The 56,281-nt window shown below is 66.7% G+C and carries 53 protein-coding genes and 2 tRNA genes (2 of these 55 running past the window's edge); 43 read left to right on the top strand and 12 right to left on the bottom strand.

Translation table 11 applies throughout. From position 1 onward, the window contains the following. Window positions 1-1,950, bottom strand: partial view of a TIGR04190 family B12-binding domain/radical SAM domain protein gene (locus tag LB310_RS01715; protein WP_301154188.1) — the 5' portion only. 309 nt of this gene lie to the left of the window's left edge; only the first 1,950 of its 2,259 coding nucleotides appear in the window; its start codon is at window positions 1,948-1,950; its stop codon lies beyond the left edge, outside the window. Between the two features lie 365 nt (window positions 1,951-2,315). On the opposite strand from LB310_RS01715, the gene LB310_RS01710 reads away from it, so the two are divergent. The 8 genes from LB310_RS01710 to LB310_RS01675 all read left to right on the top strand — a co-directional run bounded on the left by LB310_RS01710 (window position 2,316) and on the right by LB310_RS01675 (window position 9,497). Further along, window positions 2,316-3,671 (top strand): amidohydrolase family protein, encoded by a 1,356-nt coding sequence (locus LB310_RS01710; RefSeq protein WP_278805521.1) that lies wholly within the window; start codon window positions 2,316-2,318, stop codon window positions 3,669-3,671. A 4-nt stretch (window positions 3,672-3,675) separates the two neighbouring features. Next, on the top strand, window positions 3,676-3,876 hold the full coding sequence (locus tag LB310_RS01705; RefSeq protein WP_015539463.1) for a hypothetical protein: 201 nt from the start codon (window positions 3,676-3,678) through the stop codon (window positions 3,874-3,876). Between the two features lie 271 nt (window positions 3,877-4,147). Beyond that, entirely contained in the window at window positions 4,148-4,942 is a 795-nt protein-coding gene (locus LB310_RS01700; protein WP_301154184.1) for a twin-arginine translocase TatA/TatE family subunit, read from the top strand. A 3-nt stretch (window positions 4,943-4,945) separates the two neighbouring features. Next, complete coding sequence (tatC, locus tag LB310_RS01695; protein ID WP_096227778.1) at window positions 4,946-5,785, top strand: twin-arginine translocase subunit TatC; 840 nt, start codon at window positions 4,946-4,948, stop codon at window positions 5,783-5,785. A gap of 59 nt (window positions 5,786-5,844) precedes the next feature. Then, on the top strand, window positions 5,845-6,252 hold the full coding sequence (locus LB310_RS01690) for a hydrogenase maturation nickel metallochaperone HypA (protein ID WP_278805519.1): 408 nt from the start codon (window positions 5,845-5,847) through the stop codon (window positions 6,250-6,252). Between the two features lie 36 nt (window positions 6,253-6,288). Then, window positions 6,289-6,942 carry a hydrogenase nickel incorporation protein HypB gene (hypB, locus tag LB310_RS01685; RefSeq protein WP_278805518.1) on the top strand — a complete coding sequence of 218 codons (654 nt, stop codon included), beginning with the start codon at window positions 6,289-6,291 and terminating at the stop codon, window positions 6,940-6,942. Window positions 6,943-7,022: 80 nt separating this feature from the next. Continuing rightward, complete coding sequence (gene nadE, locus LB310_RS01680) at window positions 7,023-7,841, top strand: NAD(+) synthase (protein WP_301154182.1); 819 nt, start codon at window positions 7,023-7,025, stop codon at window positions 7,839-7,841. Between the two features lie 147 nt (window positions 7,842-7,988). Next, window positions 7,989-9,497, top strand: coding sequence for an FAD-dependent oxidoreductase (locus LB310_RS01675; RefSeq protein WP_301154180.1), 1,509 nt, complete (start codon window positions 7,989-7,991; stop codon window positions 9,495-9,497). A 274-nt stretch (window positions 9,498-9,771) separates the two neighbouring features. Here the strand turns inward: LB310_RS01675 and LB310_RS01670 are convergent, their stop codons facing one another. Next, window positions 9,772-11,271, bottom strand: a complete 1,500-nt coding sequence (locus tag LB310_RS01670; protein WP_301154179.1) for an FAD-dependent oxidoreductase — start codon at window positions 11,269-11,271, stop codon at window positions 9,772-9,774. Between the two features lie 307 nt (window positions 11,272-11,578). Here LB310_RS01670 and LB310_RS01665 point away from each other — a divergent pair, with 307 nt between their 5' ends. The 5 genes from LB310_RS01665 to groL all read left to right on the top strand — a co-directional run bounded on the left by LB310_RS01665 (window position 11,579) and on the right by groL (window position 17,714). Beyond that, window positions 11,579-13,183 (top strand): helix-turn-helix transcriptional regulator, encoded by a 1,605-nt coding sequence (locus LB310_RS01665; protein ID WP_301154178.1) that lies wholly within the window; start codon window positions 11,579-11,581, stop codon window positions 13,181-13,183. A 63-nt stretch (window positions 13,184-13,246) separates the two neighbouring features. After that, complete coding sequence (locus LB310_RS01660; RefSeq protein ID WP_278806292.1) at window positions 13,247-14,482, top strand: sensor histidine kinase; 1,236 nt, start codon at window positions 13,247-13,249, stop codon at window positions 14,480-14,482. Then, window positions 14,479-15,234, top strand: a complete 756-nt coding sequence (locus LB310_RS01655) for a response regulator (protein WP_301154175.1) — start codon at window positions 14,479-14,481, stop codon at window positions 15,232-15,234. The genes LB310_RS01660 and LB310_RS01655 overlap by 4 nt, the downstream gene beginning before the upstream one ends. Before the next feature lie 510 nt (window positions 15,235-15,744). Continuing rightward, window positions 15,745-16,032 (top strand): co-chaperone GroES, encoded by a 288-nt coding sequence (gene groES / locus LB310_RS01650; protein WP_041239244.1) that lies wholly within the window; start codon window positions 15,745-15,747, stop codon window positions 16,030-16,032. A 41-nt stretch (window positions 16,033-16,073) separates the two neighbouring features. Further along, a complete protein-coding gene (groL, locus tag LB310_RS01645; protein ID WP_087189963.1) occupies window positions 16,074-17,714 on the top strand; it encodes a chaperonin GroEL in 1,641 nt (546 codons plus the stop codon). Window positions 17,715-17,942: 228 nt separating this feature from the next. Here the strand turns inward: groL and LB310_RS01640 are convergent, their stop codons facing one another. Next, the gene (locus LB310_RS01640) at window positions 17,943-18,362 is read right to left on the bottom strand and encodes a DUF2510 domain-containing protein (protein ID WP_197702182.1); all 420 of its coding nucleotides are present in this window, start codon (window positions 18,360-18,362) and stop codon (window positions 17,943-17,945) included. Window positions 18,363-18,645: 283 nt separating this feature from the next. Here LB310_RS01640 and LB310_RS01635 point away from each other — a divergent pair, with 283 nt between their 5' ends. Continuing rightward, on the top strand, window positions 18,646-19,527 hold the full coding sequence (locus LB310_RS01635) for a putative manganese transporter (RefSeq protein WP_278806295.1): 882 nt from the start codon (window positions 18,646-18,648) through the stop codon (window positions 19,525-19,527). 242 nt (window positions 19,528-19,769) lie between these two features. Next, the gene (locus LB310_RS01630) at window positions 19,770-20,375 is read left to right on the top strand and encodes an HD domain-containing protein (RefSeq protein WP_096227786.1); all 606 of its coding nucleotides are present in this window, start codon (window positions 19,770-19,772) and stop codon (window positions 20,373-20,375) included. Between the two features lie 139 nt (window positions 20,376-20,514). Here LB310_RS01630 and LB310_RS01625 read toward each other — a convergent pair whose 3' ends face one another. Both LB310_RS01625 and LB310_RS01620 read right to left on the bottom strand, forming a co-directional pair. Then, window positions 20,515-21,783: an MFS transporter gene (locus LB310_RS01625; RefSeq protein WP_301154170.1), complete on the bottom strand. Its 1,269-nt coding sequence runs from the start codon at window positions 21,781-21,783 to the stop codon at window positions 20,515-20,517. 1 nt (window position 21,784) lies between these two features. Further along, window positions 21,785-22,351 carry a universal stress protein gene (locus LB310_RS01620; protein WP_301154169.1) on the bottom strand — a complete coding sequence of 189 codons (567 nt, stop codon included), beginning with the start codon at window positions 22,349-22,351 and terminating at the stop codon, window positions 21,785-21,787. A 417-nt stretch (window positions 22,352-22,768) separates the two neighbouring features. Here LB310_RS01620 and LB310_RS01615 point away from each other — a divergent pair. From LB310_RS01615 to LB310_RS01550, 14 genes are all read left to right on the top strand, one after another. Next, window positions 22,769-22,844 (top strand) — tRNA-Lys (locus LB310_RS01615). Between the two features lie 64 nt (window positions 22,845-22,908). Further along, window positions 22,909-22,982, top strand: a tRNA-Gln gene (locus LB310_RS01610). 255 nt (window positions 22,983-23,237) lie between these two features. Beyond that, entirely contained in the window at window positions 23,238-23,456 is a 219-nt protein-coding gene (infA, locus tag LB310_RS01605; RefSeq protein WP_009306918.1) for a translation initiation factor IF-1, read from the top strand. Between the two features lie 137 nt (window positions 23,457-23,593). Then, window positions 23,594-23,707 (top strand): 50S ribosomal protein L36, encoded by a 114-nt coding sequence (gene rpmJ, locus LB310_RS01600; RefSeq protein ID WP_006363204.1) that lies wholly within the window; start codon window positions 23,594-23,596, stop codon window positions 23,705-23,707. An 18-nt stretch (window positions 23,708-23,725) separates the two neighbouring features. Continuing rightward, a complete protein-coding gene (gene rpsM / locus LB310_RS01595) occupies window positions 23,726-24,094 on the top strand; it encodes a 30S ribosomal protein S13 (RefSeq protein ID WP_041239254.1) in 369 nt (122 codons plus the stop codon). A gap of 10 nt (window positions 24,095-24,104) precedes the next feature. Then, window positions 24,105-24,503, top strand: a complete 399-nt coding sequence (gene rpsK, locus LB310_RS01590) for a 30S ribosomal protein S11 (RefSeq protein ID WP_041239256.1) — start codon at window positions 24,105-24,107, stop codon at window positions 24,501-24,503. Window positions 24,504-24,522: 19 nt separating this feature from the next. After that, window positions 24,523-25,149 carry a 30S ribosomal protein S4 gene (gene rpsD / locus LB310_RS01585; protein WP_041239257.1) on the top strand — a complete coding sequence of 209 codons (627 nt, stop codon included), beginning with the start codon at window positions 24,523-24,525 and terminating at the stop codon, window positions 25,147-25,149. A 29-nt stretch (window positions 25,150-25,178) separates the two neighbouring features. Then, entirely contained in the window at window positions 25,179-26,129 is a 951-nt protein-coding gene (locus tag LB310_RS01580) for a DNA-directed RNA polymerase subunit alpha (protein WP_041239258.1), read from the top strand. A 13-nt stretch (window positions 26,130-26,142) separates the two neighbouring features. Next, entirely contained in the window at window positions 26,143-26,739 is a 597-nt protein-coding gene (gene rplQ, locus LB310_RS01575; RefSeq protein WP_301154165.1) for a 50S ribosomal protein L17, read from the top strand. A 212-nt stretch (window positions 26,740-26,951) separates the two neighbouring features. Further along, on the top strand, window positions 26,952-27,230 hold the full coding sequence (locus LB310_RS01570) for a hypothetical protein (protein ID WP_096227790.1): 279 nt from the start codon (window positions 26,952-26,954) through the stop codon (window positions 27,228-27,230). Window positions 27,231-27,428: 198 nt separating this feature from the next. After that, window positions 27,429-27,680 (top strand): BAG1 BAG family molecular chaperone regulator 1, encoded by a 252-nt coding sequence (locus LB310_RS01565; protein ID WP_087189954.1) that lies wholly within the window; start codon window positions 27,429-27,431, stop codon window positions 27,678-27,680. Window positions 27,681-27,871: 191 nt separating this feature from the next. Next, a complete protein-coding gene (locus LB310_RS01560) occupies window positions 27,872-28,237 on the top strand; it encodes a hypothetical protein (RefSeq protein ID WP_096227791.1) in 366 nt (121 codons plus the stop codon). Between the two features lie 95 nt (window positions 28,238-28,332). Then, window positions 28,333-30,105: an MFS transporter gene (locus LB310_RS01555; RefSeq protein WP_301154162.1), complete on the top strand. Its 1,773-nt coding sequence runs from the start codon at window positions 28,333-28,335 to the stop codon at window positions 30,103-30,105. 76 nt (window positions 30,106-30,181) lie between these two features. Continuing rightward, the gene (locus LB310_RS01550) at window positions 30,182-31,033 is read left to right on the top strand and encodes an energy-coupling factor transporter transmembrane protein EcfT (RefSeq protein WP_301154160.1); all 852 of its coding nucleotides are present in this window, start codon (window positions 30,182-30,184) and stop codon (window positions 31,031-31,033) included. Between the two features lie 177 nt (window positions 31,034-31,210). Here the strand turns inward: LB310_RS01550 and LB310_RS01545 are convergent, their stop codons facing one another. Then, window positions 31,211-32,944 (bottom strand): FAD-dependent oxidoreductase, encoded by a 1,734-nt coding sequence (locus tag LB310_RS01545; protein WP_278806325.1) that lies wholly within the window; start codon window positions 32,942-32,944, stop codon window positions 31,211-31,213. 205 nt (window positions 32,945-33,149) lie between these two features. On the opposite strand from LB310_RS01545, the gene LB310_RS01540 reads away from it, so the two are divergent. The 5 genes from LB310_RS01540 (at window position 33,150) to LB310_RS01520 (ending at window position 38,622) form a co-directional block, all read left to right on the top strand. Beyond that, window positions 33,150-34,751, top strand: coding sequence for a response regulator transcription factor (locus LB310_RS01540; protein WP_301154159.1), 1,602 nt, complete (start codon window positions 33,150-33,152; stop codon window positions 34,749-34,751). A 62-nt stretch (window positions 34,752-34,813) separates the two neighbouring features. Further along, window positions 34,814-35,707, top strand: coding sequence for a MerR family transcriptional regulator (locus LB310_RS01535; protein WP_301154157.1), 894 nt, complete (start codon window positions 34,814-34,816; stop codon window positions 35,705-35,707). A gap of 75 nt (window positions 35,708-35,782) precedes the next feature. Further along, complete coding sequence (locus LB310_RS01530) at window positions 35,783-36,262, top strand: TrmO family methyltransferase (RefSeq protein WP_301154155.1); 480 nt, start codon at window positions 35,783-35,785, stop codon at window positions 36,260-36,262. A 387-nt stretch (window positions 36,263-36,649) separates the two neighbouring features. Then, complete coding sequence (eno, locus tag LB310_RS01525; RefSeq protein ID WP_096227798.1) at window positions 36,650-37,942, top strand: phosphopyruvate hydratase; 1,293 nt, start codon at window positions 36,650-36,652, stop codon at window positions 37,940-37,942. A 101-nt stretch (window positions 37,943-38,043) separates the two neighbouring features. After that, window positions 38,044-38,622, top strand: a complete 579-nt coding sequence (locus tag LB310_RS01520) for a GNAT family N-acetyltransferase (protein ID WP_301154153.1) — start codon at window positions 38,044-38,046, stop codon at window positions 38,620-38,622. 151 nt (window positions 38,623-38,773) lie between these two features. Here the strand turns inward: LB310_RS01520 and LB310_RS01515 are convergent, their stop codons facing one another. Then, window positions 38,774-39,343, bottom strand: coding sequence for a gamma carbonic anhydrase family protein (locus LB310_RS01515; RefSeq protein ID WP_301154152.1), 570 nt, complete (start codon window positions 39,341-39,343; stop codon window positions 38,774-38,776). A gap of 310 nt (window positions 39,344-39,653) precedes the next feature. On the opposite strand from LB310_RS01515, the gene glp reads away from it, so the two are divergent. Both glp and LB310_RS01505 read left to right on the top strand, forming a co-directional pair. Continuing rightward, window positions 39,654-40,910, top strand: a complete 1,257-nt coding sequence (gene glp / locus LB310_RS01510; RefSeq protein WP_301154151.1) for a gephyrin-like molybdotransferase Glp — start codon at window positions 39,654-39,656, stop codon at window positions 40,908-40,910. A gap of 184 nt (window positions 40,911-41,094) precedes the next feature. After that, complete coding sequence (locus LB310_RS01505) at window positions 41,095-41,577, top strand: molybdenum cofactor biosynthesis protein B (RefSeq protein ID WP_096227802.1); 483 nt, start codon at window positions 41,095-41,097, stop codon at window positions 41,575-41,577. Between the two features lie 178 nt (window positions 41,578-41,755). On the opposite strand, the gene LB310_RS01500 is transcribed toward LB310_RS01505, so the two are convergent. The 4 genes from LB310_RS01500 to LB310_RS01485 all read right to left on the bottom strand — a co-directional run bounded on the left by LB310_RS01500 (window position 41,756) and on the right by LB310_RS01485 (window position 46,489). Continuing rightward, complete coding sequence (locus tag LB310_RS01500; RefSeq protein WP_301154149.1) at window positions 41,756-42,610, bottom strand: DmsC/YnfH family molybdoenzyme membrane anchor subunit; 855 nt, start codon at window positions 42,608-42,610, stop codon at window positions 41,756-41,758. A gap of 2 nt (window positions 42,611-42,612) precedes the next feature. After that, on the bottom strand, window positions 42,613-43,254 hold the full coding sequence (locus LB310_RS01495; protein ID WP_278806335.1) for a 4Fe-4S dicluster domain-containing protein: 642 nt from the start codon (window positions 43,252-43,254) through the stop codon (window positions 42,613-42,615). Between the two features lie 166 nt (window positions 43,255-43,420). Then, a complete protein-coding gene (locus LB310_RS01490; protein WP_087189940.1) occupies window positions 43,421-44,056 on the bottom strand; it encodes a DMSO/selenate family reductase complex B subunit in 636 nt (211 codons plus the stop codon). Between the two features lie 15 nt (window positions 44,057-44,071). Further along, on the bottom strand, window positions 44,072-46,489 hold the full coding sequence (locus LB310_RS01485; RefSeq protein WP_301154146.1) for a DMSO/selenate family reductase complex A subunit: 2,418 nt from the start codon (window positions 46,487-46,489) through the stop codon (window positions 44,072-44,074). Between the two features lie 225 nt (window positions 46,490-46,714). Between LB310_RS01485 and LB310_RS01480 the strand changes: the two genes are divergently transcribed. From LB310_RS01480 to LB310_RS01465, 4 genes are all read left to right on the top strand, one after another. Continuing rightward, window positions 46,715-48,292, top strand: coding sequence for a helix-turn-helix transcriptional regulator (locus LB310_RS01480; protein ID WP_278806338.1), 1,578 nt, complete (start codon window positions 46,715-46,717; stop codon window positions 48,290-48,292). A gap of 131 nt (window positions 48,293-48,423) precedes the next feature. Next, complete coding sequence (locus tag LB310_RS01475; RefSeq protein ID WP_123673317.1) at window positions 48,424-49,293, top strand: hypothetical protein; 870 nt, start codon at window positions 48,424-48,426, stop codon at window positions 49,291-49,293. Between the two features lie 115 nt (window positions 49,294-49,408). Next, the gene (gene alr, locus LB310_RS01470) at window positions 49,409-50,797 is read left to right on the top strand and encodes an alanine racemase (protein WP_157006346.1); all 1,389 of its coding nucleotides are present in this window, start codon (window positions 49,409-49,411) and stop codon (window positions 50,795-50,797) included. A 34-nt stretch (window positions 50,798-50,831) separates the two neighbouring features. Further along, the gene (locus LB310_RS01465; RefSeq protein WP_301154143.1) at window positions 50,832-51,536 is read left to right on the top strand and encodes a uracil-DNA glycosylase family protein; all 705 of its coding nucleotides are present in this window, start codon (window positions 50,832-50,834) and stop codon (window positions 51,534-51,536) included. A gap of 238 nt (window positions 51,537-51,774) precedes the next feature. On the opposite strand, the gene LB310_RS01460 is transcribed toward LB310_RS01465, so the two are convergent. Beyond that, window positions 51,775-52,698, bottom strand: coding sequence for a CorA family divalent cation transporter (locus LB310_RS01460; protein WP_087189935.1), 924 nt, complete (start codon window positions 52,696-52,698; stop codon window positions 51,775-51,777). A 309-nt stretch (window positions 52,699-53,007) separates the two neighbouring features. On the opposite strand from LB310_RS01460, the gene LB310_RS01455 reads away from it, so the two are divergent. From LB310_RS01455 to LB310_RS01445, 3 genes are all read left to right on the top strand, one after another. After that, on the top strand, window positions 53,008-53,871 hold the full coding sequence (locus LB310_RS01455; protein WP_301154141.1) for a sulfide/dihydroorotate dehydrogenase-like FAD/NAD-binding protein: 864 nt from the start codon (window positions 53,008-53,010) through the stop codon (window positions 53,869-53,871). Between the two features lies 1 nt (window position 53,872). Next, window positions 53,873-55,360 (top strand): NADPH-dependent glutamate synthase, encoded by a 1,488-nt coding sequence (gene gltA, locus LB310_RS01450; protein WP_301154140.1) that lies wholly within the window; start codon window positions 53,873-53,875, stop codon window positions 55,358-55,360. 70 nt (window positions 55,361-55,430) lie between these two features. Continuing rightward, window positions 55,431-56,281, top strand: the 5' portion of a protein-coding gene (locus LB310_RS01445) for a folylpolyglutamate synthase/dihydrofolate synthase family protein (protein ID WP_227153799.1). The gene runs 469 nt beyond the window's last position; the window shows 851 of its 1,320 coding nt (coding positions 1-851); the start codon lies at window positions 55,431-55,433; the stop codon falls past the right edge of the window.

The raw sequence follows: 56,281 nt of genomic DNA, 5'->3' as shown, positions 1-56,281 counted from the left end.
CCCGGGCGCCACCACGCTGCCGAACGCGGCCACCTGCGCGCCGGCCTCGTCGGCGAGCGCGCGCCCGTCGCCCATGCCGTCCACGGCCAGCCCCTTGAACGTGCAGTTGGGCGTGCCGTCGGCGTTCCAGGCGGGCGAGAGCTCGCCGGTGGTCTGGTCGGGGTAGTCGAAATCGCTCTGCGCGGGCCGCCATGTGCCGGTCAGCTTCGCCAGCGCGTTCGCCGGCTCGTTCGTGAGCCACAGCTTCGCCAAGTGCTTCGCGTGCACGGGCTTCACGTCGAACGCCCAGTTCAACTCCGATTTCTCGGCCACCGTGTTCTCGGACAGCCGCTCGAACTCGGCCTTCAGGGCCCCCAGGCGCGCGTCGATGCGGCCGGTGCCGTTGTACAGCACGTCGTCCAGCCGGTTCATCTGCTCGCGCGCCTCGCGGATGCGCTTGTCGGTGGCGGCCGCCATTCCCGCGTCCAGGATGCCGTGCTCGCCCTTGATGCGGTTCAGGTCGAGCGCCGCATCGTAGGTGGCGTCCACCATCTCGTCCACGCTCATATAGGTGCTCTCGTAGTTCATGATGTGCTTCCACGAGGGCAGGATCATGCGCTCGCGGTGCTCCTCGAACGTGCGGGCGCGCAGCTTATAGCCGTACTTCTCCGGGTTGTCGAACGCGATGGACCCCACGTCCAGAAACGGCGCCATGGGCGAGGTCAGCACCACGAGCCGCGGGTCGTACCCCACGCGCTCGTACAGGTGCTGCACGTAGGCCCCGGTCTCGCGCACGCTGGCGGCCGTCTGCTTGGGGATGCCCGTCATGAAGTACAGGTCGAACCGCTCGCAGTTGGGGTGCGAGAGCGCGTCGACGATGGTGTCCTCCAGCTCGGCCATGGTGTAATGGCCCTTGCCGAACGCCTTGCGCACGTCGTCGTCGTGGCTCTCGGCCGATATCTCCACCGACCAGTTGCCCAGGTTGTTGTCCAAAAGCTGGTAGAACTCGTCGCCTCCCGGCGGCGGGCCGAAGAACTCGAAGCCGATGGGGTTGTGCACCTTGCCCTTGAGCCCGGTGATGAACTCGTGCGTGTACGCCTCGCCGGCCTGCAGGAAGTCGTTCAGCACGAAGATGGGGCCCCACACGTGGTTCTGCACGTTCTCGATGTCGCGGATGAGCAGTTTCGGGTCGCGCCATGCCACGCGCCGGCGGCCGAAGTGGTTCTTGAACGCGTAGGCGCTGCCGCCGCAGGTGGCGCAGTTGCGCGCGCAGCCGCGGCACGTGAGGCTGGCCGTCACGGGGTAGGAAAGCCACCCCTTCATGGGCAGGTAGCTGGTCATGTCGTGGTGGCGCAGCACGCCCTTCATGGGGTAGGCGTAGTCGAGCGAGATGGCGTCCATGTCGTCGGGCACCCAGCTCAAAGGGTTGATTCGGATGGCGCCCGAGGCGTCCTTCCAGGTGAGGTTTGGGATGTCGCTCAGGTCGCCCACCGGCGTGTGCGTCTTGGCCGCCCGCGCCACGCGCTCGATGAGCATGCGCATGGGCTCCTCGGTGGAGTCGCCGCGGAACACGTAGTCGATGCAGTCGTACTTGATCAGGTCCTCGTGGAAGATCGACGACGACAGCCCGCCGAAGCTCACCGGCACGTGCGGGTGCAGCCGCTTGAGGATCTTCGCCACCTCGATGGAGCCGTGGCAGTGCGGCATCCAGTGCAGGTCGATGCCGAACATGTGCGAGTCGAGGCGCGCGAGGTTCTTTTCCACGTCGAAGTTCTTCTTGTGCAGCATCATCGACGCCAGGTTGTAGATGCGCGAGCGCAGCCCGTGGCGCTCCAGGTACTCGCAGAGCGTGGTGAGCCCCAGCGGGTACATCTCGAAGATGGGCGTGGAGGGCACCATATCGGACACGGGCCCGTACATGATGGAGCGCTCGCGGAAGTCGTACGTGGCGGGCGCGTGGATGTATGTCATGTCTAGTGTTTGCATGCGGCCATGAAGTATAGCAGGTTCCGCCGGCCTTGCGGCCGACGGAACAACTCGACGCTGCGCGAGACAGGGACAGGGCGGGGGGCGAGACAGGGGGACGGTTCTCTTGTCGCACGAACTCGGTGCGACAAGAGAACCGTCCCCCTGTCTCGCCCCCCGCCCCGCGATCCCGTGAATCTCGGGCACGAGGGGGCTTCTCGCTGACTTACTATGCCAACCTGGGGGCGTATGCTTCGCCTCCCGCCACGCTTCTTCCCCCGGCCGATTGCCCTGTGTGCTTTCGCCGGAGAGCGCACCGGCAATGCTATGATACGCAGCACACGATTATTCTTAGAGATTGGTGGGCCGTCATGCTGTTGTGCGCACAATATATTCTCCCCATCACTTCAGAACCGTTCCAGAACGGCGCCGTGCTCGTGCGCGACGGCCGCATCTGCGACATCGGCACCACCGACATGCTGAAGCTCCGCTACCCCGACGAGGAGATCGTCGACTACGGCTTGGCCGCGCTCATGCCGGGCCTGGTCGACCTGCACACCCACCTGGAGAACTCCGTCATGCGCGGCATCGTGCACGACGTGCCCTACACCACCTGGATCACGTCCATGCTGGAGAAGAGCGCGAAGATGGATGTGGGCGACTGGTACGACTCGGCCATCCTGGGCGGCCTCGAGGCCCTTTCCAGCGGCATCACCTGCGTCGCCGACATCACCGCGACGGGTGCGGCCTGCACGGCCACGCAGAAGCTCGGCATGCGTTCGGTCATCTACCGCGAGGTGGGCGCCATGGACAAGCGTCGCGTGGACTACGCCATGCGCGTGGCGGAGAACGACATCATGCACTGGCGCGAGGAGGTCGACTCGTCCCGCATCACCATCGGCATCGCCCCGGCGGCCATGTACGTGTGCCACCCCTCCATGTTCGGCAAGGTGTCCGACTTCGCCCGCCGCGAGAACGTGCCCGTGGCCATGCACATGGCAGGCAACCGCGAGGAGTTCAACTTCATCAAGTACGGCTCGTCGCCATTCTCCGTGCACACCATGGACCAGAAGCGCGGCTACGTGGAGGTCCCGCCGTGGCTGCCAACGGGCACGACGCCCGTGCGCTATGCGCTGAACTGGGGCGCGTTCGAATCCGACAACGTGCTGGCCATCCACTGCGTGCATGTGGACGACGAGGACGTGAAGAAGCTCAAGGAATACGACGTGGCCGTGGCCGTGTGCCCGCGCTGCAACGCGCAGCTGGGCATGGGCGTGGCGCCGCTCACGGAGTTTTTGCGCTCCGGCCTGCGCACCGGCATCGGCACCGACTCGCCGGCCGCCACGGACTCCACCGACCTGCTCACCGAGATGCGCATCGGCATGCTGGTGCAGCGCGCCGTGAACGTGGGCCAGTTCCTGGACTCGGCCACCATGCTGGAGATGGCCACCATCGGCGGCGCCCGCGCGCTCAAGCTGGACGACAAGATAGGCTCTCTCGACATCGGCAAACGAGCCGACATCGTGGCCGTGGACCTGTCCGGCTCGCACCAGACGCCCACCACCGACCCCGTGTCGGCCGTGGTGAACACGTGCAGCGGCGCCGACGTGCTCATGACCATGGTGGACGGCGTGCAGCTGTACGAGAAGAACAAATGGCATGTTGACGTGGAGGTGGCGAAGAACATCGCCCGCGTCATCGAGATCCGCGGGAAACTGAGGATGTAGCAGCATGGCGAAGCAGCAGAAGCTCACGGCGAAGCAGAAGAGCGAGCGCATCAAAGCCGCGCAGGAGCGCGAACGGAAAGCGCAGGAGCAACGCAGGCGCGCGGAGAAGACAAAGCGGATATTCACCGTGGTCATCTGCGTGATCCTCGTGCTGGCGCTGGGCATTCCCACCATGGCCCTCATGGTCATGGGCGGGGGATCGTAGGACGCGGACTGCAAGGGCGCACCTACCGTGTTCGAGTGGTGTGCCTGGCCCGCTCGCGGACGAGCACCGGCGGCGCGCCTGCAACGCGCTCGCAGTGCTCGTGGCGCGTACCTGGCTCGCGCTCGCGGCGCGCACGACGCGCCGCCTAACCCCTTGTTTTTTCTGTAGAGCGCCCGCAGATGCGTTGCCCGAACGCGTTTGTGATACTATGAGTCGTTGCCGCGCGGGGCGCGGCTGATACGTTGAGAGACACCGCGCAAAGGGGTTTGCTTTGTTTGGTATAGGTCCATTTGAGCTTTTTCTCATCCTGCTGTTCGGGTTCCTCATCTTCGGGCCCGACAAGCTTCCGGCCATGGCGAAGACGCTGGGGAAGGCTATCGCGAAATTCAGGGACGCCCAGGAGGAGATGAACAAGGTCATCAAGACGGAAGTCTACGACCCGAACTCCGACGAGCCGTTCAAGAACCCGCTCGACGCTTTGGCGAAGGTGGGAGAGATCGGCAAGGACGAAAAGAAGCAGGCGCCGGCCGCCTCCGGGAAGCAGGAGAGCTTCTCCGAGCGCAAGGCCCGGTACGACAAGGAGCGCGCCGCCAAGAAGGCCGAAGAGGCGAAGCAGGCTACGACGGCCGCGACGGCCACCGCCGCCGGCACTGCCGCAGCGGCGGCGGCGAAGCCCGTCGCACGGCCCGACGGCTCGTTCGCGAAGCCCGAGGAAGCCAAGCCCGCCCCGACGGCGGCGGCCGGAACGTCCCCGGCGAAGGCCGAGGCTGCGAAACCGGTGGCCGAGCCGAAGGCGAAGCCCTCGGCCGACGAGCTGTACGGCACGAAGCCGGTCGCGAAGAAGCCGGCCGCGAAGTCCGCGACGAAGCCCGCAGCTGCTTCGGGGGAGAAGAAGCCCTCGGCAGCGAAGTCCGCCGCAGCGAAACCCGCAAAGACCGAGGCCGAGAAGGCGGCGGCTCGCTCGGCTGCTGCGAAGAAGGCCGCGGCAACGCGCGCTGCTAAGAAGAAGGCGGCCGAGGAGGCCGCCAAGGCCGCGCCCACGACGACGAACGAGAAGGGGGAATAAGCCATGCCTATCGGACCGGCACGTATGCCCCTGTTCGACCATCTGGGCGAGCTGCGCATGCGCCTTGTGCGCATCGTGGCGTGCCTCGCCATCGCCGTGGTGGTGTTCTACATGGCCACGCCCACGATGGGCCAGTTCCTGCTCCAGCCCATCTTCGATTTCCTGCCCAAGAACGCCGACGGCTCGCTGGCGCTGATCGCGCTCGACCCGTTCGAGTCGTTCGCCACGCGCTTCAAGATATCCATCTGGGCATCCATCGTGGCCTGCTCGCCGGTTATCCTCTGGCAGATCCTTGCATTCTTCCTGCCGGCGCTCAAGCCGAAGGAGCGCAAATGGTTCGTCCCGACATTCGGAGCGGCCGTGGCCCTGTTCGTGTTCGGAACGGTGTTCTGCTATTTGGTCATCCTGAACCCGGCGTTCGAATGGCTCACCGACCAGGCGGCCGGCCTGGGCGAGATAGCCCCGCGCATGTCGTCCTATATCGATATGATCATCAAGTTCGAGATAGGCTTCGGCTTCGCCTTCGAGCTGCCATTGGTGGTGTTCTACCTGGTGATCTTCGATATCGTGCCGTATAAGAAACTGCGCGGCGCGTGGCGCACCGTGTACGTGGCGCTCATGGTCATCTCCGCCATGGTCACCCCGGACGCCTCGCCCGTCACCATGCTGCTCATGTTCGCGGCGCTGCTGGTGCTGTACGAGGGCAGCCTGCTCATCTCGCGCATCGTGCTGGGCAAGCGCATCAAGAAGCAGAACGAGGAGCTCGCGCGCGAAGAGGCCGAGGAAGAGGAGCTGAAGCAGGAGATGCTGGCCAGAAAGAAGGCCAGGGCAGCTAAGAAATAACCGTGCCGACAATCAGGCCCGCCGCTTGATCGGCGGGCCTTTTCGTTAAGGAGCGCATCATGCACGAACTGGGCATCATGACGGGCGTCCTGGACGCCGTTCAAACGTCCGCGAGGCAGGCCGGCGCCGACCGGGTGCTCAAGGTGAGCCTGTCGGTGGGCGAGATGACCGAGGCCATCGAGGACGCGCTGCGCTTCGCCTTCGAGGCGCTTTCGGAGCAGCAGGAGTACGCGCTGTGCGCCGGCGCCGAGCTGGACATCGTCATGGTCCGTCCACGCAGCCGCTGCCTGGAGTGCGGCGCGGAGTACGACCACGACCGTTTCCATATGCTGTGCCCCGAATGCGGGAGCTTCGCCACCGAGCTCGTCGCCGGCCGCGAGCTGCAGATCGACTCGATAGAGGTGGATATCCCCGACGACGAGGAAGAAGGGGCCGCCGCCGCGGAATCCGGTTCTGCCGACGCGTAAGTTTGCTATGCTGGGCGCGACCAATAAGGAGCCATCATGCAGATAGATATGAAACAACCCATCCTCGACAAGAACGACCAGCTGGCCTCCGAGCTGCGCACGCGGTTCGCCGAGAACCGCGTGTTCGTGCTCGACCTCTTGGCCAGCCCCGGGTCGGGCAAGACGTCCACCATCCTGGCCACCATCGACGCGCTGCGCGACGAGTTCAACATCGCCGTCATCGAGGGCGACATCGCCAGCAATGTGGACGCCGAACGCATCAAGGCCCAGGGCATCCCTGCCGTGCAGATCAACACGGGCGGCGCGTGCCACCTGGAGAGCGCCATGCTCAAGCGCGCCGTGGACGTGCTGGATCTCGCGCGCCTGGACCTCATCATCGTGGAGAACGTGGGCAACCTCGTGTGCCCCACGGATTTCGATCTGGGCGAGAACGCGAAGGTCATGATCCTGTCCGTTCCCGAGGGCGACGACAAGCCGCTCAAGTACCCCGGCGTGTTCCAGGTGGCCGAGGCCGTGGTGCTGAACAAGGTGGACACCCTGCCCGTGTTCAACTTCGACCGCGAGGCGTTCGAGTCCGCCGTGCGCCAGCTGAACCCGCAGGCTCCCATCTTCCCCATCGCCGCCACGAAGGGCGACGGCGTGGAAGCCTGGGCCGAGTGGCTTGCCGACCGCATCCGGGAGATCCAGTAACGGGGGAGCGCCCGCAACCGGGTTGAAACAATCGGCGCCCATACTGGCCGCAACGGCAGGCGCGAGCGAAAGGCTGGCATATGGAAACGAGCGAGCGGTACCGCCTCTGCGTCGAGGCGCTGCAAGGCTATGCGGAAGACGCTGGGTTCTCCGACGCGGTCGTCGGGCTGTCGGGCGGAATGGATTCCAGCATCGTGGCGGTGATGTGCGTGGATGCGTTCGGCGCCGATCACGTGCACGGCGTGCTGCTGCCGGGGCCGTACTCGAGCGAGCACTCGGTGGAGGATGCGCGGGAGCTGGCGGGCAACCTGGGCATCGAGGCGCAGGTCGTGTCCGTCTGCGAGCCGTACGAGGCGTTCGAGCGCGTGCTGGCGCGCGCGTGCGGCGGCGAGCTCTCGGGGTTGGCGGCCGAGAACACGCAGGCGCGCTGCCGCATGGTATGCCTGATGGCGCTGTCGAACGCACATGGCTGGATGCTGGTTAACACGAGCAACAAGAGCGAGGCCATGATGGGCTACTCCACGCTCTACGGCGACACGGCCGGCGCGTTCGCCCCCCTCGGCGGCCTGTACAAGACCGACGTGTACGCCGTGGCCCGCTGGCGGAACGCCCAGGCCGAGGCCGCGGGCGCGGTGCCGCCCGTGCCCGAGCGCGTGTTCGCGAAGCCGCCCAGCGCCGAGCTCTCGCCCGGCCAGGAGGACGAGAAGAGCCTGGGGCTGGACTATCCCACGCTCGATGCGCTGCTGCTGGCCCACGTGGAGCGCGGCCTGGGCGCCGACCGGCTCGTTGCCGAGGGCTTCGACGCCGCCACCGTCCAGCGCGTGCTGTCCACCGTGCGCGCCACCGCCTTCAAGCGCGCGCTGGAGCCCCCGTTCCCCGACGCGGCCTTCTACGCGTAAAGGGGCGCTACGCCTTTATTCCTTGGCGGCTTCCTTGCGAAGATTGCGTGACAACCCTCCGTCGTCCTGCCGCGCCCGCCCGTGCGGTCACTATACTCGGCGCATCCGGTAATGAACTGCAATTCCCATCAAAGGAGCCGCCGCCTCATGGAACGTCGGGCATTCTTCAAACTCGTGGGTGCGGGTGCCGTCGTCGCGGCGGGCGGGGGCTTGGCTGCCTGCTCGTCGGGCGCGGTGCCGTCGCCGCTCGCCCCTGCCGCCTCGGAGGAAGAGGGGCCGCGCGTTTTCGAGAGCCCTGACGTCAGCTTCTCGTCCGACGTTGATGTGCTCGTGGTAGGCAGCGGCATCGCCGGGCTGTCGGCGGCCATGGCGCCGCTCGAGGCTGGGCGCTCGGTCATGATCGCGGAGAAGCTGGAGCTGCTAGGAGGCGAGAGCTACTCGTCTACGGGCGTCATGCACGTGTCCGGCAGCGCGTTGCAGAAGCAGGCCGGCATCGAAACCACGGCCGAGCAGGCATGGGACACACGCCGCCAGGAGTTCGCCGATGCCGGCATCACCGACCTCGACTTCGCCAAGCGGTTGTTCGTGACCGCGCCGGAATGGGTCGACCATCTGGTGGACGAGTACGGCGCCCAGTTCGAGAACCCCGGCGACCACGTGAAGGCGGGCGCGTCGGATCGTTTCCTGTTGCCGAAGCGCGGATTGGGCGACATGGAGAGCATCATGACGCCGCTGCGCGACGGGCTCTCGTCGAAGGGCGCCGCATTCGTCACCGGCTTGCGCGCCTCGGCGTTCGTGGTGGATGCGTCCGGCGCGGTATGCGGCATGCGCTTGCGCGATGCGAAGACGGACGCCGCCACCGACGTGCGGGCGCGCGCCGTGGTCATGGCCACCGGCGGGTTCGCCTCGAGCCAGCCGCTCGTACACGCAAACGTGCCCGCCCAGGAGCGTATCGGTTGCTACACCACTGCCTCGATGGGCGAGGGCCAGCTGCTGTGCGCTCACCTGGGAGGCCAGCTGGGCGATATGGGCAAGGCCGCCCCCCTGACGAGCGACCTGCCCGAGGCCGCGGCCTGGGGCCTGTTCGGCCCTGTGCTCATCGTGGATGCGCTCGGGCGTCGCTTCGCGCGCGAGGACGACCTGAATGCCGCCGCCGATGCCTGCGTGGCCGACGACCGAGGCTACTGGTGGACGCTGTTCGGCAAGAAGCTGTCCAGCGGCGCCCAAGCGCGCAGCATCGCGCAGGTCACGACGAAGAGCGCCAAGCGCTTGGCGGGGCCGTTCGACGACGTGGAGGCGCTGGCGGGCGGCCTGGGCATCGCGCCCGAAGCGCTCAAGGCGGTGTTCGACGGTTACGGCGAGGCGGTTGACGCCGGCAAGGACGATGCGTTCGGCCGCACGGCGTTCCTGCAGGGGATCGAGCCGCCGTACTACGCGCTCAAGCAGTTCCCCGTGCGCTACAAGACACGCGGCGGCGTGCGCACCGATGCCGACGGCCGGCTGCTGAACGCGGCGGGCTCGGCCATCGCGAACGTGTACGCCTGCGGCTCGGTGGCGGCCGGCAGCGTGGAGGGGTTGGCGACGAACGGGGCGTTCGGGTTGATCGTGGGACGGGCGGTGTCGAAGGCGCTCGACGAGGGGGATGCGGGAGAATAGCTCTTCGACCTGCGGGGCGCGGCCGGGGCCGGAGGCGGGGAGGCCCGCTGCTCGGGCAGTCCTGGGCTCGCACGGAGCGTCCGCTGGACGCTCCGGCTCGTGCGGAACTCGCAGAGGGCCTCCCCGCCTCCGGCCCCGGCCGCTGCGAATGCGCTGACCGACGTGGGGGCTTCGCGTGAGGGAGGGCCCCACTCGGTCGGCAGGTAGAGAGAGGGCGGGGCCCCGGCCGGAACGGCCGGGGCCCCGCTTGGGGAGGGGTGGAGGGTCGCCTCGTTTACGCCTTCAGCGCCTCGACGACGGCCTTGCCGCTGACCAGGCCGCTGCCGGCGTTGGGTGAGAGGTCGCTGCCGCTGTCGGCGACGGTGGAGCCGCAGCAGTACACGTTGGGGATGGGGTTGCCGTCCTTGTCCGTGAGCTGGCTGTCCGTGGTGATCTTCATGCCGCCGTGCGTCTTGTAGCGGAAGGGGAAGTGCTTCATGGCATAGTAGGGCGCGGCGAGCGACTTCAGGAACAGCTTCTTGCCGAAGTCGGTATCCTCGCCGGCGGCCACCATGGCGTCGTACTTCTCGAACGTCTCCTTGAGCGTGCCGGCAGGCACGTCCATGGCCGCGGCCAGCTCGTCGAGCGAGCTGCATGGGCCCACGAGGCGGTCGGGGCTGCCTTTCATATTCAGCTCGACGTTCCACTTCTGGCTGCCGTTGATGGTCTGGTCGTCGAAGATGGTCCACCAGTAGCCCAGCTCGAGCTCGGCGGCCTTGTCGGGCGAGTCGTGGCTCTGATCCTCCTTGATGAAGCGGCGGCCCTGCGGCGTCACCTGCACCTGCGGCGAGAAGTAGCCCCACACTGTGACCTGGGCCAGGTCGCTCATGCGGTTGGCCTCCATGTCCATGTGCGTGTACACGCCGCCCAGCGCCCGGCACATCTGGTGGCCTTCGCCCATGGAATGCACGGTGAGCGGCCCGAGGCGCTGCTGGCTGGGCAGGTAGGCGGACACCATCTCCTGGTTGCATGAGAAGCCGCCCGTGGCCACGATGATCTTCTGCGCCTTGATGTCGACGGGCTTGTTGTTCTTCTCGTCGTTGAAGCGCACGCCGATGGGGGCGCCCTCGCCGTCCACGATGAAGTTCGTGGCGCGCAGGTTCAGCTTGTACGTGGCGCCCTTCTCCTCCAGGCCCTTCTGCAGCGGCGTGAGCACGGCCTGCATGTCGCCGATGCCGTTGCCGGGCAGCAGCATGGACGTGGGCGCGCCCGTGTCCATGTAGTCGGTGATGGGCTGGAACACCGCGCCGTAGTCGGATGCCACGCGGTCGGCCCATTCGGTCTGGTAGACGTAGACGTTGTGCTTGTAGTCCATGTCGTCGGTCTCGCCCTTCTTTTCCAGAATGGGAGCGTAGGCCTGCCACTTCGTCTCCGGGTCGCCCTCGATGCCGGCGTCCTTCTGCATCTTGGAGCCCGCCACGTTCATGACGCCGCAGGCGATGAAGCTCTCGCCGCCCACGCGGTCGAGCTTGTCTACGAGCATGACCTTGTGGCCCGCCTCCACCGGGTCCATGGCCGCCGACATGCCGGCGATGCCCGTGCCCAGGATGAGCACGTCGGTCTCCTCGGTGAAGTTGACGGGCGCGGTGCCCACCACGGCGTCGCCCTCGCTCGCGCTGCCGCCCTTGCCGCCGCCGTTGGGCGCGCAGCCGGCCAGCGCGCCGCCAGCCACGAGCACGGCACCCGAAGCCACGGCTGCCTTGAGGAAGTTGCGTCGGTTCATGCTGCTCTCCATAATAATCCTCCCTGTTCCCTCTGCTTGTCCGCCTTGCGCCGGTCGTTGCCGGGCGCAAGGCGGAATCCCTGTCGGTCGTCCTCGCGACGATGCCCCCACTCTAGGTCCGCGGGCCGCCCCCGTCACCGTCCGTTTCGGGCTATATTGCCTTCTGCTGCCGTTATCCTGCGGTTTCGCCTCTCGCACGTGCAGGCGTTTCCGGTATCATGGGCGCATGATGAATGCGGGGAGGGGAAAGCGCGCCGCAGGGCACGCGTCGAGCGCAGAGGGGTCGGGGCGCGCAGCGCCGGCCGCTTCGCCGCGCGCGGTGGATCCGCGGCTGTTCTCGCTCGTGGTGATCGTGGGCTATGGGCTGTTCCGTGGCGTGAACGCCAACTCCTATCTGTCGGCGTTTGCTTCGGTGGAGGCGCCGTTCCTGTTCGTCCCCGACCTGTTCTTCAACGTGGTGGTGGCCTGCTCGGTGGTCGTGTGCTCTGTCACCGTCATCGCGCTGGTGCTGCGCGGGCGGCTGGGCCCGCTGTCCATGCCCTACGTGGTGCCCGCGGCGCTGTTCGTGGCGGCGAATCTGTGCGCCCTTTTCGGCGTTTTCTCATGGATGCCATCCGATCTGGCACTCATCGTGCCGGGCGTGCTGCTCGGGGCGGCGTCGGTCATGCTGTCGCTCGTGTGGGTGGAGGTGCTGGCCTGCCAGGAGCCGCGCGCCATCGTCACGCAGATCGCGCTCAGCATGCTGGTGAACATGGTGACGTCGTCGGTGCTCTCGGGTCTGTCCGGCGGCGCGCGGGCGGCTGCGAGCTGTGCGGCCCTGGTCGTCATGGTGCTGTGCGCGCGGTGTGTGCGGCGCGCGTTGCGCACGGGTGCGGCGGGCGCGGGGGCAGGCGGCGCGGTCGCGACGATGGCGGTGGGAAAAGGCGCGGCGGACGATTGCGCGGGCAAGGCGGCGCGCGGGCATCTGAAGGCCGCGCCGCGCGGATCGTACCGCGACGCGTTCTTGGAGCTGGGAGACTCGCTCGTTGCGTTCTGCGTCATGGAGGCCGTGATCGGGCTGCTCAACAGCTTCATGCTGGCCGGGTCCGTCACGTTCGCCGGGTCGGGCTCGGTGTCGGGGGTGGGCATGCTCATCGGCATCCTGGCGTTCTGCGTCGTCGTGTTCGTGGTGCAGCGCATCCCGCGGGTGTCCACGGCGTTCCGCGTGCTCATGCCCATCATCGCCTCGCTCTTGGTGTTCCTGCCGTTTCTGGGCGAGCAGTTCAACCTCTTCTTCAGCACGGTGCTCTTGGGCGGCTACTACTTCATCGCGCTGCTCATCACGTATGTGGTGGCCGAGACGGCGCATGTGCGGAACCTGTCGCCCTACGTTCTCATGGGGGCGGCCGCGTGCCTTGCGCGCGTCTGCCTGGCCGCGGCGCTCTTGGGCGGGTACGCCATCGGCTCGCTGCCGGGCGGCCTGTTCGGCGAGAGCGAGCACCTCATGCGCTACCTGGTGGTCATCATGGCCGTGATCTACGCGCTGTCGCTGGCGGCCGTGCTCGTGTCGCGCGACCGGCGCCGCCGACGGCGCGGCGATGCGGATGCGGCGGGCTCGGCTTCGGCGCCGGCGGGCGCGGCCGTGGCGGCGCCTGCCCCGGCCAGCGCGGCGGCCGAGGGCGATGACGCATTCGATGCGCGATGCGCGGCCGTGGCCGCAGCGGGCAACCTCACCGAGCGCGAGGCGGAGATCATGCGCTATCTGGCGCGCGGCCGCACGAAAGCCCATATCGCCGGCGTGCTGTACGTCAGCGAGAACACCGTGCGCAGCCATGTGCGCAATATCTATGCCAAGCTTGAGGTCCACACCCGCCAGCAGCTCATCGACCTCGTGGAGGAAGAGCGGGGCGCGGACGGCGGCGGCGAGGCTCCCGGCTCCCGATAGGCGCGTTCGGATCCCCCAATTACCTCGGTTGGTGTATGGCGCGGCGGGGCCGGGTCGCGTACCATGGCAGACATGGAGAACTTCCTTGTGAACAACCGCCCGATGGCACCCAAGGACTGGGCGGTCGACGTCGCCGTGATGCTGGCGGCGTTCCTGTTCGGCTGCGGGCAGCTCATGCTCACGGCTTCGTCCATCGTGATCCCCGACCTGGAGTTGCGCCAGTACCTGGGCATCGTGAACGTCGTGCCCGACACGTCGGTGTTCGTGGCGCTGGCGCTGACCACGCTGCCGCTTGCTGCGCGGAGGCGGTTCCCGTGGCCCGTGTTCCTGTTCGTGCTCATCACGTTCCTGGGGCTGCAGAGCGCGTTCCGCGGCTTCTCGCTCACGGTGGTGGGCCCCGTGGTGGCGCTGTACACCATCGCCTGCGAGCGCGGGCGCACGGAGGCCGCCGTCGCCGTCGCCCTGGCCGTGGCGGGCGTGCTGTTCGCCGACGCGCCCTCGCGCACGGCGAGCCTCGCCTTCTTCACGCGCTTCCAGAACGTCGCGCTCCTGGCGGCTGCGGCGCTCGCGGGCTACGCATACCGCACGCACCGCGCCTACGTGGCGGAGACGGAGCGGCGCGCGCTCGAGGCGGAGCGCTCGCGCGAGGAGGAGGCGGCCCGGCGCGTGGAGGAGGAGCGCGTGCGCATAGCCCGCGAGGTGCACGACATCACGGCGCACTCGCTCTCCGCGGTGAGCATCCAGGCGGCTGCGGCCGAGCGCCTGGTCGACCGCGACCCGGCGGCGGCAAAGCTCGCAATCGCCGCTGCGCGCACGACGGCGAAGGACGCCCTCGAGGAGATCCGCGGCATGATAGGCGTGCTGCGAGCCGGCGACCCCGCGGCCGAGACGGAACCCACGGCCGGCACCGAGCGCCTGGACGACCTCGCTGCCTACTTGCGCCGTGCCGGCGTGGACGTGGCGCTGGATGCGGGCGGGTACGACCGCGCCGCCGTGCCGGCGTTCGTGGACGTGGCACTGTACGGCATCGCCCGCGAGGCCGCGACGAACATCGTGCGGCACGCCGGCGCGCATGCGGCGACGATACGCCTGGCTACGGGGCCGACAGGCGCGAACCTGTCGGTAGAGGACGACGGCAGGGGCGCGGCGGCCGAGACGGACGGGCGCGGCCACGGCATTGCGGGAATGGCCGAGCGCGTGGGGCTTCTGGGCGGCACGTTCGCAGCCGGCCCGCGCCCGCGCGGCGGGTTCCGCGTGGAGGCGCGCATTCCCCTGGGAGTGGATAAGGAGGCGTCATGATCGAGAGGCATCTGCGAGAGGCCCGCTCGGCGGCGGGGGAGGTGCCGGCCCGCTCGGCGGGCGAGCGTCCTCTGCGCTTAGTGGTGGCCGACGACCAGGACCTCGTGCGCAACGGGTTCCGCCTGATCCTGTCCTCGTACGACGGCTTCTCCATCGTGGGGGAGGCGCGCGACGGCGAGGAGGCCGTGGAGCTCGCCCGCCGCCTCGTGCCCGACGTGGTCCTCATGGACATCCGCATGCCGCGCCTGAACGGCATCGAGGCCACCCGCGCCATCACGGACGATCCGGCGCTCGCCGACGTGCGCGTGCTCATCCTCACCACGTTCGACATCGACGAGTACGTCTACGACGCGCTCGCGGCCGGGGCGGGCGGCTTTCTGTTGAAGGACGCCGAGCCCGACGACATCGCCGCCGCCGTGCGCGTGGTGGCGGCCGGCGACGCGCTCATCCAGCCCTCGGTGATGCGGCGCCTGGTGGAGACGTTCGTGCGCATGCGCCCTGCGGCCGGTGCCGGCGTGGCCGCAGGGGAAGGCGGCAGCGCGTTCTCCGCGCTCACCGAGCGCGAGCGCGAGATACTGGTACAGGTGGCCCGCGGCATGACGAACGACGAGATAGGCGCCGAGCTGTTCATCTCGCCCGCCACGGTGAAGACGCACCTCGCCCGCATCATGGCGAAGCTGGGCGCCCACGACCGCGCACAGCTGGTGGTGAGGGCGTACGAGGGCGGCCTCGTGAGGCCGGGCGAGCGCTAGCATCGGTCACGGCGCGGCGGCATGTGCGGCCGCGCCCGTCGGTCGGCGATTGCACCGCAGCGCCGCGAAGCGATCGTGCTGCCGCCTCGCGTCCGCTTCGCAACCCCGCCCGCGCCGCCTCGTTCGCGCTGCAGAATCGTCCTGCTCCCGCTCCCGCCGCCCTGCAAGCGCCGCCCGCGTCTGTGCTGCAGCGTTACGCCGCGCCCCTTCGCAACTCCGCCCGTGCCGTCCCGCGCCAGCCTCGCCGGCCAATCCCCAGACCGTTTTTGTGCAAAAGCACAAAAACTTTCAGGAGTCCATCGAACGAATTGTGGCGATTATGCAAAACCTCAGTCGAGGGCACTGAGATTTCCTCAATTTTGCTTGCATTCGCTAACGAGGCTGCTATGATAACGCAATGTTTAGCACTCGTTACCTATGAGTGCTAGCAGTCACCGCAACGGAGTGGTTAAATAGCAAACGTGCTACAACCAGTTTCGGACAAGAGACGGACGAAAGGAAGGCTACGTTATGAACTTGAAACCATTGGGTGATCGCGTCATCATCAAGCAGGACGAGGCTGAGGAGACGACGGCATCCGGTCTGTATCTCGCTACCGAAGCGAAGGAGAAGCCCCAGACGGGCACCGTCCTGGCCGTGGGCGAGGGCAAGCTCGACAAGGACGGCAAGCTCATTCCCGTGCCGGTCAAGGAGGGCGACAAGGTCCTGTACGGCAAGTACGGCGGAACCGAGATCACCGTCGACGGCGAGGATGTCATGATCCTGCGCGCCGACGACCTGTACGCGGTGTTCGCGTAAATCGAAGCAACCCAAGCTAACGCTGAAAGGATAGGCACACTATGGCTAAAGAGATCAAGTTCGAGGCCGACGCGCGCAGCGCGCTCGCGGCCGGCGTCAACAAGCTGTCCAACGCCGTCAAGGTGACGCTCGGCCCCAAAGGCCGCTACGTGGCGCTCGAGAAGTCCTACGGCGCCCCCACCATCACGAACGACGGCGTGACCGTGGCCAAGGAAGTGGAGCTGGAGGACCCGATCGAGAACATGGGCGCCCAGCTGGTCCGCGAGGTTGCCGTGAAGACGAACGACGTGGCCGGCGACGGCACCACCACCGCAACGCTGCTGGCCGACGTCATCGTTTCCGAGGGCCTGCGCAACGTGACGGCCGGCGCCGACGCGCTGGGCATCCGCCGCGGCATCCAGAAGGCCACCGACGCCATCGTCGACGCCATCAAGGCCGACGCGACCCCCGTGTCCACCAAGGAGCAGATCGCGAACGTCGGCACCATCTCCGCCGGCGACGCCGAGATCGGCGAGAAGATCGCCGAGGCCATGGACGCCGTGGGCAACGACGGCGCCATCTCCGTGGAGGAGAACGCCGCCTCGTTCGACCTGGAGCTCGACATCGTCGAGGGCATGCAGTACGACCGCGGCTACATCTCGCCGTACATGGCCACCGACATGGAGAAGATGGAAGCCGTCCTCTCCGACCCCTACATCCTGCTCACCGACCAGAAGATCACCAGCATCCAGGACATGGTCCCGCTGCTGGAGGAGGTCATGCGCTCCGGCCGTCCGCTGTTCATCGTTGCCGAGGACGTGGAGGGCGAGGCCCTGGCCACTATCCTGCTGAACAAGCTGCGCGGCACGTTCAACTGCGTCGCCATCAAGGCCCCCGGCTTCGGCGACCGCCGCAAGCGCATCCTGGAGGACATCGCAGCCGTCACGGGCGCGCAGGTCATCGACAAGGACTTCGGCATGACCATGGCCGACGCCACCATCGACATGATGGGCCACGCCAAGACGGTCAAGGTCACGAAGGACACCGCTCTCATCGTGGACGGTGCCGGCGACAAGAAGAACATCGAGGACCGCATCCACCAGATCCGCGCCGAGCTCGAGCGCGTCGACTCCGACTTCGACCGCGAGAAGCTGCAGGAGCGCCTGGCGAAGCTGTCCGGCGGCGTGGCCGTGCTCAAGGTGGGCGCCGCGACCGAGTCCGAGCTCAAGGAGAAGAAGTCCCGCATCGAGGACGCCCTGCAGGCGACCCGCGCGGCCGTGGAAGAGGGCATCGTCGCCGGCGGCGGCGTGGCGCTCGTGGACGCGCTGCCCGCGCTCGACAACATCGCGTCGGTCGACAAGGACGAGGAAGTCGGCGTGGCCATCATCCGCAAGGCGCTGGAGGCCCCGATGCGCGCCATCGCCCAGAACGCGGGCTTCGAGGGCAGCGTCGTGGTGGAGCGCGTGAAGGGCATGGGCAAGGGCGAAGGCCTGAACTGCGCCAACGGCGAGTACGGCAACATGATCGAGATGGGCGTGAACGACCCCGTCAAGGTCACGCGCACCGCGCTGCAGTCCGCTGCTTCCGTGGCGGCCCTCATTCTCATCACCGAGGCCACCATCAACGACATCCCGAAGGACCCGGATCCGGCGGCCCTGGCTGCCATGGCCGGTGCTGGCGGCGGTATGGGCGGCATGATGTAAGACCCTCCGGTTCCGGCAGCCGCCCGGCCGCCGGAACCAACAGACGCTGCGGGCGCTTACGCGCCCGGCCAGCGTATCCCTAACTCGGAGAACGGGGCGGCCGATGGGCCGCCCCGCTTCATATTTCCTCCGGCCGTCGTGCTGCCTCTCTTGCCAGCTGCCGGGTCGCCCACAGCTTCGGGTGCGATGAGGGCGATGCAGAGGCGGGGCTAAATGTCGCCTGCCCGGCTAGCGCTCCTTCTTCGACACGAGCAGCAGGATGCCGCCTACCACGGTCACGAAGATGAGCGTGCACACGCCGAACGCCACCGTGTTCGGCTTTGTTCCCTGGTAAACGCCCCAGCAATGTACGCTCATTGGGATCATCCAAGCGAGCGGGATGATGGCCCATCCCACCGAGATAGTGGAGATGAGGCAGAAGATAAACGCGATCAGTCTAAGCGTCCGGTCGCTCTCGGTCGTTGCCGACGGATAGTAAACGGGAGCGACGACGGGCTGCCCGTAGGCGGGCGCGCGGTAGCCTCCCTCGGGACAAGCCGTCGGCTGGGCGTCGGCGAAATCGTTGGTCCACTGCATGCCGTCCCAATAGCGAAGCCTCGTCGCGTTCCCTGACGGGTCTGGATACCATCCAGCCTGCTGCGTTCCCATGCTGCCTCCCTGGCGTCTATGAAAGTGCGGTAATGCCTTCCAGTATAGCCCATCGACTCGCATAGCCGCCCCTAGCACGCGCTGTTCGACGTGGATATGCCTGCCTATCGATACGCTCTGCCCTGCGATCGAGATCAGGCGTTGTTTCTCCCTATCGGGCGGAATCCTCGCCCTGTTTGTTGCCGGATGTAATCGTCGGCGGAAAGACCGCACGCATCGGTTCCATGTGACTGTTCGGCTACGTCGCGGCTTGAACGCCCCTGTTGGACTACAATACAAACCTATGGAAGAATTCACGCACATAGCCGGGCATGTCCTGGAGCACTCCGTTGCCGATACCCTCTACCTTATCCCGTTCCTCTTCGTCACCTACCTGGTTATGGAGTGGCTCGAGCACAAGACCGGCGGCAAGGCGCAGGCGGCCGTGCAGCGTGCGGGGGCTGCGGGGCCCATCGTGGGCGCGGTGGTGGGCGTGGTGCCGCAGTGCGGGTTCTCGGCCGTGGCGGCCACGCTCTGGGCCGGGCGCGTCATCACGCTGGGCACGCTGTTCGCCGTGTTCCTGTCCACGTCCGACGAGATGCTGCCCATCTTCATCGCCGAGCAGGTACCGCTGGACGTCATCCTCAAGATTCTCGGCGCGAAGATCGTCGTCGGCATGGTCATGGGCTTCATCGTGGACGCCGGCATGCGCCTCGCGCGGCGCATCGATGCGCCGCTGCATATCCACGACCTGTGCGAGCGCGACCACTGCCACTGCCATGACGGCGAGGGCGGCATCCTCAAGAGCGCGCTCAAGCACACGCTGCAGGTCACGGTGTTCATCTTCGTCATCACCATCGTGCTGAACGGCGTGCTGGAGGTGGTAGGCGAGGACGCGCTGGGCGAGTTCCTCAGCGCAAACCCGGTGCTCTCGGTGTTCGGATCGGCGCTCGTGGGCCTTGTGCCCAACTGCGCGGCCAGCGTGGTCATCGCGCAGCTGTACGTGAGCGGCGTGCTGGGCTCGGGCGCGATGCTCGCCGGCTTGCTGGTGAGCGCGGGCGTGGGCCTGCTCGTGCTCGTGCGCACGAACCGCCACTGGAAGCAGAACGTCGCCATCATCGTCGGCCTGTATGCGATGGGTGTGTTCTGGGGCCTCATTGCGAATGCGCTCGGCATCGTGTTCTAGGGCCGCAAGCGCGGTGGCAAATGCAGTATTCCGGTCATTTCTGTGCAAGCTTCTGATCTGGAACGATAGTGCGTAATACCAGTTCAAAGCGCAGAAAATGAAATGCACAAAAATGCACGGTATATTACATCCAGGCCAGATCTTCTTCGGAATCCGAAGAAGATTGCCGATGTGCCTCTGGCATCCGAAGCGCCCTCACCGCTATAGTATGACCAGACCGCAAAACGAGAGGAGCATCGCCCATGACCGCACTTGAAGCCGGCATGACGCGCGACGAGGCGTTCGCGCTGTTGCAGGAGCACAACAAGGACCCGTTCCATATCGAGCACGCCGAGACGGTGGAGCAGACCATGCGATACTTCGCGCGCGAGTACGACCCCGAGAACGAGGAGTTTTGGGGCATCGTGGGCCTGCTGCACGACCTGGACTGGGAGGAGCACGACGACGAGCCCGAGCTGCACACCATCTACGCGGCCAAGGACATCGAGGCCGCCGGCGGCTCGCCCGAGCTCATCCGCGCCATCCAGAGCCACACGTCGGATTTCAACCCCGAGCTTCCCAAGCCCGAGCTGCAGATGGAGAAGGTCCTGTTCGCCACCGAGGAGCTGACGGGCCTCATCGGCGCGGCCATCGTCATGCGCCCCAGCAAGAGCGTCATGGATTTCGAGGTGAAGTCGCTCAAGAAGAAGTTCAAGGACAAGCGCTTCGCCGCCGGCGTGAGCCGCGACGTCATCCGCAGTGGAGCCGAGATGCTAGGCTGGGAGCTGGACGAGCTGTTCGCCCGCACCATCGAGGCCATGCAGTCCTTCGCGCCGGACAAGGACACGTTCGTTCCCGCCGAGGGGTAAGGGCGACCTCCCGAGATCGCTCGCGCCCTCTTGCCGCAGATGCGGCGGGAGGGCGCACATTTTGCGCTTGGGCGCACGCTCGGGCAGAGGTGCGGTCGGCAAGCGCGCGGCCGGAGGTCTTCCGAGCCCTTCCCAGGCCCTAAGATTCGTCCACTTCCTTCAGCCGGCGCCGCATGGTGCCGTGCTTGCGGCTGACGAACAGGTACGCCGCCAATGCGACGATGGCCACCAGCGACATAGCCTCGAACAGGCCGCGGAAGCCCAGCACTGGCTGCACCAGGCCCAGCAGCAGCGGGCCCAGGCCCACGCCCACGTCCAGCAGGATGTAGAACGTGGAGTTCGCCAGGCCCAGCCGGTCGTCGGGGGCGATGCGCACGGCCAGCGCCAGCCCGCTCGCCTGCACGGTGCCCACGCCGAAGCCCAGCAGCGCCGCCGCCGCGAGCATGGCCGCGGGCCGGTACACGGTTGCCAGCAGGCCCATCCCGACGATGAACGCGATGAACGCCGGCACCATGACCACGCGGTCGCCCTTGCGGTCGAACAGCTTTCCCGTGAAGGGCCGCGTGACGAACGTGGCCACGGCGTACACCACGAAGAAGAAGCTGGCAGGCTGTTCCAGCCCGCTCTCGGCGGCGAACGGCGTGAGGAACGCGAGCAGGCTGGAGTAGCAGAAGAACAGCAGCGCGCACACGGCGCCGATGGGCAGCACGCTGGACTCCAGGTAGTTCCCCAGGTCGAAGCGCGGTACGCGGAAGTCGCCGGCACGCTCGTCGCGCTCGTCGCGCGCTATCTCCTCGGCAGCCTCCTCGATATCCGCGTCGCTCTCCTGCGCCGCCTCGGGCACCTTCAGCTGAGCGGCGGCCAGAAGGCTCAAGCCGGCTACGGCGGCTGTAGTCACGAACAGGGGGAAGAAGCCGGCGTTCTGCGAGAGGAACATGCCCAGGAAGGGTCCGATGGCCGCTCCCAAGGTCACGGACAGCATATAGTAGCCCACCCCCTCGCCCTTGCGGCTGCCCGGCACGAGCGCCGTTACGATGGTGCCGATGGTGGTGGAGCACGCCCCGTAGGCGAAGCCGTGCAGCAGGCGGATGACGAACAGGGGAGCGAACCCGAGCCCGGCCAAGTAGAGCACCGAGAACACCACCTCGCCGATCGCGCCCATGACCAGCAGGCGCTTGCGCCCCACCTTGTCCATGATGCGGCCGCTGACGAGGCGCGCCGCGAGGGCACCGATGATGAAGATGCTCGCGGCCAGGCCGGCCGTGGCTGCGGGTGCGTCGTAGGTTTTCATGGCGTAGTCGGCCACCACGACCATGAGGCCGTAGTAGTTCACCATGAGCGGGAAGTTCACCGCCGTGCCCAGCGTGAAGTCCTTCGTCCAGAGCCTCGCCTGCGTTGCAGCCGACATGCTAGCGCGCCGCCTTGTCGTTCGGTGCGCCGGTCAGGTTCGCGCCCTGGGAGCCCGTGCCCGGGGTCTCCGCCGCGGGTGTCGTGGCTGCCGATTCCCCGGCGCCAGGCGCGTCCGCCGCGGCTGCCATAGCCCCGCCGGCCGCTCCTGCGCCGGGTGCGTCCTTCGCGATGAGCACGGCTACGGGCGACCCCTGCACCACGGCATAGCTCACGCTGCCCAGGTACCCCTTCACGCCGCCCTTGCCGCGGCTGCCCATGACGATAAGGTCGCAACCCTCGTCCTCGGCGCATTTCAGCAGCAGGTCGGCCGGCGACGTGCCCTTCAGCAAGTGCGCGTGGGCCCTGTTCGGCACGCGCTCGGCCAGCTGCTGCAGCGCGGCGTGAACGCGGTTCGCCTCCTCGATAAGCGGTCCCTCGGCACCGGTGCCCAGAGCGAACAGCTTCAGCACGTGCACGAACACCAGCTCGATGCGCTCATCCTGCGTGCCGATGGACTGGGCGAGATCGAGGGCTTTCGCAGAAGGGGTCGATCCGTCGTAGGCGACGAGCACTTTCGAGCACCACATGGCTATCACGGCCTTTCGGGAGGGCGGGCTGGCGGACGACGGCGGGGATGCCGCGCGGAAGCGCCGCAGGTTACGCATACCTCTCGATTGTAGTACCGCCGAGGCGGCGCGTATGTTACGGCTTTATTTCAACTGGGAAGAAGGTGCCGTCCCGTGAAGCATCCTGCGGCAAAGGGGGCGCGGTTTGCTGCACGATGCCGGGCAGGCGGCCTGGATGCCTGAAGGGTCATCCGGGGCGGTGCGCCGGATACACCGCCTTGCCCGACACACCGTGCAACCGGACAGCGCTCCTGCCAGGATGTGGCCATGAGGCGAGTGGGGCTTGCAACTTTCTCGTGCCCAGGCAGGCGTTGCGAACATTTTCATTGACCGTCTCACCCGCCCCGGCTAGAATAGATACTTGCGCATTGCAGACGTGGGCCGTTAGCTCAGCTGGTAGAGCAGGGGACTTTTAATCCCAAGGTCGCGGGTTCGACTCCCTCACGGCCCACCATTTCAACGTCTGCGCAGACGGCGCCTGGCAAGACGCGCCGCGTTGCAAGCGCTCCGCACCAAACTGGGCCATCGTCCAACGGCAGGACTCTGGTTTTTGGTACCAGCTATCCAGGTTCGAATCCTGGTGGCCCAGCCAGTTGGTCGGTTGCGGCCGTCGTAGGCTGCGCGACCCCAAGCCGACAAGGCGGCTGCGCTCAGCGCGAATACCTGGCGGTCCCGTTTCTTGAGCGAGGACCGCGCGGCATCGAACCGCACGCCTGGCAAGCAGGTGACTTCGAACCAGCGGGTTTGTTGGTGTTGTGCGCTCGTTTATTTTTCTTCTCCCTTTCCCCGAAACTTTTGGTATCATCTATGGTTGCTGTTTAGTGACGATTTGCTTGAAGGAGCACTTTTGACCAAAGAAGATGTTATCGAGCTCGAGGGGACCGTCCTGGAGGCGTTGCCGAACGCTATGTTTAGGGTGGAGCTCGAAAATGGCCACAAGATATTGGCCCATATCTCCGGCAAGATGCGTATGCACTACATCAAGATCCTCCCGGGGGACAAGGTGACGGTGGAACTGTCCGTCTACGACTTGAACCGCGGGCGCATCACGTACCGCTTCAAGTAAGCGCGCGAATCTGCACGGCCTGTGAACCAGGTGTGCGCATTTTGTGTGCCATGCGGCACACGGCAAGCACGAAAACAACCGCCTGCGGCTGGGCGTATGTATAGATTAAGGTACACATAAACCGAAAGGAATTGATTATGAAGGTACGTCCTTCGGTCAAGAAAATGTGCGACAAATGCAAGATCATCCGACGCCATGGCAAGGTGCTCGTCATCTGCGAGAACCCGCGCCACAAGCAGCGTCAGGGCTAGGAAAGAGGAGAATCATCTATGGCTCGTCTTGTTGGTGTCGACCTTCCTCGCGACAAGCGCGTTGAAATCGGCTTGACCTACATCTACGGCATCGGTCTGACCACCTCCAAAAAGATCCTCGCCGAAACCGGCGTGGATCCCGACGTCCGCATCAAGGACCTCACGGAGGACGATCTGACCAAGCTGCGCGACTACATCCAGGAGAACATCAAGGTGGAGGGCGACCTGCACCGCGAGGTTTCCCAGAACGTCAAGCGCCTCATGGAGATCGGTTGCTATCGTGGCCTGCGCCATCGTCGCGGCCTGCCCGTTCGCGGACAGCGCACGCACACGAACGCGCGTACCCGCAAGGGTCCTCGTAAGCAAATCGGCGGAAAGAAGAAGTGAGGTAGCTTAAGTGGCAGCAAAGAAAAACGTGCGCACGCGCATCAAGCGTTCCGAGCGTAAGAACATCGCTGTGGGCGCCGCGCACATCAAGTCTACGTTCAACAACACCATTGTGAGCATCACCGATCCCCAGGGCAATGTGATCTCCTGGCAGTCCGCCGGCACGGTTGGCTTCAAGGGCTCCCGCAAGTCCACGCCGTTCGCCGCGCAGATGGCCGCCGAGGCCGCCGCGAAGACGGCCATGGAGCATGGCCTGCGCAAGGTGGCGGTGTTCGTCAAGGGCCCGGGTTCGGGTCGCGAGACGGCCATCCGCTCGCTGCAGGCCGCCGGCCTGGAAGTCTCCAGCATTCAGGATTGCACACCCATTCCGCACAACGGTTGCCGTCCGCGCAAGCGTCGTCGCGTGTAACTGAAAGGATCGAAGTATTATGGCTCGTTATACTGGAGCGGACTGCCGTTTGTGCCGTCGTGAAGGTGCGAAGCTCTTCCTGAAGGGCGACCGCTGCTACACGGACAAGTGCGCGATCGAGCGCCGCAACTACGCGCCCGGCGAGGCCGGCAAGAAGCGCATCAAGGAAAGCGAATACCGTCTGCAGCTGCGTGAGAAGCAGAAGACCAAGCGCATCTACGGCGTTCTGGAGAAGCAGTTCCATCACTACTACGAGATCGCCGGCCGCCAGCAGGGCGTCACGGGCGAGAACCTGCTGCGCATCCTCGAGAGCCGCTTGGACAACGTGGTGTACCGCCTTGGCTTCGCGAAGTCGCGCGCCGAGGCCCGTCAGCAGGTGCGTCACGGCCACATCACCGTGAACGGCCGCCGCGTGGACATCCCGTCGTTCCGCGTGAAGGCGGGCGACCTGGTGGCCGTGGCCCCCAAGGCCAAGGACCTGCTGGTCATCAAGAGCGCGCTCATCTCCAACGAGCGCGTGCAGGTGCCGGCCTGGCTCGAGGTCGACATCGAGAAACTGCAAGGCAACGTGCTTGCTCTCCCGCAACGCGATCAAATCGATCTGGACATTCGCGAACAGCTCATCGTCGAACTTTACTCGAAATAATCGCGGCATAGTAAGGAGGCTTACACAACATGACAGAGTTCATGAGGCCTACGGTAACAACGGAAGAAGTCAACGAAACTGTCGCGCGTTTCGTCGTGGAACCGCTCGAGCGTGGCTACGGCTACACCTTGGGCAACTGCATGCGCCGCGTGCTGCTCTCGTCGCTGGACGGGGCGAAAGCCACCGCCATCCAGATCGAGGGCGTGCAGCATGAGTTCACGACGGCCGAGGGCGTCATCGAGGACATCACGGACATCGTCTTGAACGTGAAGGGCCTCGTGTTCTCGGCACTCAACGAGGATATCGAGGAGGCCACGGCCCATGTGTCCGCCGAGGGCCCCTGCACGGTGACGGGTGCCGACCTGGACATCCCCACCGAGTTCACGCTGGTGAACCCCGAGCACGTCATTGCCACGGTTGCCGACGGCGGCCAGCTGGACATGACGATCCGCATCGGGGTGGGTCGCGGCTACGTGTCCGCGGAGCGCAACAAGCGCACCGAGGACCCCATCGGCGTCATCCACGTTGACTCGTTGTTCTCGCCGGTCCGCCGGTGCACGCTGAACGTCACCGACACCCGTGTGGGTCAGCGCACCGACTACGACAAGCTCGTGCTGGAGGTTGAGACCGACGGCTCCATCGCGCCCTCCGAGGCCGTGTGCCGTGCCGCCAACATCATCAACCAGTACATGGGGGCGTTTTTGGGCCTGTCCGACATCGTGGACGAGGAGGAAGGCGAGGTTCCTTCCATCTTCGCGCCCGAGGGGCAGGAGTCCAATGCCGAGCTGGACAAGCAGATCGAGGACCTGGACCTTTCCGTCCGCTCCTACAACTGCCTGAAGCGCGCCGGCATCCATTCCGTCCGCCAGCTCGTCGAGTTCTCCGAAAACGACTTGCTGAACATTAGGAACTTTGGTGCGAAGTCCATCGAGGAAGTGAAGGACAAGCTCATTTCCATGGACCTCAATTTGAAGCTTTAGGAGATACGAGATCATGAGACACTACAAGAAGGGGCGCAAGCTGGGCACCGACACCAGCCATACCAAGGCCATGAAGAAGAGCCTGGTGTGCGCGCTGCTGGCGAACGACCGCATCAAGACGATCGACTCGCGCGCCAAGGAGATCCGTCCCGACGTTGACAAGATCATCACGTGGGCGAAGAAGGGCGACCTGCACTCCCGCCGCCTCGCCATCGCGGCGCTGGGCGACAAGGAGCTCGTGCGCGAGATCTTCGAGAAGGTCGCGCAGGGCATGTTCCAGGACCGCCAGGGCGGCTACACCCGCATCATGAAGCTGGGTCCCCGCAAGGGCGACGACGCCCCCATGGTTATCATGGAGCTGGTGACCGAGCCGGTGAAGGCGAAGAAGGACGAGACCAAGCCCGCTGCCAAGAAGGCTGCGAAGAAGGCCGCCCCGAAGAAGGTCGAGAAGGCCGACGACGAGGCCAAGGCCGAGGAGACCAAGGTGGAGGCCGAGGAGGCCAAGGCCGAGGAGGCTGCCGTCGAGGCCGCCGACCAGGCCGAGGAAGCCGCCGCCGAGAACGCGGAGGCCGCCGAGGCCGAGGCCGTGGAGAAGGAGAAGGCCGAGTAGCCTTTCCCCGACCTGCGCATAAGCACTGCATCCGAACGGGAGCCCACGGGCTCCCGTTTTGCGTATGCCAAAGCTCGGCCAGTGCCGCCACCAATGCGTCAAGAACGCGTTTTCCCGCGGTTGCGCGGCGGTTCCGCACGCTGGACTACCATAAAGGGGAGCGGGCGCGCGGCGCGGCCCGCCGGCAATCCGCAGCTAGGAAAGAGGCTCCAATGGAAGACCGTGGACCCGCAGACGGGAAGCCTGCAACCGACGGCAAGATGAACGTGGCATGGCACATGAAGGACATGGCGGGCGAGCTGCAGCAGCACGCGCAGGACGCTTTCGGCGACGTGGGAGACCATGCGCAGGGACTCGCCGGCGAGGTGGCGCACCACTCCCAGCAGGCCGCGGTCGAAGTGCGTCGCGAGATACCCGTGCTCATCGAGCACGTGCGGGATACCGTAATCGACCTGTTCGGCAACGTGCGCCACAACGCGTCGCGGAAGTGACGGGCTCGCCGCCCTGCTGGTACGTCGCGGTAGCGTCGCGCCGCCGCCCTGCCGACGCGTCGGACGCCGTCTCCGGTCCCGAATCCAAGCGTTGCACGTTCGTCAGCGTGCGGAAACCGGTCCTGTCGGGGCGGTGGCTACAATAGGCTGGACAGCTTACCTTCCCCTGGCGGGATTCCCGACGAAAGGAGCCGAACCATGGCCGAGACCACGACGAAAGAGGATATCCGCATCGACGCGGACGAAGCGGACGAGCTGAACCGCGAGGCGGCCGACGACCTCGAGCGCATCGAGCGTGCCGTCAAACAGGAGGCCGAGGAGTACGTCGAGGCCGTCGACGGCGACGGCAACGAGAAGGAGTCCGTGGAGGCCGCCGCCACCGCGTTCGACTTCGACGAGGCGGAAGGCGAGACGGAGCGCCTGGCCAACGACGCGTCCGAGCGCGACTAGCCGTTCCCGGCAGTGCAACGGGCGCGCCGGTGCGACGCAGGCGTCGCGAAGGGCGCCCGTTCCGGTTCGCCTGGTGCATCCTGCGCTCCCTGTGCGCGAACCGTTGCGGCGCCGTTTTCCCCCAGAAGCCGACGCCGGGCACCCCATCCCTAGAATGGGGATGACACAGAACCTTCCCGAAAGGAGCAGAAATGGTCGATCAGGCTTACAAGACGGGCGACGCGTCCGTCGATATGAAGAACGGCGCAAAGGACATGGCCCACGACGTGAAGAACAACGTGAAGGACGCGTTCCACGAGGCGAAGGCGGGCGTAAACGAGCGCCGCGCCGAGGACGCCGCCGCCGACCGCGAGCATCAGGTGGCCCAGCAGACGGGCAGCACCGACGCCGCCATGCGCGCACAGCAGCACGAGAACCGCAAGGACCAGAAGTCCGAGGGCTTCATGGACTCCGTCAAGGATTCGCTCGGCAAGGCCGGCGAGGCCATCAAGGAGGCCGCGTCCGACGCGAAGGACAACATCAAGCAGGGTGCCGAGAACATGAAGGAGCGCATGTAACGGTCACGCGCCCTCCTGCCCCTCCGAAGCCCGTAGCATGAGCTGCGGGCTTCTCTTTTCCATCCGCTCGGCCGCGCCGTCTGAAAGGCAGTTCCATGGGTTCTTCCGCCGCATCTCCCTCCCCAAGCCGGACCGTCCGGGCCGGGCATGGCAAGGGATTCGTCCTCATCGCCGCCGTGTACCTGCTGGGCCTGTTCATCGGCGCGCTCGACACCGGCATCGTCACGCCCGCGCGTACCGTCATCCAAGGCGACCTCGGCATCACCGACCAGATGAGCGTGTGGATCATCACCATCTACACGCTGGCGTACGCGGCGGCCATCCCGGTGATGGGCAAGCTGGCAGACCGCTCGGGACGAAAGCGCATCTACCTGGTCAGCATCGCGCTGTTCGGCGCGGGATCGCTTTTGTGCGGCCTCGCGCAGGACGTGGGAAGCTTCTGGATGCTCTTGGGCGCGCGAGCCGTGCAGGCGATCGGCGGAGGCGGCATCGTGCCGGTGGCCACCGCCGAGTTCGGCACCACGTTCCCTCCCGAGAAGCGCGGGTTGGCGCTGGGCCTGGTGGGCGGCGTCTACGGCATCGCCAACATCTTCGGCGCATCGGCCGGCAGCCTGATACTCTCGCTGTTTGGCCAGACGAACTGGCAGTTCATCTTCTACGTGAACGTGCCCATCTGCGCGGCCATCGTGGCAGCAGGGGTGTTCGTGCTGCCGAACACGCGCGCCGAGGAGGTGAAGCCCATCGACGGCTTGGGTATCGCGGTGCTCGTGACGATGGTGCTGTCGCTCCTGTACGGCCTGAAGAACCTCGATTTCTTCAACGTGGGCACTTCCCTCGCGTCGACGGACGTGTGGCCGTTCCTGCTGGCCTTCGTCGTGCTGCTGCCGCTGTTCGTGCTCATCGAGCGGCGGGCGGCCGACCCGGTGCTGAACCTGTCGTACTTCCGGAACCGCGATATCCTCGTCACGCTCGTGCTGTCGGTGATTACGGGCGTTATCCTGATGGGGATCATCTTCATCCCGCAGTTCGCGGAGAACGTGCTGAAGCTGCCCTCGGGCAGCGGCGGCTACGTGGTGATCGTCCTCGCGGCGTTCGCGGGCGTGGGGGCCCCGGTATCGGGCAAGCTCATCGATCGGTTCGGCGTGAAGGCCGTGCTGGCCTTCGGGCTTGCCGCCTCGGCCGCCGGCGCGCTGTTCCTGGCGCTCGTGGCCACGCGGTTCGCGAACCTGGCGACGCTGATCGTCAGCCTGGTGGCCATCGGCATCGGGATGGGCTTCACCATCGGCACGCCGCTCAACTACATGATGCTGGCGAAGACGAAGGAGAGCGAGTCGAACTCGGCGCTGGCAACGTTGTCGCTCGTGCGCTCGGTGGGGACGGCGGTGGCCCCGGCCGTGCTGGTGGCGTTCATCGCGCATGCGGGCATGGCCGTGCCCGATCGCATCATGGGCGTGCTGCCCGACATGCCGAACGGGCCTTCGATGGCGCAGCTGGCAAGCGGGGAGGGCGGGGGCGCGGGACTGCCTCCCGACCTGCAGCAGCTGATGGAGAATTCGGACGTGACGACGATCGTCGGTAACGTGAAGACGTTGGCGAAGACCGAGATAGAGCAAGAGGCGACGGCCGCCGGGATGCCGTCCGAGGCGGTCGATGCCGCCGAGGACCAGTACCTTGCCGCCATCGACGAGCGGGCGGGGACTATCGAGGACGCGTTCCAGAGCACGCTCGACGAAGGGTTCCGCGGAGCGTTCCTCCTGGTGGGGGCGTGCTCGCTGGTTGGCTTGGCGCTGCTCGCGCTCTATCGGGAGGATAGCGGGTCCCACGGGCGCGGGAGCGGCGAGTCCGCGGAGGCGCGGCGCGGTCGCTGACGGCGCCTTCCGCTGAACGCGCGGAATTGTCACCCCATGCGCGGCGGGCGGCCGGCACTTGTGGCATACTGCCAGCATGCGCATCAACGTCAGCTCCTACATCCCCGGAACCTCGCCGATCCACGCGTGCGATGCGCGCGTGAAGATCGTGCTGCTCGCGATGTACTCGGTCACGTTGTTCCTCGTGGACACGTGGTCGGGGCTGGTGCTGTGCGGCGCGCTGTTCGCGGCGGCGGCGGTTTCGTCGCGCATTCCCCTGCGGCGGTTCTTCGCGCTGCTCGTGCCCGTGTACGTGCTCGCGGCGTTCGCGGTCGTGTTCAACGGGTTCGCCTTCGATGTGGGCCAGGCCGCTCCGGGGGCGGCGCCGCCCTTGATGGGGCAGGAGCCGGGGCTCTTCGGCAGTCTGCCGCCGGTGGCGCTCGTTGGGTCGTTCGGCCTCGTGCCCGCAGGCCTCGCGCGCGGATGCTTCTTCGCGGTGCGCATCGTGCTGCTGGTCACGGCCAGCCTCGTGGTCACGTACACCACCACGTCCACCGCGCTCACGGACGCGCTCGCCGACTTCCTGCGCCCGCTGCGGCGGCTGCGCGTGCCGGTGGACGACATCGCCATGGTGTTCTCGCTGGCGCTGCGCTTCATCCCCGTCACGGCCGAGGAGTTCGGGCGCGTGCACGACGCGCAGCAGGCGCGCGGCGCGTCGTTTTCCGAGGGCGGCCTGTGGGAGCGCCTGCGTGCGTGGCAGACCGTGCTCATCCCCCTTTTCGTGGGCCTGTTCCGCCGTGCCGACGCGTTGGCCGTGGCCATGGACGCCCGCTGCTACGGGGCCCAGCCGCATCGCACCTCCCTGCATGACCGTCGCCTTGCGGGCCGCAGCCTGGCCGTGCTCGCCGCCGGCCTCGCGCTGTGCATCGCCGTCGCCGTGCTGCTGTAAGGTTCTTGCGGACGGGCCTTGCCCGGAAGGGGCGCCGCCGGCCAGCCTATCGCCCTTCGCTATCGCCCTTCGCCTGCCCGGCAAAAAGCGGCGGCCGCACAGCGGTCGCCGCTTTTTTTGAAAGTTGCGGCCCGGCCGCCGGGAGGGAGATGGCGTCCGGGCCGTTGCCGGGCCGGCCTACTCGGCGCCGGCCAGCTTGCGGCCGGTCACGTAGCCGAACGTGAGGCACGTGCCGCCCAGGTTATGGCCGGGGAAGTGCGTGGAGTAGCAGTTCGTGTACATGTCGCCCACCGTGGAGCCCAGGCAGTACAACCCGTCGATGACCTCGTCGTCGGCGTTCATGACCTGCAGGTCCTCGTTGCAGCGGATGCCGCCGGTGGTGGACAGGAACCACGGCGTGCACTCTATGCCGTAGAACGGGCCCTTCTTAATGGGCAGCAGCAGCTCTTTGCGCTTGCCGAACTCCTCGTCGACGCCTGCGTCGCAGTAGCCGTTGTACGCCTCGATGGTCTTGAGCGTCTCGTCCTCCGGCAGGCCCAGCTTCTCCACCAGCTCCTCCACGGTGTCGGCCTTGATCATCTTCACCGGGATGTCGCCCGAGCCGTTCATGTTGATGGTTCCCGGGCCGTCCACCACGGTCTGCCAGTAGGCGCGCACGTCGTCGGGCGTGTCGAACACCTTCGGGCCGTCCACGTAGCGGTGGTTCTGCCAGCCCGGCTCGTTCGCGTAGTCGTCGTCCCAGATGGCGAACGCGTGGTTGCCCTTCTGGTGCATGAGCGCCAGGCCGCCGTGCGAGATGACGTTGTCCTCGTTGTCGTAGCGGCGGCCGTCCTCGTTCACCATGAGGCCCTGGAACGCGCGCACCTGGCGCGTGATGGAGCGCCACTGGAAGCAGAAGATCATGGGCGCGGGCGTCTCGCTCTTGTCGACGGCGGCGCCGGCCCAGTACGCCATCTTGTGGCCCGAACCGTTCCAGATGCCGCCGAACTCGGTCTGGTGCGCCGCCCAGGGAATGAACTTCTCCAGCATGTCCTTGTCCTGGCCGAAGTCGCCCGTGGCGATGACCACGCCGTTCTTTCCGTTGAACCGCACGTAGCCGTCCTTGCCCTTCGCCACGACGCCCACTACCTTGTCGCCGTCCAACGCGAGCTGCTGCGCCTCGGTCTCGTAGTGGATGTCCACTCCGGCTTTCTCGCAGTACAGCGCCATGTTCGCGCACACGTCCTGCTGCGGGTTGTCGTCGGGGCCCTTGCCGTTGGGCCCGTCGAGGAACTCGTGCGTGCCGGGGAACTCGCCGTTGATGTTCTCGGGATCCTCGTACCAGTGCTCCATGACGGGGGTCAGGTCGTCGCCGCCCACGGAGCTGGCCGTGGTCATGCGGTCGATGAGCCAGTCCATGGCCTCGCCCGAGCGGTTGAAGTGCAGCATCCACTTGCGGCCGTCCACGCGGTAGGAGTGGTAGCCCATCATGCGCTTGTAGCGCTGGGCCACTTCCTCGACGGAGCACTCGTAGCCCTTCTCCTTCGTCAGCTTCGAGTTCATGGCGTAGATGGAGCCGCCGCGCCCGATGACGTGGTCCATGCGCTCGAGCATGACCACGTTCGCACCGTTCTCGGCGGCTGCGAGCGCGCAGCACAGGCCGGAGAACCCGGCGCCGATGACCACGACGTCGGCGTCCACCGTCTCCTTGATGTCGACCTCGGCGATGGGATCGGGCGCCGTCTCGAAATCGTAGGTGCCGCCCGCGGCCTTGCCGTCTGAGGCCGACGTGCCCGCCTTGCCCTCCTTCGGCTGCGCAGCGCAGCCGGCGAGCGTCCCCACGCCCGTGACGGCGGCGGTAGCCACGGCGCCCGTGGCGAATGCGCCCTTGAGGAAGCTGCGGCGATCCATGCTCGTCTTCTCGTTCTCCATGTGAAACCCCTTCCCTCCGGCGGAACGCGTCCAGCGCGCCCGCTCCCTGCCCGGCGCCCTCCGCACCGTGCGTTGCCCGCACCCTAGCACGCGTGGCGTGCGCTCCGCTTCGCCCATCGCAGGGAAAAAGCCGAATCGTGCGTTTTCACCCTGCGGGGTGAGGCGCGACGCGGTATGCTTGTGCGAGGGACAAAGGGGAGGGCCCATGAAGGGAAGCCACGTTCGCCACCTGTTCAACGAGCCGGGCGACCGCGAGCGCGTGCGCGCGGAGCTCGGCCACGCCGCGGCGGGAAACGCCCGCATCGCGCTGGCCATGGCAAGCTACATGGTTTGGCTCATAGCCTGCTGTACCGGGCCGGCCGTCGCGCTCGGGGCATGGGGGCCGGGAGGCGGCGAGATGCTCCTGCCGGCATGGCTGGGGCCGCTCGCGTGCATGGCGGCGGCGAGCGCGGTCATAGCCGAGTGGTTCAAGCGGACCCGCAAGGTGCCGAGCGCGCCCTCGTGGACTGTGGCATTGGCGTCGCTTATGACGCTCGCGGCGGCCCTTCATCTGGTGTGGGCGCTCGACACCGGGCTGCCGACGGCTGCGCGGGGCGCGCTGTACTTGCTGGCGAGCCTGGTCATGGGCGTGGGATGCGTGCTGTTCCGCGTGGAGGTCGATCGCGTGTTCGGCTGGATAGGAACGCAGCAGACGTTGTACCAGGGCATGCTGGCCACCGTGGCGACGGCAGCCGTGCTCGCGATGCTGGCGGTGGCGGGCCGGGTATCCGGATCGGGCGACCTTCCCCTGCTGGCAGCGCCCCTCGTGCTGCCGTTCGCGGGCGCCGCGCTGCTGCGCTCCGTGGTGGGCGGCTTCCCCCGGGCGCGTTACTACGGGCATGGGCGCGACGTGCCGCTGCCGTTTCCCGCGAAGTTCGCTGCCACGTCGTGCGTGCAGGGTCTGGCCGCCGGCGTGCTGTTCGCGGGGATGTTCGCGTTAGGCGGCGACGGCGCCGGGGTGGCCGCCGTCTTTGACGGGGCGGGCGGCGCGGAGGCCGTGGCATGGTCCTCCTCGTTCGGGAGCACGGCGCTGTGCTCGGCGGGGCAGCTTGCGGCGGTGGCTCTGCTGTTCGGCACGCTCGTGTTCCTGCGTCTCGACTTCAACCGGCTGGTGTACAAGGTGGCTTTCCCGTTCGTGGCCCTCGGCTTCGTTCTGCTTGCGCTGCTGCCCGATGCGACGGCGGTGGGCAGCGCGGTGCTGGCTGCCGGGTTCTGCTACCTCGACCTGGTGCTGTGGAGCTTGGGCGCCTGCCTCATGAAAAACATGGGGCTGCCCGCCACCTGGATCGCCAGCTGTCCGGGTGCCGCGCTGTTCTGCGGCGTGGTGGTTGGCGCAGGGCTGGCCTTGGGCTTTTTGGGCGCCGAGATGTCGCCCGATGCCGCGCTGCTCGCCAGCTGCGTGGCGTGCCTCGTGCTGGCGGCGGCCCTGTTCCTGTCCAGCGGCAGCAACCTCAAGTACGGCTGGGGCACCGTGCGTCCCGGCGAGAGCAGCCTGGCGGCGGGCGACATGGCGGGGGTGGTGAAGTTCGTGGCCACCGAGCGTGCGGTCACGCAGCGCGAGAGCGAGGTCATGCTGCTGCTGGCCGAGGGCAAGTCGCGCCGCGCCGTGTGCGAGGCGCTGTCCGTGTCGCCCGACACGGTGAAGACGCATGTGCGCAGCATCTATCGCAAGCTCGCCGTGCACTCCCAGCAGGAGCTCATCGACTACCTGGCGCGCGAGCGGGAGGACCTGGCCGCCGACGGCTCCGAGCATCCGCTGGGGGCGTGAGGCCGCCGCGCGACCTTTCATGCTATGCTGCGTCTGCCGACCGGTCCCAAGGAGGTTTCCCCGTGCTGCAGATAGGCGAGTTCTCCCGGCTCTCGCGCATATCGGTGCGCATGCTGCGCCACTACGACCAGGTGGGTCTGCTCAAGCCCGTCGAGCAGGACGCCCAGACGGGGTACCGCCGCTACGCCGTGTCCCAGCTGGCGGAGGCGAACCGCATCACCGTCCTGCGCGATCTGGGATTCCCCATCCGGGAAATCGGGCGGCTGGCGCATGCGGACGACAGGGAGCTGGCCCGCGCCCTGGACGATCGCGCGCGTGAGCTCGAGGAAGGCATCGGGTGCGAGCAGCGCCGGCTTGCCGACCTGCTCCGTTTCCGGCAGGACGTGGAGGCCGGCGGGGCGGCCATAAGCTGCGAGGTGACGCTCGTGTCGATTCCCTCCTACCAGGTGGTGGCTCTGCGCATGGAGTTGGCGGGCTACGGCGAGGAACGGCGGGCTTGGGAGCGGCTGGGCGCATTCATGAGAGAGCGGAAGATTGCGCCATCCGAACCTTACACGGAGTACTGCGAGTTCTGCGACGAGGGGGCGGCGGCCGATGCGGGCGGCGACGCTGCAGGCGGTGCAGGGGACGCGATCGCCGCAGGCGGCGCGCCCTGCGGTGCCCCATCGCCCGTCACGGTGGAGGTGGCCGTGGCCACCGATGCGCACGGCGAAGACGACGGGCCGCTGCGCTTCTACCGCAGCGCCGCGCTGCCGCTTGCCGCGAGCATCAAGGTGTACGGCCCCTACGAGAACATCGCGCCCGTGTATGCGTCGTTCGCGCGGTGGCTGGAGGATCATCCCGCGCTGCGCATGGCCGGCCCCACGCGCGAGGTGGCCCATCGCGGCCCGTGGAACGCGGAAGACCCGCAGGACTACCTTACTGAGTTTTTGGTTCCCGTCCAGAAGACCGCTTGACCCTCCCACGATGTCAGCCCCTATGCTCCTCATCATGTGCCGCCGAAGGGGCGGCTATCGCGAGAGGAGCAATCCATGCAAACGTTTTTCGTTCATCCCGTCGGCGTCGTGAGCGGGGGAGGGGAGGGGCCTGCGCAGCTGCGCATCGACCCGGCGTACCGAGACGGCCTGCGCGGCCTCGAGGGCTTCGGCCACGCCGTCGCCATCTGGTGGGCGCACGAGGTTGACGACCCCGAGCTGCGCGCGCTCACCGATGCGGGGCGCCCCTACACGCGTCTCGACCACGACCTGGGCATATTCGCCACGCGGAGCCCGCTGCGGCCCAACCCGCTGGCCCTCACGGCCATCGAGCTGGCCGTCGTGGACGTGGACGCCGGTATTGTGGAGACGCCCTACCTCGACGCCGCTGACGGCACCCCCGTGCTCGACCTCAAGCCCTACACCCCCAGCATCGACCGCATCGAGCGCCCCATCGTCCCCGCCTGGTGCGCCCACTGGCCCGCAAGCGCGGAAGCCTCCGCCGATTTCGACTGGGCGTCCGAGTTCCGCTTCTAACGCGACGCGGAGCGCAGAAGTAATAAGTTCGTAATTTGACAAATCGTAACTTCATAAAGCACCGTATCCAGCTGATTCCCGCGGAAAAGCGCCTCTTGTTCCTGTTCTCGAAGTCCGGGTTCACCGAAGCGTGCCGCAACCGTGCGAATGCGATCGGCGCGACGTTGGTGAGCTTGGCCGAGTTGGGGTTGCGGAAAACACTTCGCCGCCAATGCTTGTCCGGGCACCCTCGATCGCGCCGGCCAGCTTTACCGTTCGCCTTCATGGTTGTGGGAAACGCTCGCAGAATGGGGGATTGCGCTTCCGACGTGCTATGATTGCCGGGAAGGTCACGCTTCGGCGGAACGGTCCGGCGAAGCGGATTGGACAGACTACGAGGAGGCATTCATGAGCGTCATCATCGATGTGTTCGGTCGCGAGATCCTGGACTCGCGCGGCAACCCGACCGTGGAGGTGGAGGTCGTGCTGGAGGACGGGGCGTTCGGCCGCGCCGCCGTGCCGTCGGGCGCTTCGACCGGCGCGTTCGAGGCCGTGGAGCTGCGCGACTGCGACAAGGGCCGCTACCTCGGCAAGGGCACGCTCGACGCGGTGGCCCACGTGAACGAGGAGATCGCCGAAGCGCTCATCGGCCTGGAGGCCGACGACCAGCGCACCATCGACGATATCATGCTCGAGGTGGACGGCACCGACAACAAGGGCGCCCTGGGCGCGAACGCCATCCTGGGCGCCTCGCTGGCCTGCGCGAAGGCTGCGGCCGAGTCGGCCGAGCTGCCGCTGTACAAGTACGTGGGCGGCGCGAACGCGCACCTTCTGCCCACGCCCATGATGAACATCCTCAACGGCGGCGTGCACGCCGACAACAACGTGGACTTCCAGGAGTTCATGATCATGCCGGTGGGCGCGGACAGCTTCGCCGAGGCCCTGCGCTGGTGCGCCGAGATCTACCACACGCTGAAAAAGGTGCTGCACGACGCGGGCCTGGGCGGCGGCGTGGGCGACGAGGGCGGTTTCGCCCCCAACTTCAAGACGAACGAGGAGCCGCTCGAGTACGTGACGAAGGCGTGCGAGGCCGCCGGCTACAAGCCCGGCGTGGACATCATGTTCGCCATGGATCCGGCCTCGACCGAGTTCTACGACGCCGACAAGCAGAAGTACGTGCTGGCCGGCGAGGGCCGCGAGCTCACGAGCGCCGAGATGGTGGACTACTGGGAGGCCCTGGTGAACAAGTACCCCATCATCTCCATCGAGGACGGCATGGCCGAGGAGGACTGGGACGGCTGGAAGGCGCTCACCGAGCGCATCGGCGACCGCGTGCAGCTGGTGGGCGACGACCTGTTCGTCACGAACTCCAAGCGACTGGCCAAGGGCATCGAGATGGGCTGCGCGAACGCCATCCTCATCAAGGTGAACCAGATCGGCAGCCTCACCGAGACGCTGGAGGCCATCGAGATGGCGAAGCAGGCCGGCTACGCCTGCGTCATGAGCCACCGCTCCGGCGAGACCGAGGACACCACCATCGCCGATTTGTCCGTGGCGTGCAACACCGGCCAGATCAAGACGGGCGCGCCCTGCCGCTCCGACCGCGTGGCGAAGTACAACCAGCTGCTCCGCATCGAGGAGGAGCTGGACTCCGCCGCCGTCTACGCCGGCATGAGCGCGTTCTACAACATCAAGCGCTAAACCGGTTGCGCACTGTGCGGGCGGCCCGCCGTGGGGAACGGCGGGCCGCCCGCTTTGCAGGTGACAGAAGAAAAAGGGGATTCTACCAGGGGGTTCGTCCAATGTTGGAAGCACGTGCCGTCACGGCGGGAACCGAGGATGCGCAAGAGGTGGAGCGGTTGCTGGAAGCCGCGTTCCCACCGTATGAGCGCCCGCCGTTCTCGTTTCTTACCACGCAGGCCCAGCGCGAGGAAGTGTCGCTGCTCGCCTATCGCGACGAAGGGCTGTTCTGCGGATTCGCCTTCATGATAGAGGACGCGAGGCTGGCGTACGTGCTCTTCCTCGCCGTTGGCGAGGGGGTTCGCTCGAAGGGCTACGGCGCGCGCATGCTCGCCGACATCGAGCGGCGCTGCTCCGGCAAGACCATCGCGCTCGACATCGAGCCCGTGATCGAGGGCGCCCCGAACGTTGTCCAGCGGCAAAGGCGCCGCGACTTCTACCTGCGCAACGGCTTCGCGCCCACGGGCATCGCGAACTGCTTCGAAGGCGACGTGTACGAGGTGCTCGCGAAGGGTCCGGGTTTCGAGTCGGACCGCTTCCTCGCGCTGATCAACGAACTGCCGGAAGGCGAGGACAAGACGCTCGCCCCGCTCGAGCAGGCGGTGCCGGCCTATGCCGAGCGGCTGCTCGCTGCTCGATGAGCGCCCAGAGAAGCGCTGATTGACGCAACGGTGACGGATGCCTCCAAGGCAAGGGTTTCTGCCCTTGCCGGCAGCGGGATTGTTCCGCAGGAGGCGGCAAGCGCAGGGTGCTTGCCCTGCGAAACGGCCTATGACGGAGCTTCGGCGTTTCCTAGAAGCCCAGGTGTGCGTCCGCGTCCGGCTCGGGGTTGTGCAGCAGGCCTTCCTCGAGCATGCGGGCGCCCACGGCCAGGTACTCGTCGCCCGCCGCGGTGCACAAGCGCGCGATTTCCTCATCCGACAGCGTGCGGTTCACGCGCGCGGGCATGCCCATAACCAGGCTGCCGTCGGGAAGCTCTTTGCCCTCGGATACCAGCGCGCCGGCGGCCACCACGCAATTCGCGCCCACCTTCGCCCCGTTCATGACGATGGCGCCCATACCTACGAGCGCGTTCGGCCCTATCTCGCAGCCGTGTATGATGGCGCCGTGCCCTATGGTGCAGTGGTCGTGGAGGATGGCGGGATGATCGCGGTCCACGTGGATGACGGCGTTCTCCTGGATGTTCACCTCGTCGCCGATGATGACGGGTGCGTCGTCGGCGCGGATCTGGGCACCGGCCAGCACGCAGGAGTCGCGGCCGATGGCCACGTCGCCCACGATGCCGGCGGCGGGGGAGAGGCGCGCGCTCGGGTGGATGCGAACGTTGCGGTAGAGGGAGGGCTTGGCTTCGGCGTCGGTCATAGGGATTCCTTTCGGTCGATTCCCTTCCTATTATAACGGCGCTTGCGAGGTGCCGACTGGCTTCGGTGGGCGCAGGCGAGGAAGCGGGGGAAATGCGGCAAGGGGAGGAGGGCTCGGCGAAGTCGAAGGTCGGTACGGGCGGAGGGCACGGCGAAATCGAAGAGCGGCGCGCACGGGGGCGGCAAAGTCGCCGTCCGCAACTATACTTTCAGCGCTATAATAGTCGGCATGGTATATCGAAGGTGCGCAACGGCCCGCGTCGGCGAAGACGGCGGGGCGGGGCGCGCTTTTTCAGGAAGGGGACGAACCGATGAAGGAAATGATCTCGCTCGAAGAGGCCCGCGAACTCGTGCTCGCGAACGTGGAGCCGTTGCCGCAGGAGACGGTGCCGGTGCTGGAGGCGGTGGGCCGCGTGGCAGCCGAGGACCTGCGCAGCGACATCGACATCGCCCCGTTCGCGCATTCGGCCATGGACGGTTTCGCGGTTCACGCGGCCGAGCTGGCTGCCGCGAGCGCCGAGGCGCCGGTGGAGATGGACGTCATCGCGGAGGTTGCGGCCGGCGACGTGTACGAGGGCTCCATCGGGGAGGGCCAGTGCGTGCGCATCATGACGGGCGCGCCGGTTCCCGACGACGCCGACGCCGTGGTGAAGTACGAGATCGTGGACGTGGTGACCGGTGACGGCAAGCCGGGAAGCTGCGTGGCGTTCACCGCCCCCGTGAAGGAGCGTAACAACGTGCGCGAGGCGGGCGAGGAGGCCAAGGCCGGCGAGGTTGTGGTGGAGGCCGGCGAGGTCATCGGCTCGGCCGGCGTCGGGTTCCTGGCGGGCTGCGGCGTGGTGGAGGTGCCCACGCACCGACGCCCGCGCGTGGCCATCATCTCCATCGGCAGCGAGCTGGTGGACCCCACCGAGGTCCCCACGCCCGGCAAGATCCGCAACTCGAACAGCTACGCGCTGGCCGCGTGCGCCCAGGCCGCGGGCGCCGCACCCACGATCCTTCCCATCGTGGAGGACACGCTGGAGGCCCTCGCGGCCGCCGTGTCCGCTGCGGCCTGCGAGTACGACTTCGTGGTGACGAGCGGCGGCGCCTCCAACGGCGACTTCGACTTCATCAAGCCCGTGGTGGAAGAGTTGGGCGAGCTGCTCATGACCATGGTGAACATGCGTCCCGGCAAGGCGCAGACGTTCGGTGTGGTGCGGGGCACGCCCGTGTTCGGCCTGCCCGGCAACCCGGCGGCTGCCTACGTGGGCTTCGAGATGATCATCCGCCCCGCGCTGCGCAAGATGCAGGGTTACCGCCATTTCACGCGTCCCGTGGTGAAGGCGAAGCTCTCGCGCGACGTGAAGAAGAACGATCCGCGCCGCATCTTCCTGCGCTCCACGTTGTACAAGGACGATGCGGGCGAGTACGTGGTGGCGCCGGCGAAGAACCAGAGCTCGGGCCTGTTCGGCGTCATCCAGCGCAGCAACTGCATGGCCATCATGCCCGAGGGCTTGGAGTCGCGCACGGCCGGTTCGCTCATCGACTGCATGCTGCTGGACGTTTCCGAGGAGGTCAGCCTCTAAGTTCCATCGGCCTAACGGCCGACGGAAAGGCTCGACGCTGCGAGGGGCCGGTGCACGCCGCCTTCGCGGGATCTCGGAGGCTCGCGTACCCAAGGTACGCTTCGCCTCCGCGATCTCGCGAATTCGGCGCACCCCAGCCCCTCTCGCTGACTCACTGACGCCAACCTGCGAGAAAGGAACGACCATGTCCGAACAAGCTCTGACATTCGCTCTTATCACCTGCTCCGACACGCGCAGCATGAAGGAGGACACCGCGGGCGCCGCGCTCGAGGCGCTCATCGCCGAGAAGGGGTGGACGTGCGCGAGCCACGTGGTGGTGCGCGACGAGCGTGCCGACATCGCCGCGGCCATCGTGGCCGCCTGTGACGAGCTTGATGCCGATATCGTGCTGACCTGCGGAGGCAGCGGTCTTTCTTTGCGCGACGTGACGCCGGAGGCCACGATGGACGTGTGCGAGCGCAACGTGCCCGGCATCGCCGAGGCCATGCGCGCCCACTCGCTGGCCATCACCCCCTACGCCATGCTCTCGCGTGCGCTGTGCATGCAGCGCGGCCGGCACCTGGTGATCAACCTGCCCGGCAGCGAGAAGGCGGCCCGCGAGAACTGGGACGGCATCGTGGCCGCCCTGCCGCACGCCGCCAAGATGATGGCGGGCGGCGGGCACTAGGAAGGTTCCGGCGGTCTGCCGACCGCCGGAACGAGCCGACGCTGCGGCCGGCTGTGGTACCCGATCTTCGCGCGATTCCGGAGACTCGCGTACAAAAGTACGCTTCGCCTCCGCGATCCAACGAATCTCGGGTACCACAGCCGGCCTCGCTGACTTACTATGCCAACCTGTGCGTCCCCTAAAACCCCACCGTCAAATGCAGCTGGTAGAACTCCACGCGGGTGACGAGCACGGCGGTCAGCAGCAGCAAAGTTCCTGCCCCGCTCAAGGCCAGGGCCGCCTGCAGGCTGCGGCGGGATCGCAGCGACAAGGCGGCGCAGATGCAGCCGGCGGTGCCTGCGAGGGCGTGGAAAGCGATGGCCGTGCCGTAGCCCGGCACGAGTGCGCTGGCTGCCAGCTCGTTGTTCGCCACGTCGGCGAGGCTCTGCTGGTGCAGCGCCAGCACGACCGTGCCCGCTGCAAGCGCAACGGCGCTCACCGCCACGAGCACGGCGCCGTACTGTCGCCGCCCGGCGCGTGCCAGGTGCAGGAACAGCAGCCCGAGCACCGGCCCCGCCAGCAACGCCGAGAACCACAGGTTTGTCGGCGTGTACCAGGTGTCCCAGGTGGGCACCGTGTCCACCGCATAGGCAAGCGACGTGCAGGCCACCAATGCCGCGCCGGCTGCGCAGGTCAAAACGAGCCACGGCTTCGCCACTGAATCGGGGAAGTGCTGCTTGAAGGCCGCCATCCAGTACGAGCCGGCCAGGAACAGGAAGGCCACGGCCGCCAGCACCTCGTTCGACAGCGGCGAGCGCCCCACGCCCGAGAACACGTGCAGCGCGTTGGCCGGCGTGCCCAGGTGCGTGGCCGAGGCGATGAAGCCCACGAGCACCACCGAGAACGGCAGCGCCGCCAGGCGATCGATGCGCGCGGCGGCCTCGTGGTCGCGCTCGAGCAGGCGCGCCAGGGCAAGCGCGATGAACGCGATGGTGCCGGCCGGCGCCAGCGTGGTGAACAACGCGAGCGAGAGCTCGTCGAAACCGCTGGTCATACTTATATCTCCTGGTGATTCGCAATATGCCCGCCCTCTTGGGCGGCCAGAACGGCCGCGGGCGAGGGGAGGATGAAGAGGTTCGGCCACGTGGCGTCCTCCGGCGGCAGCGGCAGGATGGAGCGCACGACGCCCGGATGCCGTGCCGCGAGCTCTGCCGGGTCGCCCCATTCGAGCGCCCGCACGGGGCAGGCCTCGACGCATACGGGGCCGAGCCCCTCGTCCAGCCGCGCGCGGCAGCCGTCGCACTTCGAGCTCTTCTTCAGGTGCTGGTCGATGAAGGGGGCATGATAGGGGCAGGCCATGGTGCAGTACCCGCAGCCGATGCACTTGCGCTCGTCGGGCCACACGAGCCCGCGGTCGTCCTTGTGCATGGCGCCGGTGGGGCACACGTGTGTGCAGGCGGGGTCGCCGCAGTGGTTGCATGCGAGCGACAGGTGGTAGGCGAACACGCCCGTGGCAACGGCCATGCCCGCCTCGGTGCCCGCGCCCGCCGCACCGGGCCGCTCCCACGTGCCGCCCTCGTAGTCGATGACGCGCCGGAACACGGCCTCGGCTCCGAGGTCGCGGTAGTCCTTGCACGCCATCTCGCAGGTCTTGCAACCGGTGCAGCGCGTGTTGTCGAAGAAGAACCCGAACGCCATGAGCAGCCCTCTGCCACGCTCCCCTGCCCGCACGCTCCTGGCGCGGGCATCCCGCCCCAGTATACCGGAAGCGGCCGCGCCGGGGAGGGAGGGGCGCGGCCGCTTCTTCAGAGAGGTGCGGGCCCGGCGGCCGCAAGCGCTGCCGGGCCCCGCGGAAACGGTGCTGTTACGCGGGAACGTTCGTGACTTCCTTCTCGTTCGCTATCGCTCCCGTGGTGTCGCCGGGCTCCTTAGCGGCCGGGCAGGGGTTGATGGCGATGGACGGCGTGGTCTCGTCCGGCGAGGGCATGGGGGCGATGCCGGCCACGGTGCCGGTGTGAGCCGCGCGCAGCTCCTCGATGTCGCCCCACTCGAGCGCCCGCACGGGGCAGGCGTCCACGCAGATGGGGTTCAGACCCTCGGCCACGCGGTCGGCGCAGCCGTCGCACTTCTGGGCCTTCTTGGCGTCGTCGAGGGCGGGCACGTTGTAGGGGCAGCTCGTCACGCAGGCGCCCACGCCCGTGCACTTCTCCTGGTCGATGTGCACGAGTCCCGTCTTGCCGTCCTTCTCGATGGCGCCCGACGGGCACTTGGCCATGCACGCCGGCATGGCGCAGTGGTTGCAGGCCAGCGACACATGGTAGGCGAACGTGTCGGTGGTGTAGACGCCGTTGCCGGCATCGGTCCACGAGCCGCCCTCGTAGTCGTACACCTTGCGGAACGCGATGGTGGCGGGCAGGTCCTTGTAATCCTTGCACGCCATCTCGCAGGTCTTGCAGCCCGTGCAGCGCGTGCTGTCGAAATAGAAACCGTACTGGGTCATGGTCTGCTCCCCTCCTTACGCCTTCGCCACTTGGGCGATGATGGAATGAACCCCGTTGCCCTTGGCGAGCGGCGAGGGCCTATACGTGGTCAGCGTGTTCACGCAGCCGCCCGTGTCGACACGGTCACCGTCCATGGCCGCCTGGTGCCAAGCGCCCTGCGGGATGCCGATGGTGCCGGGCACGATGCGCGGCGTGACCTTCGCCTCGATGCGGATCTCGCCGACCGGGCTGGTGACGGCGCACATATCGCCGTGCGCGATGCCGCGGCTCTCCGCGTCGAGCGGGTTGATCCACAGCTGCTGGCGGCACGCCTGGTTGAGCTCTTCGATGAAGCCGAAGGACGAGTGCGTGCGGCTCTTGTAATGGAAGCCGGAGCAGTACAGCGGGAACTCCTCGGTCACGCTGCCGTAGCCTTCGTAGCCGGGAAGGAACGAGGGGATGGGGGTGATGGCATCGCCGTCTTCGAGCTCCCACTCCGCAGCGAGCTTGTCCAGCTCCTCGGAGTAGATCTCGATCTTGCCCGACGGCGTCTTGAGCGGGTTCTTCGCGGGGTCGTCGCGGAAATCCTTCATGCCGACGACCGGCTCCAACTCGCGCTTGTACAGGCCCTGCTTCTGGATGTCGTCCCAGCTGGGCATGTCGCCGTCGGCCTTCGCGCCCTCCTCGTAAAGGTACTGCACCCATTCCTCTTGGGTGCGGCCCTCGGTGTAGTCGTCCTTCTTGCCGAACTTGTCGGCGATGGCGGCGTTCACGTCGTAGGACGGGCGGCACTCGCCCGGGGCCTCCTGCGCAGGCCCGCCCACGCACACGCCCAGGTAGAACTCGGAGTATCCGTTCGTGGACATGTTGAGCTGCTCGGCGCGCATGGCGTCGGGGAGCAGGATGTCGGCGTACTTGGCCGAGTCCGTCATGACGGTGTCGGTGACTACGATGAACTCGCACTTCGTCTCGTCCTGCAGGATCTCGTGGACCTTGTTGATGTCGGCATGCTGGTTCGTGATGCAGTTGCCGGCGTAGTTCCACAGGAACTTGATTCCCGTCGTGAGCTGGTCGACACCGTGCACGCCCGCGTTCTTCGCGGTCATCTGCTCGCCGTGGTCGACGGCGTTGAGCCACTGGTACACGTTGATGGATGCCTTGACCGGGTTCTTGCCGTTGGGGATGCCGCCCACGAGCGCGCTCGGCTCGGCCTCGCGCATGCCCGTGTTCGTGCCGGGAAGGCCGATCTTGCCCAGCAGGCAGGGCAGCAGGCAGATGGCGCGGGCCGTGTTCTCGCCGTTCGTGTGGCGCTGCGGGCCCCAGCCCTGCACGATGTACGGCGCCTTGGCGGCGGCGAGCTCGGCCGCCAGCGAGCGGATGCGCTCGGCCGGGATCTGCGTGATGGGGGCGGCCCACTCGGGCGTCTTCTCCACCATGTCGTAGCCCGTGCCCATGACGTAGTCCTTGTAGGACTTGTTCTGGCCCTTGGCCGACTCGGGCATGGTCTCCTCGTCGAAGCCCACGCAGTAGGTATGCAGGAAGTCAAGGTCTACCTGGTCGTTCGCGATCAGCTCATGGGCGAGCGCCGCCACGAGCGCCGCGTCGGTTCCCGTGCGGATGGGGATCCACTCCTCGGGATGGCCGGAGGCGGTCTCGTTCAGGCGGTAGTCGATGTGGTATATCTTCGCGCCTGCCTCGCGCACCTTCGTGAAGTCCCACACGGCGTTCGCGCCGCCCATGCGGGTGTCCGCCGGGCTGTTGCCGAACATGAGCACGAGGTCGCTCTTCTCGGCCTCGCTGGCCGACGACGCGTACACGCTGTCGTAGGGCGTGCACTCCTCGCCGTACATGTACGGCATGGCCACGCTCATCATGTTCGTGGAGTAGTCGGCGTAGCTTCCCAGGTAGCCGCCCAGCACGTTCATGAGGCGCGCCGTGGTCTTGCCGGTGGCCGAGTACATACCGGTGGCGTAGTTGATGTAGACGGCCTCGTTGCCGTACTTCTCGATGACGCCCTTCAGCTTCTCGGCAATGGTGTCGATGGCCTCGTCCCAGCTGATCTCCTCGAACTTGCCCTCGCCGCGCTTGCCCACGCGCTTCATGGGCTTCGTGAGGCGGTCCGGGTGGTTCACCCAGCGGCGCATGGAGCGGCCGCGCAGGCAGGCGCGCGCCTGCAGGCCCTCGGCCTCGCCGGTGTTGTCCGTCTCCATGTAGGCGATCTTGCCGTCCTTGACATGCCACTGGAACACGCAGCGTCCGCCGCAGTTCACGTTGCACTGGCTCCATACGATCTCGTCGGTTGCGCCCGCGGCGCCCCCGTCCTTGGCGCCTTCCTCGTTCTTGGGGGCGCAGCCGTACAGCGCGCTTCCGGCGGCCCCGGCCAGCGCGAGCCCGGCGAGCGAGCCCTTCACGAACGTGCGGCGCGACAGCGTCGCTGCTTCGTTCATTGCCATGGTTCCCTCCTTCTCCTTGGTAACTCCTCAAGGGCCACGCTACCGAAATAGCAGGGCAGCAGAATCACACTTTGCATGTGATTTAAGCGTTTGTCCAGTTCAGGGAGGTGTGGTATCACCCCATTCACCGGGCGGCCTGTACGGTGCGCAGGTTGCCCGGTGCTGCTTCATACTATAATGGACGCACAGGGCAAGGAGATCGAGGCAGGGGAGGGCCGACTTCACGTGGCAGAAGGCGCCGCGCATACGCATGTGTCCAGTTGGGGGTACGCGTGCTTCCTCACGGTGAACGCCACGTCCATCTGGGGCGGCGTGTTCCCGTTTCTGCCGATGGAATTCCAAACGGCGGAGGTCACGCTTACGTTCTTCCTCGCTCAGTCGCTCGCGTTCTGGGGCGCGTTCGTGGCAAGTGCCGTCGGGTCGTACCGTTTCCCGCACGGGGCGCGGCGCATGCTGGTGTCGTTGAGCGCCATTCTCGTGTTCGCCGGGTCGGCGTGCCTCATCGGTGCCATGTACGTTTTCGAGGCGGTGCTCGTGCTCGTGGCCGCGGGCGGCGTGCTCTTGGGCATCGGGTGCGCGGGCCTGTTCATGCTCTGGCAGCGTTACTTCGCCTCGCTGCCGCCCGCCCAGGGCAACGTGCGGCTCGTGGTGGGCACGGCGCTTGCTCCCTTCATCTACTTCGCGCTGTACCTCGTGCCCATCGCCCTCACGGCGTTCCTCGTGCCGCTCGTGTTCGTGCCCTTGTGCGGCCTCTGCATCGCGCTCTCCGTGCGCGAGATGCGCATGGACCAGCCCATGTTCGAGGATGTGCCGCGCCAGCATCCGCAGGTCTACCGCCAGGTGGTTTCCGACTACTGGCGCAGCGCGCTGTGCGTAGGGTCGCTCGCGTTCGCCAGCGGGGTCATCCGCGGCATCGCCCTTCTGCACCAGGAGATCAGCCTCGTGGTGAACAGCGCTTCCATGCTGGGCTCGTTCGTGTCGGCTGCCGTGCTCTTGCTGCTGTGGCGGCGCATGAGCTTCCGCCTGGGGCTCACGTCGGTGTTCCGCGTGGTGTACCCGCTGGTCATAACGGGCTTTTTGCTGCTACCGTTCTTGGGCGCGGGCTACCTGAACCTGTTCGCCGCCTTCACCTACATGGTGTTCTCGCTCGTGCTCATGCTCATGATGATGCAGTGTGCGCAGGTCTCGCGCGACCGCGGCATCAACCCCGTGTTCATCTACGCGTTCTTCGGCGCCGTGGTGTACCTCATGCAGGCCGTGGGCTTTCTGCTGGGGTGGGTGAGCGACTTCGTGTCGGTGGACGGGTTCGACTGGTTGTTCTTCGTGGCCATGGTGTCCAGCTACGTGCTGGGCATCACGCTGCTGGTATCCACGGGCACGCTGTTCAAGGCCGTGGCGTCGAAGGGCACCGTGACGGCGGACCCCATCGAGTTTTTGCGCCGCGGCTCCGCCGACGCCGACGGACGGAGCCCCGCTTCCGGCCCTGCAAAGGACGGCAAGCCCGCCAAGCCCGCCAAGGCTGCCCCAAAGCGCCGCAACCGCCCCAGCGCCTCGGACGACGCCGGCGCCATCCGCGACCGCACGTCCAAGCAGTGCCGCGCCATGCAGGAGGCCTTCGGCCTGTCCACGCGCGAGACGGAGGTCATGGAGCTCATCGCGCGCGGTAACAGCATGGCGAGCATTGCCGATCGCCTGGTCATCAGCGAGAACACGGTGCGCACCCATGCGAAGCACATCTACACGAAGCTCGACATCCACAAGCGCCAGGAACTGTTGGACATGCTCCACGAGCGGGAGGGGTAGGGAGCTGCGTGCGGGAAATCGCTGGTTGCGATCAGTGCACAGGGTGCCTACTTCGCGAATTCTACAGGTTCTGTTACAGAGCAGTGAACGTGCTCCGAAAAGGCACGGCAAAGACGAGAAAGGCTACTTAAATGAAGGAAATTACGATTGATGTATGGGCGATAGTGTCTGAACTGATCGAGCGGGTTCCCGGCTTGCTTATAAATCGCGAGGCATTTTTGAGGGATGTATTTCGCGATAAACTTAGTCCTGATCAGTTGAATAGAGTGGTTGAACTTGGCGATTACGGAGATGTTTCGCTGGATATGCTCGACTCGGCGGCGAATTCTTGCATCAACAAAACGCGCTTAACCACTTCAGGAGCTTCGTTCGTCGCGGGCTTACCGAGTTCGCTTCCGACGCTTCCCGCCACTGTAACCGCCGACATAACGCAGTCATTCGCTTTTTATGTTCGCATTGCGCAGCAGCTTTCTTACATATATGGAGAAGCGAACGACTTTACAAAGATGCAAGATGACGACAGGATGACGAAGCTTCTGCTGTACATCGGGGCTATGTTCGGCATCGAGGCAGCGTCGCAAGTGCTTGCCTTGATGAGCTATAACGCAGGAAGAATACTTGCCAAGAAATTCGGTCAGGTTGCTGTAACTAAAGTTCTTAATGGGGTCCCATGGAAAGTGGCGAGAACGATTGCCAAAATGCTCGGGGTCAAGCTGACGAAAGGCGTTGTTCAGAAGGGTATCTCCAAGGTCGTACCGGTTCTTGGCGGGGTCGTGTCGGGTGCTTTAACTTACGCAACATTCGGTCCGATGGCGAAGAAACTTCAGTGTGCTCTTCGCGATACCCTTAAAGCATCCGAAGCGGAAATCGAGGAGCTGTACGAAGTTATATCTTCGGAAGACGATATGGATATTGCGATCTCTGTCTGCAGCGATGTTATTGAAAGCGAGGTGTTGGACCCCGCAGAGTTCAAGGAGGATGGCTCCAAGGAGAAAAGCTAAGCAGGAGGCCACTGATATATCGGGCTCCGCCCACCTTGAAACGCGAGCGGCTGGTTCTCCCAGTGCTATACTGGTGCGCGAAAACGAACGGCGATCGAGCGAGGACGACAGCAGCATGACGGCACAAGAGCTACCGAACGGATTCACCGGGTTCGCGAACCGCAAGCCGGGCTTCGAGCCGGCCAGCGCCAGCGTGGGGCACACGCCGGTGGGAGGCTACACCACAGGCGGCGGCGCGTCGCTCGCGGGCGTCCCGGCTGGCTACGAGCGGGGCGCGCAGGGGGCGTTCCAGTATGCGCGCGACCATGCGCGGCCCGACACGGGCGCGGCGAGCTTCGACCCCGACAAGCTGCGCCTCATCCCCGACACCGACCGTCGCTGGGCCTGGACGGAGATCGATTTGAACGCCTTGCGCCACAACGTGGCGTCCCTCAAGCGCCACGTGGGACCCGGCGTGCGCGTCATGGCCGTGGTGAAGGCCGACGGCTACGGGCACGGTGCGGTGCGCTGCGCGAAGACGGCGCTGAACTCCGGTGCCGAGTATCTGGGCGTGGCCACGGTCAACGAGGCCATCGAGCTGCGCGAGGCACTGGTGAATGCGCCCATCCTCGTGCTCTCGCAGCCCCCTGACGAGGCCATTCCCCTGCTGCTGGCCTACAAGGTCATGCCGAGCGTCTACACGCCCGACTTCGCCATCCGCTACGCCGAGGCGGCCGACGCCTTCGGCATCCGCGCGCCGTACCACCTGGCCGTGAACACGGGCATGAACCGCATCGGCGTGCGCCACGACCAGGTGGTGGAGTTCCTGTCGCAGGTGAGCTTCCACCGCGCGCTCGACCTGGTGGGCACGTTCACCCACTTCGCCACGGCCGATGCGCCCGAGACGCTGGACTTTCACATACAGACGAAGCGCTTCCTCGAGGCTATCCAGGGCATGCGCGTGGCCGGCGTCGACCCCGGCATCATCCATGCCGCCAACTCGGCTGCAGCCATCCGCTATCCCGACGTGCACTTCGATATGGTGCGCCCCGGCATCGCGTTGTACGGCCTGCACCCGTGCCCGGAAACGCGCACGATGATCGACCTCAAGCCCGTCATGAGCGTGCACGCGCGCGTGACCGATGCGCGGCTCGTTCCCATGAGCGAGGGCGTGAGCTACGGCATGAACTACCGCAGCCCCGGCAGCGTGAAGATATGCACCGTGCCCGTGGGCTACGCCGACGGCCTGCGCCGGGGGCTCTCGGGCCGCACGGACTTCATCGTGTCCGGCCAGCGGTTCCGCCAGGTGGGCAACATCTGCATGGACCAGTGCATGTTCGAGGTGGACATGCGCATCTACGGCACGCGCCGCCGCGTGGACCCGCAGATCGGCGACGAGGTGGTGCTGGTGGGACGCCAGGGAGACTCGGTGGTCACGCTCGACGACATGGCGAACACGCTGGGCACGATCCACTACGAGCTGTCCATCGGGTTCGCTCAGCGCATGCCCAGAGTGTACGTGTAGGCTCTCGCAAAGAGCAGGGAGAAGGGGGATTCGCATGCCCAAGCCGCATATTCCGCTGGAGGATATCCGCGCGCAGGTGGAGGCCTGCCGCAAATGCCCGCTGGCCGACGGCCGCACGCAGACGGTGTTCGGGGTGGGGAACCCCTCGGCGCGCGTGCTGATCGTGGGCGAGGCGCCGGGCAAGAACGAGGACTTGCAGGGCGAGCCCTTCGTGGGCAAGGCTGGCCAATATCTGAACGAGCTCTTGGCTATCGCGGGGCTGGCGCGCGAGGACGTGTTCATCGCGAACGTGCTGAAGTGCCGGCCACCCGGGAACCGCGACCCGCGCCCGGAGGAGATCGAGCTCTGCACCCCGTACCTGCGCGAGCAGACGCGCACCATCGACCCCGAGTTCATCGTCACGCTGGGCAACTTCTCCACGAAGTTCATCCTGAAGACGGAGATCGGCATCACGCGCCTGCACGGCACGCTGCAGCGCGCGGGCAAGTTCAAGGTGTTCCCCATCTTCCACCCCGCCGCCGCCATCTACGACGGCTCGAAGCGCGAGGCCCTGGAGAACGACTTCGCCACGCTCGGCGAGCTGCTGCGCGCGAGCGACGCGGAGAAGGCGGTGGCGCCTGCCGAGCAGGTCGACAGCTCCGCGACTCCTGCGCAGCCCGCCTCTGTTGCCGCCGAGCCGTCGGCGGACGAGACCTCTGCCGCCTCGCAGCCCGCGGTGGAGCAGCCGCATCTGCTCTAGGAAACACCGACATCTGCGTCACCTGCCCTGCGCTTCCGTACCCCGCTAACGAAAGTTTTCTTTCGTTAGCGGGGTATTTTCGCGTCGTAACGAAAGAAATCGGCTGATTTCTTTCGTTAGCGGGCAGCGTTACAGCGTGGCGTGGCAGGGGGACGGGGTTGATGTCGCGCTCTGCGACTGGCAGCGACGCCGAAACTCGTGCGGGAGCGCGACATCAACCCCGTCCCCCTGCCACGCCCTACAGCCATTTCTTCCTCTTGAAGATCACGAGCTCCACCACGATGATGACGATGCATATCACGATGATGGCCTGATAGCCCCATTGCCAGTCCAGGCCGGGCATGTTCGCGAAGTTCATGCCGAACCAGCTGGTGATGAGCGTGAGCGGAGCGAACAGCGTGGTGATGACGGTGAACCACTGCATGGTGTCGTTCTGCTGGATGTCGATCTGCGTCTGGTAGAGCTCGCGCAGCTGCAGGCTGTACTCCTTGAGCGTCTGCGAGCGCTTGAGCAGGCGCTCCACCGTTTTCTCGAGCGAGTGGAACAGGCGGGCCTCCCCGTTGGTGAGCAGCTTGTTCTCGTTGTCGCCGATGGTGCCCGTCATGTCCACGAGCTGCTGGTAGAAGGTATCGATGCGCAGAAGCCGCCGCCGGAAGCCCAGCATCTTGCGGTTCGCCACGTTGCCGCAGCGGTCGATGATCTGCTCCTCCACGTCCTCCATGCGGTCCTCCACGTCTGCGAGGTACGCCAGGTCGTCTTTCACGAGCAGCTTCATGAACTCGAACAGGCAGTGCGCCGGCGTGGGCTCCTTCAAAACGCCGATGCGCTCGATGTCGTCGAGCAGGCGCGTGCATACCTGTCCCTCGTCGATGAAGATGAGGTTCGTCTTGTTCAGGTAGAAGGCGAACTTGAGCGTCTCGCCCATGAGGTTCTTCTTGTCGGGCACGGCGAACGACCCGATGAGGCTGTCGGGGAACACGTCGAGGTAGGTGCTCTCGGCCTCGGTGAGCGTGCGCAGCGCCGAGAGCGTGTCTGCGCCGGCCACACCGAGCTTGGCGAACTCCTGGGTGGTGATGACCTCCACCACCGACGCCCCGGGCTCGATGGGCTGGTCGAGCGGCACGGCTTTCAGCTGCTTGGTCAACACGTATTTCTGCGCCATGGCTCTTTCCTCCTCGATGGGCGCCGATGCGGACGGCTGCGCCGCGCTGCTCGGCGGAAGACCGCGGCCGATCTCGCCGCCACTCGCCTCACCAAGGGACAGGCGGGGCTGCGCATACCGGCTGCGCCCTCCATCGATTATAGGTTCCCTGCCACCTCGGCGATTTTCTCTCCGCTGACCGCTCGGTAACCTGTTAGAAACATGGGGACGGCGGGCATGTTGCTATAATGGCGGCCATACTTCTATGGGGAGCGGCACCGCGCATCGTCCGGTGCTGCTTCTCTCTATGAGACGAGAGAGGGCGAAGCCGTGTATCCCATCGAACGAGTAGAACCGCTCAATGCGGAAGTCGCCCGCATGGTCGTGCGCGCGCCCGAGATAGCGCGCAAGATCAGGCCGGGCCAGTTCATCATGCTGCGCATCGACGAGCGCGGCGAGCGCATCCCGCTCACGATGAACGAATGCGACCCGGAGGCGGGCACCGTCACCATCGTGTTCCAAGCGGTGGGTGCCACCACGATGCGCCTCGCGCAGCTGAAGGCGGGAGACGCGCTCTTGGACTTCGCCGGCCCGCTGGGCAACCCCACCGAGCTGGAGGGCGCGCGCCGCGCGTGCGTCATCGGCGGCGGCCTGGGCACGGCCATCGCGTACCCGCAGGCCAAATGGCTGCATGAGCACGGGTGCGAGGTGGACGTGATTACCGGCTTCCGCAACAAAGACCTCATCCTGCTGGAGGACGAGATAAACGCGTGCTCCGCGCGGCAGATCATCATGACCGACGACGGCTCCAACGGCAACAAGGGCCTGGTGACGCAGGCGCTGCAGCAGCGTATCGACGAGGGAGCGGACTACGACCTGGTGCTGGCCGTGGGACCCGTCATCATGATGAAGTTCGTGGCCGCCACCACGAGGCCCTACGGCATCAAGACGCTCGTGAGCATGAACCCGCTCATGATCGACGGCACGGGCATGTGCGGCGGCTGCCGCGTGAAGGTGGGCGACGAGTACCTTCACGCCTGCGTGGACGGGCCGGACTTCGACGGCCACCTGGTGGACTACGACGACGCCATGCGCCGCGGCGTGATGTACCGCAGCTTCGAGAGCGCGGCGCGCGAGGCGGCCGAGGGCCGCGACTGCAACGGCGGGGCCGACGGCGAGCGGAAGGGGGCGTAGCATGGCGACCAGCTACGAGGTGAACCGGCAGAAGGAGAAGACGCCCATTTCCGAGCTCGATCCGGCCGAGCGCGCTAAAACGTTCGACGAGGTGGCGCTGGGCTATACCGAGGAGGAGGCGGTGGCCGAGGCGCGCCGCTGCATCCAGTGCCCGAACACCCCCTGCGTGAGCGGCTGCCCGGTGGGCGTGCCCATCCCGCGGTTCGTCGAGCAGGTGGCCGAGGGCAACTTCGCCCGCGCATACGCCATCGTGAAGAGCGCGAACTCGTTGCCGGCCATCTGCGGGCGCGTCTGCCCGCAGGAGACGCAGTGCGAGGGCGTGTGCACGCGCGGCAGGAACGGCGAGCCGGTGGCCATCGGCCGCTTGGAGCGCTTCACGTCCGACTGGGCGTTCGCGCATCCCGATGAGGCGGCCGCGGCCATGGACGGGCTGCGCGAGGAGTGCGCTGCGGGCGACGAGCTCGCCTGCAGCATCTGGCGCGGTGCGGAAGGTGCGGTATCGCAGGACCTGGCCGGCAAGCGCGTGGCGGTCGTCGGCTCGGGCCCGGCGTCGCTGACCTGCGCGGGCGAGCTGGTGAAGCGCGGATGCGATATCACGGTGTTCGAAGCGCTGCACAAGGTAGGCGGCGTGCTCACCTATGGCATCCCCGAGTTCCGCCTGCCGAAGGACCTCGTGCAGCGCGAGGTGGCGAAGCTGGGCGACAAGGGCGTTTCGTTCGAGGTGAACGCCCTGGTGGGCAAGCTCTACGACATTGACGAGCTCATGGAGGACCGCGGCTTCGACGCCGTGTTCGTGGGCACGGGCGCGGGGCTTCCCAGCTACCTGGGCATCGAGGGCGAGGGCCTCAACGGCGTGTCGGTGGCAAGCGAGCTTCTGACCCGCGTGAACCTCATGAAGGCGTACCGGTTCCCCGAATACGAGACGCCCGTGTACGCGGGCAAGAAGTGCGTGGTGGTGGGCGGCGGCAACGTGGCCATGGACGCGGCGCGCACGGCGAAGCGCCTGGGCGCCGACGTGACCGTGGTGTACCGCCGCGGACGCGAGGAGATGCCGGCGCGCGCCGAGGAAGTGCACCATGCCGAGCAGGAAGGCATCAAGTTCCAGCTGCTGACGAATCCGGTGCGCATCTTAGGCGATGACAACGGCTGGGCGTGCGGTGTCGAGTGCGTGCGCATGGAGCTGGGCGAGCCCGACGCGAGCGGACGCCGCCGTCCGACGGCGGTCGAGGGCAGCGAGTTCGTCATCGACATCGACATGCTGGTGGTGGCGGCTGGGTCGAAGACCAACCCGCTGATCGCGAAGACCACCCCGGGGCTCGAGGTGACGCCGCGCAGCCTGATCGTGGCCGACGAGCGCACGGGCGCCACTTCGAAGCCGGGCGTATTCGCCGGCGGCGACGCGGTGATCGGCGCAGCGACCGTGATCCTGGCCATGGGCGCCGGCAAGCGTGCGGCGGCAGGTATCGCCGAGTATTTGACGCAGGGTTAGCGCGGTACCCATCGTATTCTGGAGCGAGTGTTTCATGTGAAGCACTCGCTCGTTCTTTCTGGAGGCTCCCATGTCGTTCGATCCGATCGCCTACATCAACGAGCCGCGTTGGTTGGAGTCGCGGCTTGGCCTCGAGCGCATAGCCGAGCTGCTCGACCGGCTGGATCGCCCGCAGGACCGCCTTAGGTTCGTGCACGTGGCCGGCACGAACGGCAAGGGGTCGACCTGCGCCTACCTGGCCTCCATCCTGCAGGCCGCGGGCTTGCGCACGGGGCTGTTCACGAGCCCCTACCTCATCACGTTCGAGGAGCGCATCCGCGTGGACGGCGCGAACATCTCGGCTGACGGTCTGACCGAGGCGACGCTGCTCGTGAAGGAGCAGGCCGAGGCCATGGCGGACCATCCCACCGAGTTCGAGCTCATGTGCGCCGTGGCGCTCGTGCACTTCGCGCGGAGCGGCTGCGATATCGTGGTGCTCGAGGTGGGCCTCGGGGGGAGGCTCGATTCCACGAACGTCATCGACGCGCCCGAGGTGGCCGTCGTCGCGCGCATCGGGCTCGACCATACGAAGCTGCTCGGCACCACGCTGGCGGCCATCGCGGCCGAGAAGGCCGGTATCGTGAAGCCGGGTTCGGCCGTGGTGTCCTGGCCGCAGGAGCCCGCGGCGATGGCCGTGATCGAGGCGGCGGCTGCGGCCGCGGGGGACTCGCTGGCCGTGCCCGACTTGGCGCGCTTGGATGCCGGTCCGGTGGACTGGGGGGGTCTCGGAGCGCCCATGCGCCCGTTCTCCTACGGACGCTTCGCCGACCTGCGCACGCAGCTGCTCGGCAGCTACCAGCCGGCGAACGCGGCGCTCGCCATCGAGGCGGCCGAGGCGCTGCGTGCCCGGGGCTGGGCCGTCGCCGACGATGCAGTTCGCCG

Source organism: Gordonibacter sp. RACS_AR49 (assembly GCF_030418435.1).
GTDB lineage: Bacteria > Actinomycetota > Coriobacteriia > Coriobacteriales > Eggerthellaceae > Gordonibacter > Gordonibacter urolithinfaciens.
This window is presented reverse-complemented; position numbering and strand designations above follow the sequence as displayed.

Bases quoted from the DNA above. Each gene is read 5' to 3' on its own strand.
- LB310_RS01490 (WP_087189940.1), bottom strand. From the start codon at position 44,056: ATGACCCAGTACGGTTTCTATTTCGACAGCACGCGCTGCACGGGCTGC.
- LB310_RS01690 (WP_278805519.1), top strand. From the start codon at position 5,845: ATGCACGAACTGGGCATCATGACGGGCGTCCTGGACGCCGTTCAAACG.
- LB310_RS01515 (WP_301154152.1), bottom strand. From the start codon at position 39,343: ATGACCGACGCCGAAGCCAAGCCCTCCCTCTACCGCAACGTTCGCATC.
- groES (WP_041239244.1), top strand. From the start codon at position 15,745: ATGAACTTGAAACCATTGGGTGATCGCGTCATCATCAAGCAGGACGAG.
- LB310_RS01670 (WP_301154179.1), bottom strand. From the start codon at position 11,271: ATGGAGAGCAGCATGAACCGACGCAACTTCCTCAAGGCAGCCGTGGCT.
- nadE (WP_301154182.1), top strand. From the start codon at position 7,023: ATGGAAACGAGCGAGCGGTACCGCCTCTGCGTCGAGGCGCTGCAAGGC.
- LB310_RS01505 (WP_096227802.1), top strand. From the start codon at position 41,095: ATGTCCGAACAAGCTCTGACATTCGCTCTTATCACCTGCTCCGACACG.
- LB310_RS01550 (WP_301154160.1), top strand. From the start codon at position 30,182: ATGCGCATCAACGTCAGCTCCTACATCCCCGGAACCTCGCCGATCCAC.
- LB310_RS01540 (WP_301154159.1), top strand. From the start codon at position 33,150: ATGAAGGGAAGCCACGTTCGCCACCTGTTCAACGAGCCGGGCGACCGC.
- gltA (WP_301154140.1), top strand. From the start codon at position 53,873: ATGGCGACCAGCTACGAGGTGAACCGGCAGAAGGAGAAGACGCCCATT.
- LB310_RS01530 (WP_301154155.1), top strand. From the start codon at position 35,783: ATGCAAACGTTTTTCGTTCATCCCGTCGGCGTCGTGAGCGGGGGAGGG.
- LB310_RS01570 (WP_096227790.1), top strand. From the start codon at position 26,952: ATGGAAGACCGTGGACCCGCAGACGGGAAGCCTGCAACCGACGGCAAG.
- LB310_RS01635 (WP_278806295.1), top strand. From the start codon at position 18,646: ATGGAAGAATTCACGCACATAGCCGGGCATGTCCTGGAGCACTCCGTT.
- rplQ (WP_301154165.1), top strand. From the start codon at position 26,143: ATGAGACACTACAAGAAGGGGCGCAAGCTGGGCACCGACACCAGCCAT.
- LB310_RS01705 (WP_015539463.1), top strand. From the start codon at position 3,676: ATGGCGAAGCAGCAGAAGCTCACGGCGAAGCAGAAGAGCGAGCGCATC.
- tatC (WP_096227778.1), top strand. From the start codon at position 4,946: ATGCCTATCGGACCGGCACGTATGCCCCTGTTCGACCATCTGGGCGAG.
- LB310_RS01545 (WP_278806325.1), bottom strand. From the start codon at position 32,944: ATGGAGAACGAGAAGACGAGCATGGATCGCCGCAGCTTCCTCAAGGGC.
- LB310_RS01460 (WP_087189935.1), bottom strand. From the start codon at position 52,698: ATGGCGCAGAAATACGTGTTGACCAAGCAGCTGAAAGCCGTGCCGCTC.
- LB310_RS01660 (WP_278806292.1), top strand. From the start codon at position 13,247: ATGGCAGACATGGAGAACTTCCTTGTGAACAACCGCCCGATGGCACCC.
- LB310_RS01580 (WP_041239258.1), top strand. From the start codon at position 25,179: ATGACAGAGTTCATGAGGCCTACGGTAACAACGGAAGAAGTCAACGAA.
- LB310_RS01565 (WP_087189954.1), top strand. From the start codon at position 27,429: ATGGCCGAGACCACGACGAAAGAGGATATCCGCATCGACGCGGACGAA.
- LB310_RS01500 (WP_301154149.1), bottom strand. From the start codon at position 42,610: ATGACCAGCGGTTTCGACGAGCTCTCGCTCGCGTTGTTCACCACGCTG.
- LB310_RS01495 (WP_278806335.1), bottom strand. From the start codon at position 43,254: ATGGCGTTCGGGTTCTTCTTCGACAACACGCGCTGCACCGGTTGCAAG.
- hypB (WP_278805518.1), top strand. From the start codon at position 6,289: ATGCAGATAGATATGAAACAACCCATCCTCGACAAGAACGACCAGCTG.
- LB310_RS01465 (WP_301154143.1), top strand. From the start codon at position 50,832: ATGCCCAAGCCGCATATTCCGCTGGAGGATATCCGCGCGCAGGTGGAG.
- groL (WP_087189963.1), top strand. From the start codon at position 16,074: ATGGCTAAAGAGATCAAGTTCGAGGCCGACGCGCGCAGCGCGCTCGCG.
- glp (WP_301154151.1), top strand. From the start codon at position 39,654: ATGAAGGAAATGATCTCGCTCGAAGAGGCCCGCGAACTCGTGCTCGCG.
- rpmJ (WP_006363204.1), top strand. From the start codon at position 23,594: ATGAAGGTACGTCCTTCGGTCAAGAAAATGTGCGACAAATGCAAGATC.
- LB310_RS01675 (WP_301154180.1), top strand. From the start codon at position 7,989: ATGGAACGTCGGGCATTCTTCAAACTCGTGGGTGCGGGTGCCGTCGTC.
- LB310_RS01630 (WP_096227786.1), top strand. From the start codon at position 19,770: ATGACCGCACTTGAAGCCGGCATGACGCGCGACGAGGCGTTCGCGCTG.
- LB310_RS01555 (WP_301154162.1), top strand. From the start codon at position 28,333: ATGGGTTCTTCCGCCGCATCTCCCTCCCCAAGCCGGACCGTCCGGGCC.
- alr (WP_157006346.1), top strand. From the start codon at position 49,409: ATGACGGCACAAGAGCTACCGAACGGATTCACCGGGTTCGCGAACCGC.
- eno (WP_096227798.1), top strand. From the start codon at position 36,650: ATGAGCGTCATCATCGATGTGTTCGGTCGCGAGATCCTGGACTCGCGC.
- rpsM (WP_041239254.1), top strand. From the start codon at position 23,726: ATGGCTCGTCTTGTTGGTGTCGACCTTCCTCGCGACAAGCGCGTTGAA.
- LB310_RS01485 (WP_301154146.1), bottom strand. From the start codon at position 46,489: ATGGCAATGAACGAAGCAGCGACGCTGTCGCGCCGCACGTTCGTGAAG.
- LB310_RS01625 (WP_301154170.1), bottom strand. From the start codon at position 21,783: ATGTCGGCTGCAACGCAGGCGAGGCTCTGGACGAAGGACTTCACGCTG.
- LB310_RS01640 (WP_197702182.1), bottom strand. From the start codon at position 18,362: ATGGGAACGCAGCAGGCTGGATGGTATCCAGACCCGTCAGGGAACGCG.
- LB310_RS01620 (WP_301154169.1), bottom strand. From the start codon at position 22,351: ATGTGGTGCTCGAAAGTGCTCGTCGCCTACGACGGATCGACCCCTTCT.
- LB310_RS01655 (WP_301154175.1), top strand. From the start codon at position 14,479: ATGATCGAGAGGCATCTGCGAGAGGCCCGCTCGGCGGCGGGGGAGGTG.
- LB310_RS01710 (WP_278805521.1), top strand. From the start codon at position 2,316: ATGCTGTTGTGCGCACAATATATTCTCCCCATCACTTCAGAACCGTTC.
- LB310_RS01520 (WP_301154153.1), top strand. From the start codon at position 38,044: ATGTTGGAAGCACGTGCCGTCACGGCGGGAACCGAGGATGCGCAAGAG.
- rpsD (WP_041239257.1), top strand. From the start codon at position 24,523: ATGGCTCGTTATACTGGAGCGGACTGCCGTTTGTGCCGTCGTGAAGGT.
- LB310_RS01560 (WP_096227791.1), top strand. From the start codon at position 27,872: ATGGTCGATCAGGCTTACAAGACGGGCGACGCGTCCGTCGATATGAAG.
- LB310_RS01475 (WP_123673317.1), top strand. From the start codon at position 48,424: ATGAAGGAAATTACGATTGATGTATGGGCGATAGTGTCTGAACTGATC.